The 57,671-nt window shown below is 53.8% G+C and carries 51 protein-coding genes (1 of these 51 running past the window's edge); 19 read left to right on the top strand and 32 right to left on the bottom strand.

What is annotated here, in order from left to right:
• From WA318_RS14895 to WA318_RS14860, 8 genes are all read right to left on the bottom strand, one after another.
• Positions 1-419: the 5' end (the start) of an aldo/keto reductase gene (locus tag WA318_RS14895; protein ID WP_114098923.1), read on the bottom strand. 646 nt of this gene lie to the left of the window's left edge; only the first 419 of its 1,065 coding nucleotides appear in the window; its start codon is at positions 417-419; the stop codon falls past the left edge of the window.
• 301 nt (positions 420-720) lie between these two features.
• Positions 721-1,206, bottom strand: a complete 486-nt coding sequence (locus WA318_RS14890) for a MarR family winged helix-turn-helix transcriptional regulator (protein WP_114098924.1) — start codon at positions 1,204-1,206, stop codon at positions 721-723.
• Between the two features lie 115 nt (positions 1,207-1,321).
• Positions 1,322-1,915 (bottom strand): hypothetical protein, encoded by a 594-nt coding sequence (locus tag WA318_RS14885; protein ID WP_336082325.1) that lies wholly within the window; start codon positions 1,913-1,915, stop codon positions 1,322-1,324.
• A 97-nt stretch (positions 1,916-2,012) separates the two neighbouring features.
• Complete coding sequence (locus WA318_RS14880; protein ID WP_336082323.1) at positions 2,013-2,912, bottom strand: lipid A biosynthesis lauroyl acyltransferase; 900 nt, start codon at positions 2,910-2,912, stop codon at positions 2,013-2,015.
• Positions 2,905-3,876, bottom strand: coding sequence for a tetraacyldisaccharide 4'-kinase (lpxK, locus tag WA318_RS14875; protein WP_336082320.1), 972 nt, complete (start codon positions 3,874-3,876; stop codon positions 2,905-2,907). The genes WA318_RS14880 and lpxK overlap by 8 nt, the downstream gene beginning before the upstream one ends.
• A complete protein-coding gene (locus tag WA318_RS14870) occupies positions 3,869-5,161 on the bottom strand; it encodes a 3-deoxy-D-manno-octulosonic acid transferase (RefSeq protein WP_336082318.1) in 1,293 nt (430 codons plus the stop codon). The genes lpxK and WA318_RS14870 overlap by 8 nt, the downstream gene beginning before the upstream one ends.
• Positions 5,158-5,925 (bottom strand): lysophospholipid acyltransferase family protein, encoded by a 768-nt coding sequence (locus WA318_RS14865; protein ID WP_336082316.1) that lies wholly within the window; start codon positions 5,923-5,925, stop codon positions 5,158-5,160. Before WA318_RS14865 ends, WA318_RS14870 begins: the two co-directional genes overlap by 4 nt.
• Positions 5,926-5,951: 26 nt before the next feature.
• Entirely contained in the window at positions 5,952-7,718 is a 1,767-nt protein-coding gene (locus tag WA318_RS14860) for an ABC transporter ATP-binding protein (RefSeq protein WP_336082314.1), read from the bottom strand.
• 219 nt (positions 7,719-7,937) lie between these two features.
• Here WA318_RS14860 and WA318_RS14855 point away from each other — a divergent pair, with 219 nt between their 5' ends.
• A complete protein-coding gene (locus tag WA318_RS14855; RefSeq protein WP_336082313.1) occupies positions 7,938-8,738 on the top strand; it encodes a hypothetical protein in 801 nt (266 codons plus the stop codon).
• A 19-nt stretch (positions 8,739-8,757) separates the two neighbouring features.
• Here WA318_RS14855 and WA318_RS14850 read toward each other — a convergent pair whose 3' ends face one another.
• Both WA318_RS14850 and WA318_RS14845 read right to left on the bottom strand, forming a co-directional pair.
• Positions 8,758-9,888, bottom strand: coding sequence for a glycosyltransferase family 4 protein (locus WA318_RS14850; protein ID WP_336082311.1), 1,131 nt, complete (start codon positions 9,886-9,888; stop codon positions 8,758-8,760).
• Complete coding sequence (locus WA318_RS14845) at positions 9,885-10,802, bottom strand: UDP-2,3-diacylglucosamine diphosphatase (protein WP_336082309.1); 918 nt, start codon at positions 10,800-10,802, stop codon at positions 9,885-9,887. Before WA318_RS14845 ends, WA318_RS14850 begins: the two co-directional genes overlap by 4 nt.
• A gap of 219 nt (positions 10,803-11,021) precedes the next feature.
• On the opposite strand from WA318_RS14845, the gene WA318_RS14840 reads away from it, so the two are divergent.
• The gene (locus WA318_RS14840; protein WP_336082307.1) at positions 11,022-11,969 is read left to right on the top strand and encodes a diacylglycerol/lipid kinase family protein; all 948 of its coding nucleotides are present in this window, start codon (positions 11,022-11,024) and stop codon (positions 11,967-11,969) included.
• 90 nt (positions 11,970-12,059) lie between these two features.
• Here WA318_RS14840 and WA318_RS14835 read toward each other — a convergent pair whose 3' ends face one another.
• The gene (locus WA318_RS14835; RefSeq protein WP_336082304.1) at positions 12,060-15,086 is read right to left on the bottom strand and encodes an aminotransferase class III-fold pyridoxal phosphate-dependent enzyme; all 3,027 of its coding nucleotides are present in this window, start codon (positions 15,084-15,086) and stop codon (positions 12,060-12,062) included.
• A 143-nt stretch (positions 15,087-15,229) separates the two neighbouring features.
• Between WA318_RS14835 and WA318_RS14830 the strand changes: the two genes are divergently transcribed.
• Both WA318_RS14830 and WA318_RS14825 read left to right on the top strand, forming a co-directional pair.
• The gene (locus WA318_RS14830; RefSeq protein WP_181850320.1) at positions 15,230-15,655 is read left to right on the top strand and encodes an Lrp/AsnC family transcriptional regulator; all 426 of its coding nucleotides are present in this window, start codon (positions 15,230-15,232) and stop codon (positions 15,653-15,655) included.
• Between the two features lie 229 nt (positions 15,656-15,884).
• Complete coding sequence (locus tag WA318_RS14825; protein ID WP_336082301.1) at positions 15,885-17,948, top strand: HAMP domain-containing methyl-accepting chemotaxis protein; 2,064 nt, start codon at positions 15,885-15,887, stop codon at positions 17,946-17,948.
• 104 nt (positions 17,949-18,052) lie between these two features.
• On the opposite strand, the gene WA318_RS14820 is transcribed toward WA318_RS14825, so the two are convergent.
• Positions 18,053-19,402 carry a TldD/PmbA family protein gene (locus tag WA318_RS14820; RefSeq protein WP_336082299.1) on the bottom strand — a complete coding sequence of 450 codons (1,350 nt, stop codon included), beginning with the start codon at positions 19,400-19,402 and terminating at the stop codon, positions 18,053-18,055.
• A gap of 224 nt (positions 19,403-19,626) precedes the next feature.
• Between WA318_RS14820 and WA318_RS14815 the strand changes: the two genes are divergently transcribed.
• From WA318_RS14815 to WA318_RS14805, 3 genes are read left to right on the top strand one after another with little or no spacing between them, the layout of a single operon-like run.
• A complete protein-coding gene (locus WA318_RS14815) occupies positions 19,627-20,220 on the top strand; it encodes a hypothetical protein (protein ID WP_336082297.1) in 594 nt (197 codons plus the stop codon).
• A gap of 58 nt (positions 20,221-20,278) precedes the next feature.
• Complete coding sequence (locus WA318_RS14810; protein ID WP_336082295.1) at positions 20,279-20,521, top strand: type II toxin-antitoxin system CcdA family antitoxin; 243 nt, start codon at positions 20,279-20,281, stop codon at positions 20,519-20,521.
• On the top strand, positions 20,521-20,811 hold the full coding sequence (locus tag WA318_RS14805) for a CcdB family protein (RefSeq protein WP_336082293.1): 291 nt from the start codon (positions 20,521-20,523) through the stop codon (positions 20,809-20,811). Before WA318_RS14810 ends, WA318_RS14805 begins: the two co-directional genes overlap by 1 nt.
• A gap of 3 nt (positions 20,812-20,814) precedes the next feature.
• On the opposite strand, the gene WA318_RS14800 is transcribed toward WA318_RS14805, so the two are convergent.
• A complete protein-coding gene (locus WA318_RS14800; RefSeq protein ID WP_114099043.1) occupies positions 20,815-22,341 on the bottom strand; it encodes a UbiD family decarboxylase in 1,527 nt (508 codons plus the stop codon).
• Between the two features lie 253 nt (positions 22,342-22,594).
• Here WA318_RS14800 and WA318_RS14795 point away from each other — a divergent pair, with 253 nt between their 5' ends.
• From WA318_RS14795 to WA318_RS14785, 3 genes are all read left to right on the top strand, one after another.
• A complete protein-coding gene (locus WA318_RS14795) occupies positions 22,595-22,951 on the top strand; it encodes a DUF4170 domain-containing protein (protein WP_114099044.1) in 357 nt (118 codons plus the stop codon).
• Between the two features lie 17 nt (positions 22,952-22,968).
• On the top strand, positions 22,969-23,742 hold the full coding sequence (locus WA318_RS14790; RefSeq protein ID WP_336082290.1) for a hypothetical protein: 774 nt from the start codon (positions 22,969-22,971) through the stop codon (positions 23,740-23,742).
• Between the two features lie 281 nt (positions 23,743-24,023).
• Positions 24,024-25,721, top strand: a complete 1,698-nt coding sequence (locus tag WA318_RS14785) for a methyl-accepting chemotaxis protein (protein WP_336082288.1) — start codon at positions 24,024-24,026, stop codon at positions 25,719-25,721.
• Between the two features lie 7 nt (positions 25,722-25,728).
• Here WA318_RS14785 and WA318_RS14780 read toward each other — a convergent pair whose 3' ends face one another.
• The 3 genes from WA318_RS14780 to ubiA all read right to left on the bottom strand — a co-directional run bounded on the left by WA318_RS14780 (position 25,729) and on the right by ubiA (position 29,344).
• Complete coding sequence (locus tag WA318_RS14780) at positions 25,729-26,445, bottom strand: class I SAM-dependent methyltransferase (RefSeq protein ID WP_336082286.1); 717 nt, start codon at positions 26,443-26,445, stop codon at positions 25,729-25,731.
• Positions 26,446-26,515: 70 nt separating this feature from the next.
• Positions 26,516-28,312: a cation:proton antiporter gene (locus WA318_RS14775; protein WP_336082284.1), complete on the bottom strand. Its 1,797-nt coding sequence runs from the start codon at positions 28,310-28,312 to the stop codon at positions 26,516-26,518.
• A 78-nt stretch (positions 28,313-28,390) separates the two neighbouring features.
• A complete protein-coding gene (gene ubiA / locus WA318_RS14770; protein WP_336082281.1) occupies positions 28,391-29,344 on the bottom strand; it encodes a 4-hydroxybenzoate octaprenyltransferase in 954 nt (317 codons plus the stop codon).
• Positions 29,345-29,404: 60 nt separating this feature from the next.
• Between ubiA and WA318_RS14765 the strand changes: the two genes are divergently transcribed.
• From WA318_RS14765 to WA318_RS14755, 3 genes are all read left to right on the top strand, one after another.
• Entirely contained in the window at positions 29,405-30,205 is an 801-nt protein-coding gene (locus WA318_RS14765) for a 16S rRNA (uracil(1498)-N(3))-methyltransferase (protein ID WP_336082279.1), read from the top strand.
• Positions 30,206-30,217: 12 nt separating this feature from the next.
• Complete coding sequence (locus WA318_RS14760; RefSeq protein WP_336082277.1) at positions 30,218-31,588, top strand: glutamate--cysteine ligase; 1,371 nt, start codon at positions 30,218-30,220, stop codon at positions 31,586-31,588.
• 83 nt (positions 31,589-31,671) lie between these two features.
• Positions 31,672-31,980, top strand: a complete 309-nt coding sequence (locus tag WA318_RS14755) for a chorismate mutase (RefSeq protein ID WP_114098946.1) — start codon at positions 31,672-31,674, stop codon at positions 31,978-31,980.
• Here WA318_RS14755 and glpD read toward each other — a convergent pair.
• From glpD to phnD, 5 genes are all read right to left on the bottom strand, one after another.
• The gene (glpD, locus tag WA318_RS14750; protein WP_336082274.1) at positions 31,968-33,506 is read right to left on the bottom strand and encodes a glycerol-3-phosphate dehydrogenase; all 1,539 of its coding nucleotides are present in this window, start codon (positions 33,504-33,506) and stop codon (positions 31,968-31,970) included. The two genes, WA318_RS14755 and glpD, sit on opposite strands and share 13 nt — an antisense overlap.
• Position 33,507: 1 nt before the next feature.
• Positions 33,508-34,332 (bottom strand): phosphonate ABC transporter, permease protein PhnE, encoded by an 825-nt coding sequence (phnE, locus tag WA318_RS14745; RefSeq protein WP_114098948.1) that lies wholly within the window; start codon positions 34,330-34,332, stop codon positions 33,508-33,510.
• Complete coding sequence (gene phnE / locus WA318_RS14740) at positions 34,326-35,132, bottom strand: phosphonate ABC transporter, permease protein PhnE (RefSeq protein ID WP_114098949.1); 807 nt, start codon at positions 35,130-35,132, stop codon at positions 34,326-34,328. The genes phnE (WA318_RS14745) and phnE (WA318_RS14740) overlap by 7 nt, the downstream gene beginning before the upstream one ends.
• Positions 35,129-35,926: a phosphonate ABC transporter ATP-binding protein gene (gene phnC / locus WA318_RS14735; RefSeq protein ID WP_114098950.1), complete on the bottom strand. Its 798-nt coding sequence runs from the start codon at positions 35,924-35,926 to the stop codon at positions 35,129-35,131. Before phnC ends, phnE (WA318_RS14740) begins: the two co-directional genes overlap by 4 nt.
• A gap of 85 nt (positions 35,927-36,011) precedes the next feature.
• Positions 36,012-37,010 (bottom strand): phosphate/phosphite/phosphonate ABC transporter substrate-binding protein, encoded by a 999-nt coding sequence (phnD, locus tag WA318_RS14730; protein WP_336082270.1) that lies wholly within the window; start codon positions 37,008-37,010, stop codon positions 36,012-36,014.
• 170 nt (positions 37,011-37,180) lie between these two features.
• On the opposite strand from phnD, the gene WA318_RS14725 reads away from it, so the two are divergent.
• The 6 genes from WA318_RS14725 (at position 37,181) to WA318_RS14700 (ending at position 42,104) form a co-directional block, all read left to right on the top strand.
• On the top strand, positions 37,181-38,011 hold the full coding sequence (locus WA318_RS14725; protein WP_258548745.1) for a DeoR/GlpR family DNA-binding transcription regulator: 831 nt from the start codon (positions 37,181-37,183) through the stop codon (positions 38,009-38,011).
• 160 nt (positions 38,012-38,171) lie between these two features.
• Positions 38,172-39,563 (top strand): class II fumarate hydratase, encoded by a 1,392-nt coding sequence (fumC, locus tag WA318_RS14720; protein ID WP_220150331.1) that lies wholly within the window; start codon positions 38,172-38,174, stop codon positions 39,561-39,563.
• Positions 39,564-39,650: 87 nt separating this feature from the next.
• Complete coding sequence (locus WA318_RS14715) at positions 39,651-40,178, top strand: DUF2946 family protein (protein WP_336082265.1); 528 nt, start codon at positions 39,651-39,653, stop codon at positions 40,176-40,178.
• 65 nt (positions 40,179-40,243) lie between these two features.
• Positions 40,244-40,750: a copper chaperone PCu(A)C gene (locus WA318_RS14710; RefSeq protein ID WP_336082263.1), complete on the top strand. Its 507-nt coding sequence runs from the start codon at positions 40,244-40,246 to the stop codon at positions 40,748-40,750.
• 112 nt (positions 40,751-40,862) lie between these two features.
• Positions 40,863-41,366: a cupin domain-containing protein gene (locus tag WA318_RS14705; protein ID WP_336082261.1), complete on the top strand. Its 504-nt coding sequence runs from the start codon at positions 40,863-40,865 to the stop codon at positions 41,364-41,366.
• A 78-nt stretch (positions 41,367-41,444) separates the two neighbouring features.
• Positions 41,445-42,104: a LysE family translocator gene (locus tag WA318_RS14700; protein WP_336082259.1), complete on the top strand. Its 660-nt coding sequence runs from the start codon at positions 41,445-41,447 to the stop codon at positions 42,102-42,104.
• A 104-nt stretch (positions 42,105-42,208) separates the two neighbouring features.
• Here WA318_RS14700 and WA318_RS14695 read toward each other — a convergent pair whose 3' ends face one another.
• The 11 genes from WA318_RS14695 to tldD all read right to left on the bottom strand — a co-directional run bounded on the left by WA318_RS14695 (position 42,209) and on the right by tldD (position 57,552).
• Positions 42,209-43,204, bottom strand: coding sequence for a dipeptide ABC transporter ATP-binding protein (locus tag WA318_RS14695; RefSeq protein WP_114098956.1), 996 nt, complete (start codon positions 43,202-43,204; stop codon positions 42,209-42,211).
• Complete coding sequence (dppD, locus tag WA318_RS14690) at positions 43,204-44,217, bottom strand: dipeptide ABC transporter ATP-binding protein (RefSeq protein ID WP_114098957.1); 1,014 nt, start codon at positions 44,215-44,217, stop codon at positions 43,204-43,206. The genes WA318_RS14695 and dppD overlap by 1 nt, the downstream gene beginning before the upstream one ends.
• A 3-nt stretch (positions 44,218-44,220) precedes the next feature.
• A complete protein-coding gene (locus tag WA318_RS14685) occupies positions 44,221-45,156 on the bottom strand; it encodes an ABC transporter permease subunit (protein WP_181850325.1) in 936 nt (311 codons plus the stop codon).
• 14 nt (positions 45,157-45,170) lie between these two features.
• Entirely contained in the window at positions 45,171-46,181 is a 1,011-nt protein-coding gene (locus tag WA318_RS14680; protein ID WP_114098958.1) for an ABC transporter permease subunit, read from the bottom strand.
• Between the two features lie 119 nt (positions 46,182-46,300).
• The gene (locus tag WA318_RS14675; RefSeq protein ID WP_114098959.1) at positions 46,301-47,908 is read right to left on the bottom strand and encodes an ABC transporter substrate-binding protein; all 1,608 of its coding nucleotides are present in this window, start codon (positions 47,906-47,908) and stop codon (positions 46,301-46,303) included.
• Between the two features lie 406 nt (positions 47,909-48,314).
• Positions 48,315-49,334: a threonine aldolase family protein gene (locus WA318_RS14670; protein ID WP_336082254.1), complete on the bottom strand. Its 1,020-nt coding sequence runs from the start codon at positions 49,332-49,334 to the stop codon at positions 48,315-48,317.
• Positions 49,335-49,436: 102 nt separating this feature from the next.
• On the bottom strand, positions 49,437-50,456 hold the full coding sequence (locus tag WA318_RS14665) for a threonine aldolase family protein (RefSeq protein ID WP_336082251.1): 1,020 nt from the start codon (positions 50,454-50,456) through the stop codon (positions 49,437-49,439).
• A gap of 115 nt (positions 50,457-50,571) precedes the next feature.
• Positions 50,572-52,854, bottom strand: a complete 2,283-nt coding sequence (locus WA318_RS14660; RefSeq protein ID WP_336082249.1) for a CHASE2 domain-containing protein — start codon at positions 52,852-52,854, stop codon at positions 50,572-50,574.
• A 36-nt stretch (positions 52,855-52,890) separates the two neighbouring features.
• Entirely contained in the window at positions 52,891-54,387 is a 1,497-nt protein-coding gene (locus WA318_RS14655; RefSeq protein WP_336082247.1) for a FecR family protein, read from the bottom strand.
• A 2-nt stretch (positions 54,388-54,389) separates the two neighbouring features.
• Positions 54,390-55,862 (bottom strand): tetratricopeptide repeat protein, encoded by a 1,473-nt coding sequence (locus WA318_RS14650; protein ID WP_336082245.1) that lies wholly within the window; start codon positions 55,860-55,862, stop codon positions 54,390-54,392.
• 256 nt (positions 55,863-56,118) lie between these two features.
• Positions 56,119-57,552 carry a metalloprotease TldD gene (gene tldD, locus WA318_RS14645; protein ID WP_336082243.1) on the bottom strand — a complete coding sequence of 478 codons (1,434 nt, stop codon included), beginning with the start codon at positions 57,550-57,552 and terminating at the stop codon, positions 56,119-56,121.
• Between the last annotated feature and the right edge of the window lie 119 nt (positions 57,553-57,671).

Here is a 57,671-nt window from a genome sequence, read left to right as displayed (position 1 = left end):
ATGATTTCTTCCATCGGGGTGGTTTCGTCGGTGAAGTGTGCCCAATAGAGGTCGATATGGTCTGTTTTTAGCCGTTTGAGGCTGGCTTCGACCGAGCGGACCATGTTTTTTCGGCTGTTGCCCGACTTGCTGATGCTGCCATCATTTTCGGCACCCATTGTATATTTGCTTGAAAGCACAAAATGGTCGCGGTCATTGGCAATCAGTTGACCAACGAATTCTTCGGACTGGCCAACCTGATAGGTATCAGCGGTATCAATGAAAAATCCGCCTGCCTCTGCATAGCGGTCAAAAATCTTTCTTGCCTCTGCAAAATCGCTTCCATATCCCCAGCCCGTGCCGAAATTGCCGGTACCAAGGGCCAGTTGGGATACACGCAGCCCGGATTTGCGACTTAAAACCTGATTTCCGATGGTCATTTCTGTGATCCTTCTCAAGCGATGCCGACTGGCATGTTGAATTAAATTATGGTCGTAATTTAATATAAAATTATGATCATAATATAAAAAGGCAAGCAGAAACTTTCCACGGATGTGATCGGGGATCAGTTATCGCAGGGGTAATGTTGAAAAAGGTGTTCGGGAATAAGGTATTGGCCTGACAAGGTTCGGCAAATCAAATGCACTTCAGTCAGGCAGGTTCACCGGGAATTTTCCGTGTTTCAGGTTTTTAACCAAAGGACTCGGTGGCCATGTCTTTGTAATATGGTTTCCGAACCTCTTAACGCGGGACGTCGTCGACGGCCCGAACATCAAGCAACGGTGCCGCGTCGATGTTTTCGGCATTCATCATGGAAGCTACACGCTGCATGGATGAGAGAAGCTGGGTCTTTTCCCAGTCGGGCAAGCCTTCGAACTGCTTGATGAATTCTTCATGAAGCATGGTGGGTGCGGTGGCCAGAACGGCACGTCCGGCCTCGGTCAGGAAGGTATTTACCACACGTTTATCCGTTGAACTGCGGCGGCGTTCGGCAAGGTCGCGCTGTTCAAGGCGGTTCAGAATTGTCGTGACAGTCGCCTGACTGAGCGACACATGGTTGGAAATCCGTTTGACCGTGACATTCTGCAATTCGTCAATGGCGCGCAGAACCATCACCTGCGGGATGGTCAGGCCGCACACTTTCATCACGCGCTTTGAATGCAAATCCGTCGCCCGGATAATCTGGCGCAAGGCGACAAGAATATCCTGCCAATAGGTTTCGGTCATGGCGTTCCCTTTTGCTTTTAGGGGCGTGTGAAAGTCAGTGTTATCGGGTAACGGGCTTTGTGTTTTTGTTCAAGACCATTTGTCTTGCGACAAAGTGCGCCTGCAAATTCCAAACCTATCTGAAACGCTGGATCACGGCGAAGATCAGCGAGAAAATCGCAATCAGGATGATGGCAACGGTTGCAATCAAAAGGGCCTGTTTTGTGCGCAATTCATTGGCTTGTTTAAGCTCGATATAGGCGATCACATTGTGTCGAAGCTGATCCATTTCCGGTGCAACATCAAGTCCGCTTAGATAAAGTCTGGCCCCGGCACGTGCCAAAAGATCATTGGTCTTGTTCATTTGCTGGGTGAAAAGAGCGTACCGTTCCTCGGTATCGGCAAGGTCACCTGTCAGATCGTCTTCGTTATCGCCAGCGCGCGCAATCGTGATTGTGGTTTTGATCAGGCTGTTTGCATCGGCCTCGACACATTCGGAAAGGGTGGCACGCGGCTGGTCATCCGAGCATTCCACTGCGCGATTGCCATATTCCTCAAGTGCCTTGCGCAAATGTTCCTTAAGCTGTTTGTCGAGTTCGGAGACCTGCAAGCGGATGTCGCGCGCTGTGCTGCGGATTTCAGAAACGTCCTGATCAAGCGCCATGCTTGGCCAAACGGCAAACATCGATCCGGCAATCAATAAACAAACAATGACCAGGAAACGGCTCAAAAAGGGGGACTCCAGCGTTCGATCAGAACATCAAGCCGCAAGTCTGAGGCAATGGTGTTCCTATTGGGTTAATGCACCGGCCGGAATTTCAAGCAGATCAGTTCGGCCAGCGGCGATGAACCCAAAGCCATTGTTCCGGGCGTTCGCGTATCCAGGATTCCAGAACCGCGTTTACATCGGTCATGATCTTGGCGACATCAGCGTGGCGGTCGCCGGTTCTGGTGACTGGAAGTGCCGGATAGAACGTCATGCGAAAATGCGCACCTTGTAGTCGTTCAACCCGCACCGGAATGATCGGTGCGTCATATTTCAGGGCAAATTGCGCAAGTGCGGGGGCAGTCATCGCATCACGGCCAAAAAACGGGACCGGGATGCCGTCACTCATTTTCTGATCGACCAGCATGCAGGCATGACCGCCCTGTTTCATAAAGCGTGTCAGTTTGCGTGCACCATCGGGGCCTTTTTGCACCAATTGCCCGCGGAAAGTCTTGCGCGCGCGCATGAACAGATCATCCACCCATGGATTGTCCGGTGCGCGATAGACACTCATCATGTCCATCTCAAGCACGACTGCGATGCACATGCTGACTTCCCAGTTGCCGATATGCCCGGTAAAGAACAGACCGGGTTTGCCGTCATCTTTAAGCGCACGTCCATTTTCCGCACCGACGATTTCAATGCGGGAACCACCGGGCCGCATTTTATGCAGATGCGGTATTTCGGCCGCAGACCGGCCAAGATTTTCCCACATATCGGCGATGATTTTTTCGATCTCGTCAGCGGACTTTTCAGGAAAGGCCTTGATCAGATTGTTTCGCGCCTTTTTGGATTGTCCGACTTTGGTGCCAATGGTGCGCAGTAACCAGCCGCCGAAATTTGACGCCATATCAACCGGCATGATCGCAAACAGCCAATAAAGAAGATACGCCCCGAACCCCTGAAGCGGGTGGGAGATGTATTTTTGGCGCATCCGGTAGAGATTGCTGTTCTTATCCATCGGCAAGTACTGTCTTCACAATCTGGGCAAGCTGATCGGGTGTCTCGAACACCAGTCGAATGTCGAGACTGTTTATGCCGACACGGCTTTCCAAAGGCAAGCGCATCAGATCTTTTTGCGTCGTAACCAGTGTTGCGTCCAGACGTGCTGCATTCATGCGCAGGGTCTTTAGCTCGTCGGTTGTAAACACATGATGATCATCAAAGTCGTTTGTTGCAACGATCCCGGCACCAATTGATTTCAGGGTGTCATAGAATTTTTGAGGGCGTCCTATGCCGGCAAAGGCCAGGACTTTCTTGCCTGCAAACTCTGATCCGTTGATCGGCTCGATCCGGGCACGCAACACAGGGACGGATGCCGGAAGGTTGGTAATAAAGGCGGGCGTTTCATCCCCGATCAGGATGATGGCGCGGACTTTCTCCAAACCACTGAGCAGCGTTTCACGCATTGGACCAGCAGGCATGACACGGCCATTGCCAATCCCGTACCGGCTGTCGATGACGGCAAAACTGCAATCCTTGATCACGGACGGGTTCTGTAAGCCATCATCGAGAATGATGGCATCCGCACCGGCGTTACGGGCCGTTTCGGCACCCAGAAAGCGCTCACGCGATACCCATGCAGGGCCATGCTGTGCGAGCAAAAGGGGCTCGTCCCCAACCCCGGATGCCGTGTCATGAACGGGATCAACGCGATGGGGCCCGGCGACCGATCCCCCGTATCCGCGACTGACAAAATGCGGGGTGCGACCCAGTGCTGTCAGAATGTCATACAGCGCAACAGCGGTCGGGGTTTTGCCCGCACCACCAACCGTGAAATTGCCCACGCAAAATACGGGGCACCCCGGATGACGTGGGGTGGTGGATTTGTTGCGGATACAGGCACCTGCCTGCCAAAGCAGGGACAACGGACTTAAGATTTTCGGGACAAGGCCATCTTGCCGCCAGAAAAGCGGATCACGCATGATCCACCTCGTCGATTGCTTTTTGCGCCATTAACGGGCGCAAGGCATCAACGGTGCGCTCAAGGACTTCGGCCTTGGAATTGGCGTATTGAAGGGCCGCGGCGGCAACCTTTCGTGCTGCGGCGTGATCACGCAACAAGGCACCAACCTGACGGCATAGATCATCGGCATCCGTTGCAAGGCGGCACGCTCCGACGGCGCGCATTTCTTCACTGATTGTGGTGAAGTTGCTCATATCCGGGCCGTGCAGAATGGCACAGTCAAGCCGGGCCGGTTCAAGCGGGTTCTGGCCGCCACTTGCACAGAGGGTTTTGCCCATAAAGCAGACCGGTGCGATACGGTAGAACAGGCCGAGCTCGCCAATGGTATCGGCAAGATAAATATCTGTTCCCGGTGTGATCGCATGGCCGCGGCTTCGCCGGGCAACTTGCAATCCCTGTGCGATCAGGTCTTCCTCGATATCCTCGGCGCGGTCGGGATGACGTGGCACAATGATGGTCAGAAGTCCGACCTGTTCATGGGCGAGCTTTTTGTGGATATCACCGGCAACGTGCTCTTCCCCGGCAAAGGTACTTGATGCCAGCCAGACCGGGCGTTGACCGATCTGTTCTTGCAGATTGGCAAGTTCGGTTGCGTCCGCCGGAAGCGGCGGGGCGGCAAATTTCAGGTTGCCGACCGTTTTTACATTGCTTGCACCCAGACTTTCAAAGCGTCGACTTTCTTCATCGCTTTGGGTCAGAACAAGGTCAAAGGCGGCAATGACCGGACGGATAAAGGACGGGAAGCGGGAATATCCCTTGAAGCTTTTTTCCGAGATACGGCCATTCAGCAGTGCAAGTTTTACCCCGGCCTTATGCGCCTTGGTCAGCATGTTCGGCCAAAGGTCACTTTCAAGCCAAAGGGCAATGTCGGGCTTCCAGTGATGGAGAAAACGCGCGACACAGACCTGGCGATCAATCGGAACAAACTGGTGAATGACCCCCTTGGGCAGGCGGGCATGCATCAATTCCGCCGATGTTACGGTTCCCGTGGTGACCAGAACGGACAAACCGGGGTAACGACGGCGAATTTCGTCAATGACGGGAAGAGCCGAAAGGGATTCTCCGACACTTGCGCCGTGGATCCAGACAAGATGCCCCTTGGGGCGCATGGCACTTGGATGACCGAACCGCTCACCGATGCGACCGGGATCTTCCTTGCCGCGTTTCTTGCGCCGGTTCAGATAGAAATGGAGTGCTGGTCCGAGCAGGCGGGTTGCTGCGCGATATGCATAAAACAGGCTCATTGCCCGGTTTCCCCTGCTGCCATGGCAGAACGTTTCTGTTTTGGCACTTCGTCTGGCCCGGCAGGCGGAATGGCGTTAAGGCCAAGGGCGACGTCCGTGCTTTGTGTCAGCGCGGTCAGGGCATTTTCAAGTTCCAGCCGCTTGGCTTCCAGTCCGGCATCGTCAAGTTTGCGATCGACAAAGATCGGCTCCCCCCAATGAAATACCCCGCGAGAGAACGGTAATGGCAGGATGAACCGGTCCCAGCTGCCAATCACCTTGCGGTTGGAGGCGGAATAGGTCAGTGGGAAAATAGGCACATTTGCCATGCGAGCGGCCTGAATGATCCCGTCGGATGCGCGCATACGCGGGCCTCGCGGGCCATCGGGCGTCATGCCAACGACTTCGCCCGCTTTCAATACTTTCAGGATCTGGCGAAGGGCAGCGGCACCGCCTTTGCCCTTGCCGGTCGATCCTGCAATTGTCTTGATGTCAAATTGCGCAATGGTTCGCGAGATGATTTCACCATCACGATGAGACGAAATCAGCATGTTGAACGGGCGATCACCTGCGACCGAACGCCAAGTATAGGGCATCATCAAAAGACGCTGATGCCAGAACGCCACAATGAAGGGTTTGCCCTCTGTCAGATAATGAGCGGGATGATCGCCGCCTTTGGTTTCCCAGCGTCCGGTTCGACGAATGAAACGGACATAGGTTGCCGCAAGCCAGCACAAAGTGCTGCGCATCGTGTCGCTTTTGATGATCCGCTTATGCCACTGCACGCCTGATTATCCTGAAATTACCCGGATCAGTTTCCGTTTTCCTCAGAGAATTGCAAGTTATAGAGGTTCGCATAAGCGCCTCCCAGTGCAAGCAATTCTTCATGTTTACCTTGCTCGATGACGCGACCATTATTGATCACACAGATTTTGTCGGCATCAACGATGGTCGACAAACGGTGCGCAATCACAAGGGTCGTACGGCCTTTCATCAATTCGGCAAGCGCACCCTGAATGTGACGCTCTGATTCTGTATCAAGGGCCGAGGTGGCCTCGTCCAGCAACAGGATCGGTGCGTTTTTCAGCATGGCGCGCGCAATGGCGATACGCTGACGCTGGCCACCCGAAAGCTTCACACCATGCTCACCGACAATGGTGTCATAGCCATTTTCAAGTTGCAGGATGAAATCATGGGCGGCGGCGTGACGGGCTGCTTCTTTAATCTCGGCATCGCTTGCACCCGCACGACCATAGGCGATGTTGGCGCGCACTGTATCATCAAACAGGGTGATTTCCTGACTGACCAATGCCGTTGCCTTGCGAAGACTTTCAAGCGTGATGCCGCGAATGTCCTGACCATCAATGCTGATCGCACCGTTATCGATGTCATAAAAGCGCGGGATCAGGTTCAGAATGGTAGATTTGCCGGCCCCGGACGGCCCGACGAGGGCGACGGTTTCACCAGCCTTGATATCAAGATCAATATCGCGAAGCGCGGTGATTTCCGGGTTATAGGAAAACGCGACATTTCTGAAATTGATATTGCCGCCCGAAACTTTCAGTTCCCTGGCATCCGGGGCGTCCTTGATCCCGGGTTCGATATCGAGAACCGTGAAAACGCGCTGCGATGCTGCAAGACCCTGTTGCAAGGTGATGTTGATATTTGCCAGACGCTTTACCGGCTCATATGCAAGCAAGAGTGCTGTGATAAAGGCAAAGAAGCTGCCCGGATCGCTCGATCCGTCAATTACGCGGCTGCCGCCATAAATGATGATCGCAGTGATCGCAGCACCACCGAGTGTTTCCATGATGGGGGACGAACGTGCACTGACAGTTTGCGCCTTGAAGCTGAGATTAAAGACAATTTCAACAAGTCTGCCCATACGCGAACATTCATAAGGCTCCATGCCATAGGCTTTGACGTGGCGAATGCCCTGGAAAGTCTGTTCAAGCAGTGTCGCGAATTCACCGATCTGCTGTTGGGTATTGGCCGACACTTTACGCATCCGGCGTCCCAGACGCGCAATTGGATAAATTGCTGCGGGAAAGACCGTGAACGCAATAATGGCAAGCAGCCAGTCTTTGTAGAACATCACGCTGATCAGAACGATTGCCGTCAGCAGGTCCTTGCCAAAGCCGGTCAGCGAGTTCGAGACAGCCGCGCGCATTGCCGTGATGTCATTGGTAAAGCGGGTTATCAGCTTGCCGGTATTGGTGCTGTGGAAAAAGCCGATATCAAGACGAATGACATGCTCGTAAAGACGGTTCTGGATATCTGCCAGAATACGCCCGCCGACATAGCTCATCAAAACGGTCTGGCCGTAATTTGCAAAGCCTTTAAGAGCAAACGACCCCAGCACTGCTGCGCCAACAGGGACCAGCATTGCCTCTTTTTTATTGATGAAGACATCATTGATGATCGGATCCATCAACAGGGCATAAAGTCCCGTTGCGCCTGCCATCAGAGCCATACACAGAAGGGCAAGGAAAATCTTGCCGAAATAGGGGGCAACGGCGTCCTTGACGATGCGCTTGACCAGAGGCCAGGTTCCCCAATGTTCTGTAGTGTGGTCCATGGAGTTTTCGGGCAATTGCTTCTTCCTGGTCGCTTCCGCCATTTCCACATTGTATCGGATTGATACTAACGATATGGATAGGGCTTCAAAATAATATCAAAGACACGCGCTGTTGCTAACATGCCGGGAGTTGGGCGGCAAGCCGCAGGACGCGCGCGACGGGCACAAAATTACTTTGCTGTTTAGCAGGGTACGAAGAGCGACATATAAGACAAAATAATGAACGAGCAACTACACGCACTTGTAGAGCACACAATTGCTCAAGGTGTTGGCGCACGGGTTTTTCCGCTGAGCTGGAATGGCAGGCGTATCTGGGTCAAGCAAGCGGTGCCGGCAAAGCAGAAAGTCTGGCATCGGTTGCAGCGATTTTTGGCCAATATCACCGGCATTCCCCTGTTGCGCCCAACGGTGTCGCCGGGCGGAAAAGCGGGTCTCGATAGCGAGGCCGCGACGCTTCGTAACCTTGCTGCCAAGGGTATTCTGGTGCCGGACCTGATTGACGAAGGTGCCGGCTGGATTGCGATTGGCGACAATGGCGGGATACTGAAATCCTTCATCGAAGATGAAGTGCGCGCCGGGAATGATGATAAGGTCAAATCATACATAACGGCCGCCGCCAAAGCCTTGGCCCGATTGCATATGGCAGGGGTCTCACATGGGGCACCGTTGCTTCGAAACATGACGAACCGCGAAGATGGCGAGATCGGCTTTATTGATTTTGAAGAAGATCCCAATGCCCGAATGCCGGTCGCAGATGCACAGGCGCGCGACGTTTTGCTGTTTGTTTTTTCCATTCAGCGCGAATTCAAAAAACGTCCGGAACTGTTGCGTGCAGGATGGAGTGCATATGTCACAGCGGCGGGCAAGGATGCAGCGCAGCTTTTGCCACTGCGCAAGGTAATCCGTCTTTTGCGTCCGGTTTACCTGATCCTGCGTCCGTTCCGCAGATGGCTTGGCACCGATGCGCTTAACGGGCTTCTGGCCTATCGCACATTGCGCAAAAGTCTTTATCGTAATTAATTGTCCCGACTGGCCCCGCTTATTGCGCGGGTTGCCCAATCGGGACGGTGCCGGTTTCATGGCTGTCCGGTTCGGACGGGGTGTCCATGTTGCCGGTTCGTGCCGCATCATCAAGGGAAATGCGGATGGCCTCGATCCCGTCAAACCCGCCGGAAAAGGGTGCAAGATTGTGCAGGAACTGATTGGCGGAATTTTGCCAGCTATATTGTTCGGCCAGCGCACGGGCATCTTCTGATTTAAGGTCAAGGGCGGCGAGTGCCGCCTCGCGAAGATCGGCATCAATCGCGCCTGCCTTGGTGCCGCGCACGATATCGGCGGGCCCCTGAACCGGGAAGACGGCAACAGGGGTTCCCGATGCAAGTGCTTCAAGGATCACAAGGCCAAACGTGTCGGTCTTGCTTGGAAACACAAACACATCCGCAGAGGCAAAAGCCTTGGCCAGATCTTCGCCAACCTTTTTGCCAAGGAACTGAGCATTGGGATACTTGCCCTTAAGCTCATTCAGTTGCGGGCCATCGCCGACCACGAACTTGGTGCCGGGCAAGTCAAGATCAAGAAAATGACCAATATTCTTTTCAACCGCGACCCGGCCAACGAACAGCCAATGCGGTTTGGGAAAATCGCCAAAGCTTGCATCCGGGCGTGGCCGAAACAGATCAAGATCAACCCCGCGCGACCAGATATGCAGATTATCAAAACCCCAGTCGGAAAGTTCCTGGCGCAGGCTTTCGGTTGCCACCATCACCGAACGGGACTTCGAATGGAACTTTCGCATGCCGCGATAGGTGATCGAAAGCGGTAACCGCCAGCGCGCATGAATATATTCGGGAAAACGCGTGTGATAGGCGGTTGAGAACGGCAGGCCGTGTTTGAGGCAATAGGACCGTGCCGCCTGTCCAAGCGGTCCTTCGGTAGAGATGTGAATTGCAACCGGGTGCAGGGCCTCGATCATTTTTGCCATCTTGCGTTTGGCAAACAGGGCAAGGCGGATTTCCGGATAGGTCGGGCATGGAATGGTTTTGAACTGATCGGGCGAGATGACGTGAACGTCATGCCCCATCTCGCCCAACTCGCCGCGTACGGTTTCAAGGGTACGGACAACACCGTTTACCTGTGGGTACCAGGCATCGGTTACGATCAGTATTTTCATGCAGTCTTTCCAATTGGTGCATCATTGCGTTTTTTTGATGCACCTGATGTGGAGCTGCCCGTGCTATGGGCGATGCGGAACATGGAAATCAGTTTGCCAAGACCCAGTGACGGGGCGCTTGATGCATCGCGGCCCGGATTGGAATGGCTCATCGCCATCTGGCGCATTTCTGCCCAGTGAAGCAGTTCAAGTTTGCCGTTCATGTCTTCGACAAGGGCCGTGCAGCTTTCGACCCAGTCACCGTCGTTGCAATACAGAACATCCCCGATCATGCGTTTTTCAGCATGATGGATATGCCCGCATACCACGCCGTCGACCTTGCGTTTGGCAGCTTCGTGGGCAACAGCATTTTCAAAATTACAGATGAACTGGACCGCGTTCTTGACCCGGTTCTTCAGATAGGCCGACAGTGACCAGTACCCATATCCGAGACGGCGGCGGATGCCGTTGTAATAGCGGTTCAGAACGATGGCGAGGTTGTAGGCCGTGTCCCCAAGATAGGCGAGCCATCTTGCATATTTGACAACACCGTCAAATTCGTCGCCATGAATGACCAACAAACGTTTGCCGTCGGCCGTTTCATGGATATCGTTCATTTTGACATCGACATGCCCGAAGGTCATATCAACAAATTCGCGGGCAAATTCATCATGGTTTCCGGGGACAAAGATGACTTTGGCGCCATTTTTTGCCTTATCCATGATTGTCGTGATAACAGCGTGATGACTTTCCGGCCAATACCAGCTTTTCTTGAGCCGCCAGCCATCAATAATGTCACCGACCAGATAGTAGGTGTCTGCTGTTACTTCATTGAGGAAATCCAAAAGAAGATCTGCCTGACATCCACGTGTCCCCAGATGGACGTCTGAAATCCAGACCGTGCGGTAATGCGGTTGCAGCGTCATCGCTGTCATTGCCGCTCCTCCGTATCCTGCCAAAAGGATGGCTGGAACCCGGCATTTAAAGGTGCCGAATACTGTCCTCAACCAGTATCGGTTTAGAATAAAAAACGTGACAACATAACCCGTTCACAGAAATTTCGTCGTTCTGTAAAGCAACTGTTACATATTTTCTTTCATATGGTGTTTCGTATGTATGATTTATTTCGGTTTTATTTCGGAAGTATGTTCTGAATGGCTCATGCCGATGTAACTGTGATCTTTAATCCGCGTGCGGGCGGCAATAAACAGCGATTCCTGTCGAGTATTTTGCAGCACGCGGGGATCAAGGTTGAATTGTTACAGACCACCCATCCGGGCCATGCACGCGAGCTGGCCCGCAAGGTGCGCGCCCATCAGCGGCTGTTTGTGGCGGGTGGTGACGGATCACTGAACGAAGCACTTAACGGCTTGCTTGACGCCCAGATCGAGGGACATGAAGTCCCGCCACTTGGGGTGATCCCGCTGGGGACCGCAAATGTTCTGGCCGTCGAGGTTGGTCTGGAACGCAAGGCAAAGGCGATTGCCGACTATATCAACAATCCCGGTCAGGTCTGGATACGTCCGGGGCTGGTCAATGGACGGGCGTTCTTCCTGATGGTTGGCATGGGGGCAGACGCCGATACGGTTGCCAATGTATCGCTTAAGCTCAAACGCCTGATCGGCAAGGGGGCCTATGTCCTTGAAGGTCTGCGCAACATCATCTTTCCACATCACCGGGATTTTGAAGTCAATATCGGGCGGGAAAACTATCGCGTGGCTGGCGTGGTTGTTACCCATGCCCAACATTATGGTGGCGAGTTCATTATTTCCCCATCCGCCAAGCTGACCGATAACGGTTTTGACGTGGTGCTGATGCCTGGCAACGGTATTGGTGCGCTGTCGCGATACGGGCTGGCACTTACACTTAACCGGTTACACGAACAAAGTGATGTTTCGGTTGTGCGTACAGAACGGGTCACCATCACCAGTCATTGTGGGCCAGCGCCAATGCAAATTGATGGTGAGAGTGCAGGAAAGCTTCCTTGTGAAATCAGTTTGTCGCCTTATCCGGTGCGTCTGATGGTGCCGCAAGCCTATGCACGCGCTGCTGGTGGTATGGTCGATTCAGGCAATCAGCCCCTTCAACTGACCAAGGCTTAAGCCAACAAAGCGGGGACACAGAATTGACGCATCCCGGCCGGTGATCGCCGGGATGCTTTTTTGTTTGTTGTTCAGATCACCTTGCCGTTGTCAGGGGGTGACCAAGGCCAGACATTCCTCGAAATTGCCGAGGAACGTGTTGGCGTCATCAAGGTCAAAGGTGATTGGTGGCTTTATCTTGATGACATTGTCCATCGGGCCGTCGGTCGAAATCAGGATGTTGCGATCCTTCATCATATTGGCAATCTGCCCGGCCTTTTCGGTTGCCGGTTCCTTTGTTTCAAGGCTGTGTACCAGTTCGATCCCGATGAACAGACCTGCACCGCGAACTTCGCCGATCAACGGATTTCCTGCCGCAATTTCACGCAATCTTGCCATCATATGATCGCCGACAATGCGTGCATTCGCCTGAAGACGTTCATCACGGATAACATGCAAAACTTCACGCCCGATGGCACATGACACCGGATTGCCGCCAAAGGTGTTGAAATATTCCATGCCGTTGTAAAACGCATTTGCGACCTCGCGGGTGGTAATCACCGCACCAAGCGGATGGCCATTGCCAATCGGTTTGCCCAGCGTGACGATATCGGGCACCACGTCTTGCAGTTCAAAGCCCCACATGTGGCTTCCGACGCGACCAAAACCGACCTGGACTTCATCGGCAATGCACAGACCACCGGATGCACGAACGGCCGCGTAGATGTGTTTGAGATAACCGTCAGGCAAGAAGATCTGCCCGCCACATCCAAGAACAGATTCCGCGATGAAAGCAGCAGGCGGGCGGCCTTCGGCCTCAAACGCGCGAAGCTGATCAATCGCCAGATCGGCGTATTTCCTGCCGCATTCGGGATCATCGGAACGGATCGGTCCGCGGAACCCGTCGGGCATCGGACAGATTTTGACATGATCCGGGCATCCTTTGCCGCCCTTGCGATTGAACTTATAGGGGCTGAGATCAATGAGCGACGTCAGGTTGCCGTGATAGGCATGATCAACAATCAGCATTTCGCGGCGACCGCTATAGGCCTGTGCAAGACGGAGGGCCAGATCATTGGCTTCACTGCCCGAATTGACAAAGAAACAGACCGAAAGCGGATCAGGGAAGGTTGCGACCAGCTCGTTTGCATAATTGACGATATTGTCATGCAGATAACGGGTGTTGGTATTGAGTTCGGCAGCCTGTTTGGCAGCAGCAGCGACCACACGCGGATGCGAATGGCCGATATGGCAGACGTTATTGACCATATCGAGGTATTTTTCCCCGGTATCGGTATAAAGATACTGGCCCGCACCACGGACCATCTTGAGTGGCTTTTTGTATGAAATACTAAGGTTCGGGCCAAGATGACGGCTGCGTTCGGCGGTGATTTTTGCCGGTGCCCGTTCCACGATATCCTGGCAATCAATCGCCATGCCGAGCATCAGGTTCGGGTTGGGGCAGATGCTGCTCCAGACATTGGCCTCACTCGCGGCGGCGACCCCGCAGATATCTGCCCCCATACCGACCAGATCGACCATGATCTGGAAATGCAAATGTGGTGCCCAGTTTCCATTTTCCGGATAGGGCCCGACATAACCGACCAGTTCGCCTTTGCGCACGGTTTTGCCAACCGGACTGACGGGCAGGGACGTCCGGCTGAGATGGCCGTATTTGGTATAGAAAGTCAGCCCGCACGGTGTCTTGTGTTCAAGAATGATGATCGGGCCATAGTCAAAATCGCGCGCATTGTCGTTTGAAACGACAACCACACCGTCAAGCGGCGCAAAAAGTGGTGTCTGATCGGGAACAAACAGGTCAATGCCAAGATGCAGGCTGCGCCACTCGCCCCTGGTTGCGGTCTCGAAGAATGGCCCCTGATAGACTTTGCGGTTTTCAAGATACTTGCCAACGCCCACCTCGGCATTGGCGGCATCCATCGCGGCAAAGATGGCATCGGTAACAATGTTGGCCGGGCGGAGTTTGCCGTCCGGATCAAGGGACAGTCCGTTCAGATCAACTATATGCAGGTTGGATGCATCCATGGATTGCGGGATAACCGGACCGATCTGATCGGCATTGACCGTCAACCAGTTCACCACCTTGCGTGATCCGGGGCAGGGTTCCCAGCCACAGGCATCGCGGAAGCGGTAATGGGCGATGGCCGGATTGAGTTTTGCCATCCTGGCCAGAAGGTCGTTCACACCGGCCTGACTGATCAGAAGATAGTCGTTGTCGGGTTCCTTGGCATATTGCTGGGCCGCCATGCAGGCACTTTGGGCCAAACGGCAAGCAATCAGATCATAAAGAATGGCGACTTCATCTTCGCCAAGCGGGTTTACCCGGTGATAGGCAGTGATAATGTCAACAGCACAGGCGAGCGGATCTGGCTGATCCATCATCGCGTAGGCAAGTGCGACCGCCAGATTGCAAATGCGATGGGTTTCGATGAAGTCCCCGAAATCAATCAGGCCATTGATGGTCAGGTTTCCATCGACCAGCAGATTATAGTCATTGGCATCATTGTGAATGACCTGACGCGGTGTTTTGGCAAGTTTTTCGGCGATGCCGTGGTCGAAGCGGTCGAGAATGTCTGTCACATATGCACGCACATTGTCATCGCCAATCAGATCAGAAAATTCGCGATGCTTTGATGTCTGGGCGATATCCCAAAGGAAATCGCGATGGGCTGCCGGATGATCGAACTCTTTCATGCAGTCATCCAGACGGCCAAGCAGGGTCCCGATCTGGGCAAAATCAAGGTCGTGGGATTCCCGTGCCTTGGCCCAGACAGTGCCGTCAATCCAGTTCAATGTCCTTAGGAGACGCCGGTTGCCATCGTCATCAGTGATTGCGGTGGTGCTGCTATCTGCTTTGGATAGAAGTAATTGCGGTACCGGAAACCCGCCGATCCGGGCGATGTGATCAAGAACCTGATCCTGAGCCGCAAGCCAGTCCTGATCCGTACCCGGTGCATAAATCTTGAAGATGAACTGTGTGCCGTCTTCGCAGGTCATATGAAAATTCAAATCCCGCTCGCCGGGCAGGCGAATGGCCGTGGCGGCAAGGTTGAAATGCTGAGCGAACAGGACACAGGCTTCTTGTACGGAATAGATGTGAAAATCAGGACGGGACATGATCTGGCATTCTCGCATTGTGGCGTTGGTTGTTGATGCCAGTCTAGTTTTGTCATTTGGCCAATACTTTCGCCATTATGGCCAAAATATTGTTTTAATGGCTAACTATGTTAAGTTTGGTTCCGTTCAACGCCGGGGGCCAAATGCGTCATCTTGATGATACCGACCAGAAGATATTGCAGGTTCTGCGGGCCAATGGCCGCGAAAGTCTTAAGGGGATTGCTGCCAAGACCGGTCTGGCGCGGTCCACAATCCGGTATCGGCTTGAAAAGCTTGAGTCGGAACGGGTGATTTCCGGCTATGAAGTCAAAATCAATCCCGGTTCGGAAGCCGGGTTGTCGGCATTTCTGTTTGTGCGTTTAAAACATACGCCGGCACATGAAGTTATACGCCATTTGTCCGGGTATTCCGAAGTTCGCGGGTGTTTCTCGCTGGCGGGGGATCCGGACCTGATTGTGGATGTCAGGGTCGATAATAGCGAACGGCTCAACGCGCTTCGTGATGCGCTGGCGTTGTTGCCAGCCTGCGCAGAGGTCAAGACATCAATTGTCCTTAAACAGGAAATCTGAACCGGCCAAGCCGACGGAGATCATTCCAGCTATCTGCAAGGACAGGGAGTCGCCGCACTTTAGCAGGTTTATTCTACCTTTCCTTGTAATTCCCTCACTGCCACCAAACCTTTACTGTAATTGGTAATATTATAATTCCAATATGTGCGTAATGAACTCCCCATATGGGGATGAACGCAACGTTCAAGTGCAGATACCCTGATGTGCAAAGCGATCATGGTGTCCTGCCATGAACTCGGAGGGTATGATGGTGTCGCGTGTTTCTTCCGCATCGAATGGATCATTTTTTGCGAATTTGGGTGTCAAAACCAAGATCCTTTCCGGCTTTTCAGCCGTCCTGATCATTCTGGTCTCGGCATTGGCCTTTGCCTATTACAGCTTTACCCGGGTCGCACATGATGTTGATGAATACGCCCTGCGCGTAGAAGAGGCAGGTCTTGTCGCCCAGATTGAAACCAGATTCCTGCGTTTTAAAAGTCATGCCCAGGAATTTGCCAGTACAGCCAGTGCACAGGATGCGGAACAGGTTTTCCTGATAGCAGACGAAATTCGTCCGATCCTTGATCAGGCGTTGCAACGCTTTGATTCCGAAGAACATCGTGCACGTATTTCCAACATTTCAACCGCGCTTGATCGTTATATGCACGACTTTGAAAAGGTCCGAGATCTCAGCAACGAATATCACGCGATGATCCTTGACCGTCTTGAACCCGACGGGATCAAGGTCGTATCGGATATTAATGCCCTGATTGCGCGGGCAGAAAGCAGTCAGAATATCGATACCTTGAAAAAGGCAGTGGCGGCGCGCGAGCATGCCCTGCTGGCGCGGCTTTATGCCAATATTCTGATTGGTCGACAGGATGACAGTTTTGGCGAAAAAGCAGCCAGTGAATTCGGATTACTCAAGACCGGCCTGCTGGAACTTGATCAGACCGTCCCGGATGCTGAAGGCAAAAAGACCCTGTCCGAAGTCATGACACTGTTTGATGATTACCGCGAAGCCTTTGACAAGATCCGTTCCAACGAACTGATCATTATGGACACCGTTAATGGTGACATGGAGCAGGCATCCAATATTCTTCTGTCCGAAGCGGCCGATCTGATGACCGAATTCACAACGAACGAGCATTCAATTTTTGAACGGGTCATTCATGAAATCAAACTGGCTGAAATAGAAATTCTGATCGCATCTCTGGTGGGGATGGGGTTGGGAATTGCGATTGCGATGTTGATCGGGGATCGCCTTTCAAAGCCGATTGTCGCGATCACCGCGCTTATGCGCAAACTGGCGGACCACGATCTGAGTGTGAATATCCCGTGGCAGGAACGTCGCGATGAAATCGGGAAAATGGCCGGTGCCGTGCAGGTGTTCAAGGAAAACGCCATCCGTAATGACGAACTTGAAGCCAAGGCCATCGAAGACGAAAAGCGCGCCAAGGAAGCCCAGCGTCTTTTCATGAACCAGACGGCCGATACCTTTAATGCCGATGTCGGGCAGATCATTGAAACGGTTGCCGCAGCTGCTGTCGAGTTGCAGGCGACCGCAGACAGCATGTCGCGTCTGGCAAGTTCGGCCTCGGAACAGACCGTGGCCGTTGCGTCGGCAACCGAACAGGCAAGCGGTAATGTGCATTCGGTGGCGTCGGCGACCGAGGAGCTCAACACTTCGATCGAAGAGATCAACCGTCAGGTTGTTCATTCATCCGAAGTCGCCCGTAATGCCGTTGGCGAGGTCACGAAAACCAAGGCTGATCTCAAAGAACTGGTCGATGCGTCCGAGAATATTTCAAATGTGTTGAAACTGATTTCCGACATTGCGGATCAGACCAACATGCTTGCGCTTAATGCGACCATCGAGGCCGCGCGTGCGGGGGATGCCGGTCGCGGATTTGCCGTTGTCGCCAACGAGGTCAAAAACCTTTCGGACCAGACCGCAAAGGCGACCGAGGAAATCACCCGTTATGTCGCAAACCTTCAGACGCGTACCGGAAGTGCGGTCAGTCAGGTCGATGCGGTTGGTAAAACAGTCACGGACATGGAAGCCATCATCGCAACCATCTCCTCTGCTATTGAGGAACAGACTGCCGCGACGCGCGAAATCGCCTTTAACGTTGAACAGGCGGCAACGGGCACGACGGTTGTGAGTTCAAACATCGCAACCGTAAGCTCGGCCGTGAATGAGGCCGGAACGGCATCCGGTGATGTGTTGCGTGCGGTTGGCATGCTTTCGGAAAACTTCACGACGCTTAAGGGCGCAACGGATCATTTCGTCAGCACCATCAGGACTGCGTGATATCGGTTGCCCGCCGGGTATGTAAAATCGGCCATATGAAATGAAAGACGCCCGGTTTGGTTTGAACCGGGCGTCTTTTAATTCGTCTGATGATGTGATTGCGGCTACTGACCGGCCAGCGTCAAGCCATCAATGCGCAATGTCGGCGCGTTGGTGCCATATTTGAAGGTCAGGTCATTTGCCGGAACGGCTGTCCTGAACATGTCCTTGAGGTTCCCGGCGACAGTGATTTCCGATACCGGATAGGCAAGTTCGCCATTCTCGATCCAGAAGCCCGATGCGCCACGCGAATAATCGCCGGTGACACCGTTGATGCTGCTTCCGATCATGTCGGTGATGTAAAGGCCCGACTTGATGTCCTTGATCATGTCTTCGGGCGAAATGGTGCCCGGTTCCATGTACAGGTTGGTGGTCGACGGCCCCGGCAGGCTTCCGGCCCCGCGCGATGCGTTGCCGGTGGATTTCAAGCCAAGCTGGCGGGCCGAACGCAGATCCATGATCCAGGTTTTCAGGACACCGTTTTCGATCAGATGGCGTTTCTGGTTTGCGACGCCTTCGGCATCAAACGGTTTGGACCGCAGACCACGTTTGCGGTGCGGATCATCAATGATGTTGATATGCGGCGAAAAGATTTCGCTGCCCATGGCATCCAGAAGGAAACTGGTGCCGCGTGCAATGCCGGAACCGTTGATCGCCGATGAAAGGTGCCCGACGATAGATGCCGAAACCCGCGGATCATAGATCACCGGGACCTGCGTGCTTTTGACCTTACGCGGGTTCAGACGACGCAGGGTTTTTTCGGCGGCCTTTTTGCCGATATCGACCGGATCGCGCAGATCAGTCGAAAAGACTGCGCTGTCGTAATCGTAATCGCGTTCCATGCCTGTACCGGTGCCCGCCAATACGGAAACCGAGATATGGCTGCCGGACCCGGCATAGGAATTGGCAAAGCCGTTGGTGGCGGCAAGTGTGATCTGATGGCGGCCCCAACCAGCTTCTGATCCTTCGGAATTGGTGATGCCATCGACGGAGCGCGCGGCCTCTTCGCAGGCACTGGCCCATTCGATCAGTTTTTCCTGATCAACTTCGCCCGGCTCGCACAGTTCAAGTGCTTCGACATTGAAGGTTTCGGCAAGCTCACTTGGGTCGGCAATACCGCAATAGGGATCTTCCGGGGCATTTTTGGCCATCGCAACCGCACGTTCGACCAACTCGGCAAGGGCGGCGTCGCTGGTATCAGATGACGATACAACAGCCTGTTTCTTGCCAATCAGAACCCGCAGGCCAAGATCGGCCCCCTCGGAACGTTCAAGCTTTTCCATCTTGCCCAGACGCTGGGCAACCGAAAGCGATGTGCCTTCGACATAAACGGCATCGGCATCGTCTGCACCGGCCTTTTTTGCCTGTGCGAGAAGGTCATTGATGCGATCAAGTGTCATGTCGGTTTTGGGCATGGAGGCTCCCTTGTATCGGAATGTGTTTCTTACGTTATAGGGGGCACGAACGTTTTCGCATAGACCCGAAACAAAAAGCTGGTTTTGGCCTAAAATTCCTGCCTTGTTTCAGAGGTGGCAGGACGAGGGCCGAATGGCAAGGCCCGGTCAATGACAGATTTCAAACGGCTTTCTGTTATAGTTAAACAAACAAGTGCTACTGGTGCCAGATAAACGGGAACGCGATGAACAAGCAGAAAATTCTTTCCGGGCTTAGTGTGGCTTGCCTGATTGGATTGCTCAGCCCTGCATTCGCAGATGACAGTAAGACTGTCATGAAAGGCTGGGATGAAAATGGTGTATGGGAGCTGAATGCGAATGGTGAAACCGATCCGGTTTCAAGCGCACAGTTTTATTCCGAGATGCGCTGGCAGGGCGGGAAATATGCCCGAAATTATCGCCATCAGATGCTGACCGGTGATTTTACCTGTGACGGCGTGCTTGATCGCATCGCCGGTTGGGTTGACCTTGATAACCCTGATGGCCCGTTTTTCGCACTGTTGTTTGTGACCAACCATGGTGCCAAAGACCACAGTGAGATCCGTTACATTCCGTTCAAGCAGTCCGAGCAGTTTGCCCTTTGTGTCTTTGATGAAACGGCACCACCGGTGCTGAGCTGGCAGGAAAACAGCACTGAATACATGGCCGGAGTTATGGGGGATGCGGATATGTGCAATTTCGCCATCCGCGTTGATGATTTCATGTGTGATGCGCCGCAGTTTTTCTATTCCGAAAAGCCCGATGAAGATGGCAATCACTGGATGTTCTTCAGAAATTGAGCTTGGCGTCGTTTTCTGATAAAGTATGCGCATAAATATGCACATGGAGCTTGCGTAAATGACTGCAGATGTCAAAGCCAAGCAGCGCAAGCCGACAAATGTCAGTCTTGATGCTGAATTGTTGCAAGAGGCCAAAAAACTCGGGATCAACATTTCGCGCTCGGCTGAGTCGGGTTTGCGCGATGCGATTTCGATGAAGCGGGCTGAACTCTGGAAAGAGCAAAATAAGGCAGCCCTTGAAGCCAGCAACAGCTATGTCGTGAAAAACGGCATACCATTGGCCAAACATCGGAAATTCTGATGGCCAAGGGGGATATTTGCCGTTTCGAGGATGGCTATGTCGTCGATGTGCAGTCGGATCTGCTTTCTGATTTGCAGACACGGATTGTCGTGCCCCTGAAGCCAATCGCCGAATATGCCTTGCCAGCCGAGCGGCTAAATCCTGTAGTTCGGATAAGCGGCGATAACTGGGTTTTGCTGCCGCAGTTTATCGCGACGGTTGGTCGATCAGAAATCGGTGATAAGGTTGGTGAGTTCGAAGATAGTTTCGTCCTCACCAACGCACTCGATATGGTCTTTCACGGCTTTTAGCGATCAGTCCCGCCAAATCTTCTTGCCTGATCCGGGAAGGCCATAGCGTTCCCATTTCTGATCCACCCGGTCGATAATCTCGTCATCCATATAGATTTTTTCACCCCATTCCCGGTTGGTTTCGCCCGGGAACTTGTTGGTGGCATCAAGGCCAAGCTTGCCGCCAAGGCCGCTGACCGGGGATGCGAAATCAAGATAATCAATCGGGGTGTCGGTCACCGTGGTGATGTCACGTACCGGGTCCATGCGGGTTGATATCGCCCACATCACGTCTTTCCAGTCGCGCACATCAATGTCGTCATCCACAACAATGACGAATTTGGTGTACATGAACTGACGCAGGAATGACCAAACACCCATCATCACGCGCTTGGCGTGACCGGCATAGGCCTTTTTCATCGACACCACGGCAATGCGATAGCTGCATCCTTCGGGTGGCAGCCAGAAATCAACGATTTCCGGGAATTGCTGTTGCAGAAGCGGCACGAACACGTCGTTGAGTGCCTCGCCCAGAACTGACGGTTCATCTGGCGGACGACCGGTAAAGGTCGACAGATAGATCGGGTCCTTGCGCATGGTTATGGCGGTGATGGTAAAGACCGGGAAATCCTCGACCGAGTTATAATAACCGGTGTGATCGCCGTATGGCCCTTCGGGTGCATATTCGTCGAGCGAGACATAGCCTTCAAGCACGATCTCGGCCGTTGCCGGAACCTTGAGCGGGACGGTCTTGCAATCAACCAGCTCGACCTTTTCGCCGCGCAGAAGACCGGCGAACTGATATTCCGAAAGGGTATCGGGAACCGGGGTCACAGCGGCAAGGATGGTGCCCGGATCAGCACCGAGAACAATCGCGGCTGGAAGCGGATCACGCTTTTCCTTTTTCCAGCGCGCATGATGCTGCGCCCCGCCGCGATGTTTCAGCCAGCGCATGATCGCCTTGTTCTTGCCAAGCACCTGCATGCGATAGATGCCAAGGTTAAAGACATCACGCTTGTCACCACCTTTTTCACCTGCGGTCGGGCCCTGGGTCACCACCAGTGGCCAGGTAATCAGCGGGGCGGGTTCGCCCGGCCAGCAGGACTGCACCGGAATTTTCGACAGATCAATGTCATCACCCTGAAGAACGACTTCCTGACACGGTGCCTTGGAAACCGTTTTGGGTTTCATCGCCATGACGGTCTTGGCCAGTGGCAGCATCGAAAATGCTTCGCGGATGCTTGCGGGTGGTTCGGGCTGTTTGAGGAAGGCTAGCGTTTCACCGACTTCGCGCAGTTCTTCGGGTTTGCGGTTCATGCCTGCCGCCACCCGGTCAACCGTGCCAAACAGATTGACCAGAACCGGCATGTCATATTTTTTGCCGTCATCTCCGACGACATTTTCAAACAGAACCGCCGGGCCACCTTCGGCCAGAAGACGGGTCTGGATTTCCGTCATTTCAAGATTGGGGGATACCGGTTCGGTGACACGGACAAGACGGCCGGTCTTTTCCAGCGCATCCATGAAGTCACGAAGGGATTGATAGGGCATGGCACCTGTCATCTGCAAAGCTTTGAAACCTGATTGTCTTCATACGCGTGGACGCGGGCTTGGACAACCTTGCTGTTGTCAAATACGCTATTTGTAAGTGGGCCGATCGCTTCCTACATGAAACCGGGATGCTGCGTTGCATAATTTTGCGGTTTTGGTTGACGCATCATTTGGTTATACATGGGCTAGAATTGAGTCGCGTGGCCCACAACGCGCGGCATGGCAACTCACCAAAAGCATGAAGGACGCACAGATGGCCAAATATTGGGTTATCGGGGGCACCTATCAGGATACCGGTTTCGACAAGCCGATTGGCGAAGAAACCAAAGTTGGTCCGTTTGGCAGCTTCGAAGACGCAGAACAGGAATGGTCCAAGATGGCATGGCAGTCGGTGGATGACGCGAATTCGCGTTACCGCATCGAACGCCTTGAGGAATACTGGGTCGTTGGCGGTGAATATGAAAGCACCGACTTCGAAAAGCCGGTTGGCGGTTCCGAAGAACGCCATGGTCCGTTTGCCACCTTTGGCGATGCGGAAAAAGCATGGTCGAAACTGGCCTGGCAGCATGTTGATGACTGCAACTTCCGTTACCGTGTCGTTGAAGGCTAAGCCGGATCGACCGAACCATGTTTTCGATTTCTGACGCGCGGGTTGTTACCGACCCCGTATTACGCGAACAGATCGAACGGCATCCACGCGCGCAGGAACTCCTGCGCGCGTTTTTGTATCCCTATGCCGCACCCGATCATGACTTTCTGTTTGAGGGCGGGATAACCCGGCCTCTGACAGGAAACGAGGTCAGTGCGCAGATAGCCGGTCGCATACCCGTTCTGGCCGTCGGGTCAAACCGGGCACCGGTGCAACTGGCACGGAAATTCACCCACCAAAATCTTTCAGATGTCATTCCGGTAACGCTTGGCTGGATGAAACATCACGATATTGTCTATTCGACTCATATCACCGGTTACGGTGCCATTCCCGCAACTTTGGCCCCGTCACCGGGGACGCGTGTCCGTATTGCGGTTACCTGGCTTACCCCGGCGCAACTGAGCCACATGCATCTGACCGAGTCAGTTCCAGCCCATTATCAGTATCTGCAACTTCATGGTCGGGATATTGATCTTGATTGCGGATCAGGCCCTGAACATGTCGGTATATATCAGTCATCATCAGGGTATCTTTTCGCCGATGGTCGTGTTTTTGCCCTGTCGTCAATTCGTGCGACAGGTCGACGGTATCGGGCATCTAGCCAATGGGAAATGATGGAACATGCTGCGCAGTGTGCAGGCCAGGTTTTGCGCGCTGAATTCGTGCTCAGACTGATAGATGATCCCCGGTTCAGAACAGACATTCGCGACCGCTTTATCCCAAAACAGTCTTCACTCTGTAATCCTCACTAGTCTACCCCTATATATACTTCAGAAGCATGTTTTGACATTTGGAATTGTGTCAAAGTTGGGGGTAATATCATAAAAATCAGATACTTAAGTGAAATGTACAAAGCCGTCATCAGAACGGTAAATTCAACCGATAGATTTGAGAACGATCAGTTGGATTGAATCTTCGCACGGTATTGGAATTGCGAAGCGGTACCAGATTTTGGGTGAGATTGTTGGGAGAATTTCGGTGTTGTGTTGCGCGAGCGTGTTTTCACGTTTCGTGACCTAGGGAGACTGCATACATGTTCGGTTCGGGTTCGGGTGACAGCCATATTGTAAAGGCGATCAAACAATCGCAGGGTACGATCGAGTTTTCGCTTGATGGTCAAATAATCGATGCAAATCAGAACTTTCTGACATTGATGGGATATGAGCTTTCGGAAGTGCGTGGCAAACATCACAGCATGTTTGTCGATCAGGAATTCTCCCGAAGTGCCGAATATGCGCAATTTTGGGAACGGCTTAAAGGCGGTGAATCCTTTACAGCCGAGTTTCAGCGATTTGGCAAAGGCGGCAAGGAAGTCTGGATTCAGGCGACCTACAATTCCGTGCTGGGGGCCAACGGCAAGCCCTACAAGGTTTTCAAAATCGCGAGTGACATTACTGAACGCAAGCTTAAGGCAGCCGACTATGCCGGACAAATTGCCGCGATCAGCAAATCACAGGCGGTTATCGAATTTGATCTGAATGGCAACATTCTTGATGCGAACGAGAACTTTCTGTCCACGATGGGCTATCAGCTTTCGGAAATTCAGGGCAAGCATCACCGGATATTTGTCGATAAGGACTACGCCGACAGTCAGGAATACCGAGATTTCTGGAAGCAGCTTGCGACAGGAAAGCACCTTGCAGCCGAATATCAGCGCTATGGCAAAGGTGGCAAGGAAGTCTGGATTCAGGCCAGCTACAATCCGATCCTTGATATGGCGGGGCGGCCTTTCAAGGTCGTCAAATACGCGACCGACATCACTGCCCAAAAGCTTCAGGCGGCGAATTTTGCCGGTCAGATAGAGGCAATCCATAAATCACAGGCCGTGATTTCATTTGAAATGGACGGAACCATTCGCAACGCGAACGCCAATTTCCTAGCTGCGATGGGATATAGCTTTGATGAAGTTATTGGCAAACATCACAGCATGTTCATTGATCCCGCAGAGGCGCAAAGTTCCGAATATAAGGAATTCTGGGATTCTCTTCGCCGGGGCGAACACAAGGTCGCCGAATTCCGCCGACTGGGCAAGGGCGGTCGCGAAGTCTGGATTCAGGCAAGCTACAACCCGGTTGTCGACATGAATGGCCGTCCGATCAAGGTGGTGAAATATGCCACGGATATTACCAAGCAAATTCTTGCCCGTCGCAAAGCCAAGCAACTGGCCGAAGGATCAAGCACCAGTGCCGAGGCCGTCGCCAGCGCATCCGAGGAAATGTTGGCGGCCATTCAGGAAATCAGTGAAAGCATGCATCGCTCGCAAATTGCGATGAACGATATTGTTGCAAAAACCGAAGAAGCGAACGAGGTTCGCGCCGATCTTGAAACAACGTCTGAATCAATGGCCGGTGTTGTGCAAATCATTCGTGACCTTGCCGAGCAGGTGAACCTTCTTGCACTTAATGCAACAATCGAGGCCGCGCGTGCCGGTGAAGCAGGCAAGGGCTTTGCGGTGGTTGCTGGCGAGGTGAAAAACCTTGCCAACCAGACAGCCAAGGCAACCGACGAAATCGAAACGCAGATCGAAGCGATGATGGACATTACCAAGCGGGTGGTGGCATCCACTGCGGGTATTTCAACATCTGCGGAATCAGTGAGTGGCTATGTCGATTCAATTGCATCCGCAGTTGAGGAACAGACAAGCGTCACACAGGATATTTCGAAAAACATTCAGTTTGTCTTTAACGGCATTTCCGAACTGAATGACTGTGTAAAAAGCATCGCAAGCTGATCACGGTTTAAGCCATATTTTCCCGGTCTGGCAGGAGCTGCCAGATCCGGGTGAATTTTGTATCGGTATCCTCGACCGCAACATCGACGGGAACGTCATAGGTTTCGAGTTCGTCGATATTATGGGTCGGGGCATAGGTCCGGCCCGGATCAGCAAGGATAACACGGGTGCCAAGGCGCGCCTCGGCCATCAGCCATTGCAGAACGGCATTGGCCATGTCCTGCTGATAACAGACGTCACCGGCAAAAATCACGTCCCAGCGCTTTTCTGGTGCACTGGTGCCCACGAAGTTCTCGGTCGTGGTCGGGAAGTCGACCCCGTTGCGCTTTGCATTGAGCCGGGTCGCGGTAATCGCGACCGGATCAATATCATTTGCCAGTATCTCGGCAGCCTCGGCCATCACACAGGCAATGGCCTGCATCCCGCCACCGCAGGCAAAATCCAGCACCCGTTTGCCGCGCACCAGTTCCGGGTGATCAAGGATATAGCGCGTGATTGCCTGACCGCCGGGCCATGCAAAAGCCCAGTAGGGGGGCGGAATATCAAGCACACCAAGAATATCCTCGGTGGCTTGCCAAAGCGGGGTGATATGGGTCGCCAGATACATCTCGATTTCCGGCGCCAGCGGCACGCGTGCCGGTACGGTAAAAGTCTCGATCAGATCGGCAAATTGCGGATCGTCGACTTCCGGAACCAGGGCATCAGCAAAGATGTTTTCGGTCATGAATTGGCTACTTTGACGGTGATCATGTGCGGGAAGTACCGGCTTTGCTGCAATTGAGCAAGGTCGATTATCAAGCGGCCTCTGTTTCGGTCTTGCCAAGATACAAGATCACATCGCGCGATTTGGCTTTGGGGACATCCGGACCGATAAACAGCTGATTGCCGCGCACCATCGCCAAAATGATCGGGGATTCGTCATGCAGGTCGGTGAATGCATCCCAGCCAAATTCATCGGTCAGTCTGGTTTGACGAACGGAAACCCCGTTACGATAGTCACGGCGGATATCGTCCGTGGTCAGGGGATTGGAAAACAACTGTAATCCGCCAAGCGTCTGGCTGGCTTTGTGGCGACTGCGATCATCCGGGCCGCGATGCAGTCCGGTCTGAAAGACCGAGCGTCGCCCGAATTCGGGGGCGAAATCGGTGCAGACCAGTGTGTTATAGGCATCATTGTCGGTTGCCGCGATCAGTTTACCCAATCCGGTCGTGTCAAGGTGATGCTCGAATACTTCAGACAGGACTTCTCCGTAAAATGTCGTCAATCCGGCCTCGCGGGCCGGGCGCAGTGCATGCCAGCGGGAATCGGTAATGACAACCGGGATTTCAAGTTCATGCAGCCGGGTTGCCAGATCAATCGTCCATTGATGGGCACCAACAATCAGGACACCGGGCGGACCTTTAAGGGCAAGGTCGAGGTGACGGGCAAGCGGCCGGATCGAAAAACCATGCAGAAGAACCGTGGAAAAGACCATTGCAAAGGCAAGCGGGATCAGGAGTTTGCCATCTTCATGTCCCAGATGGACAAGTTCGCGTCCAAACAGGCCTGAAACCGCGACGGCAACAATCCCGCGCGGCGCAATCCAGCTCACCAGCAAACGTTCGCGCCATGCAATCTTTGAAAAGCTGAGCGCGCCCAGAATTGAAACCGGGCGCACAATGAACAGCATGGCAAGGACAAACAACCCGTGGCCCCAGGTCAGTTCCTCGATCATTGACCATTTCAGGATGGCGGTCAGAATGATGAAGACACTTGAAACCAGTATGACGGTCAGGGTTTCCTTGAAACGGCGAATTTCGTCAATCGCCATCAGATGGGCATTGCCGATAACAAGACCCAGAACAGTCACGGCAAGAAGCCCGGTTTCATCCTGAACGAAATTTGCCCCGGCAAATGACGTCAGCAACACGCCAAGAACCAGCGGGGCCTTGAGAAATTCGGGTATCCAGCCACGACGAAATACCTGCACGGTCATAAAACCGGCAGCAAGACCGATAACAATTGCAATCAGGATGGTAAAGGCCAGATGGCCAATGACGCCGCCCAGTCCGTTGCCCCGTTCAACCGCGACAATGACCTCATAGGCCAAGACGGCAAACAGGGCGCCAATCGGGTCATTGACGATGCCTTCCCATTTCAAAAGCGTACCGGGATGTTTTGATAACCGGGCGTGACGTAACAGGGGCGCTATGACAGTCGGGCCCGTTACAATCATGATCCCGCCAAACAAGACCGCCACCGGCCAGCTCAGCCCGGCAAGATAGTGGGCCGCTGTCGCACCAAGCAGCCATGCCAGAAGGGGAGCAAATGTTGTCAGACGCAAAATGCCGCTGACGCTTTGGCGCAATTCCCGGAAATCAAGCGCAAGCCCGCCTTCAAATAAAATGACGGCTACTGCAATCGAAATCAAAGGCGGCAAAAGCGGGCCAAAATCCGTTACCGGGTCAAGCAACCCGGTTCCCGGGCCCAGAACAAGGCCCAATACGGATAACACGACAATGGCGGGTATCCCGGCCCGCCAGGCGAACCATTGGGCACCAACCCCGGCAAGGATCAGACCGGCGATCATCAAGGCAAGCATTGCGGCCATAAATGTGCCCTTGTAATTGTCGTGACATCAGACAGATGGTGTGCGTATTCAAAAAACACAGCCCCGATCTGAAACTTGTCAGGCAAGCGCGATCAGATGCGACATGACAATGGCGCCAAGCACCAGCAATCCATAATCCCGGTTCGATTTAAAACGTCGCAGGCAATTGGCCGCGTCGTCAAGCTTGACGGTTGCGACTTGCCAGCCCAGATGAATGCCTGCAAGACCGAGTAACACGAAATAGGACCAGTGCAAATCGGCCAGCATGCCCGAAATGCCAAGCAGCAATGTGGTCAGGGTATAAAAGCCCATTGTCCATTTCGGGGTCGCGTCCCCCAGACGCAGGGCAAGGGATTTCAACCCGATCTTGGCATCATCATCCTTGTCCTGATGGGCATAGATGGTGTCATAGCCAAGCGTCCAGAAGAAGCCCGCCGCATACATGGCAATTGCCGCTGGTGTGACTGTTCCGGTGACGGCCGCCCATCCGACAAGCGCGCCCCAGTTAAAGGCAAGTCCAAGGACCGATTGCGGCCAATAGGTGAACCGCTTCATGAACGGATAAACAACAATGATTGGGATCGAACAGATACCGACAACGATCGCCTCAATCCGGAACTGCACCAGAATGGCCAGACCCAGAAGCATCATGCAGCCAAGGAACAGCAATGCCTGCCATACCTTGACCTGACCGCTGGGCAAGGGACGGGTGATGGTGCGTTCGACCTTGCCATCGAAATTACGATCGGCAAGGTCATTGATCACACATCCAGCCCCGCGCATGATCAGTGCCCCAACGCCAAACAGGGCCATCATGATGACGATTTGCTTGGCGGTAATGCCGTCTGTAATGCCACCGGCCATCGCAGTTGACCACCAGCAAGGCAAAAGCAGCAACCATGTGCCAATAGGTCGATCAAGACGCAGCAGCTTCAAATACGGGCGAACGGGTTCAGGCACGTAACGGTCAATCCAGCCATCTGCCGGCATGTCGTTTTTGGTACTCTGTATTGGTTGGTTGACCTGTGTCATAATTGGCCTATCTAACAAAAAACTTTTTCAAGTCGCCGTAGAACGGCTTTGGGGACCTACATGACCGCAGATGCCACCCGCGCCCGTCAGCGCCTTTTCGTCCATGATCCTATCACGGCCGGTTGCGAGATCGAACTTGCTCCTGAACAGTCTCATTACCTTGAACATGTGATGCGTCTCAAGCCCGGAACGCCTGTTAAAGTTTTTAATGGGCGCGATGGCGAGTGGCTAGGCACGATCAGCGAGCTTCGCAAAAAGAAGGGGCGCATCACCGCCGGGACGCAGTTACGCGAACAGGGCACCGAGGCCGGACCGACTCTTGTTTTCGCGCCGATCAAAAAACAGCGCCTTGATTTCCTGATTGAAAAGGCAGTCGAGCTTGGTGTTGGAAAACTTCAACCGGTCATTACCCAGCACGGTATCACCGACAAGGTGCGGCTGGATCGTTTGCAGGCACAGGTCATCGAGGCCGCCGAACAGTGCGAGCGCCTGACTGTGCCTGAAATTGCCGAGCCGGTACGTCTTCTCGACTGGGTCGCAAATGGTGCCGAAGATCACCATTTGCTGTTCTGTGACGAGACGGGATCGGGGTCACCAATTGGTGAAGTGTTAAGTCAGCTATTGGCAAAGGGCGCTGGCTCGGTTATCGACAATATCAATGTTGTTAACCATGCACTCGTGATTGGACCCGAAGGCGGCTTTAGCGCCGACGAACTTGAACGTATCCGCAAACAGCCTTTTGCAACGCCTGTCAGTCTCGGCCCACGTATCCTTCGGGCGGAGACAGCGGCAATTGCTGCATTGACGGTATTTCAGGATCGCATCGGCGATTGGTCACACCGACCAGTTGCGAGAGATTAGGGGAAGCCCTTTATGACTGTCAGCGCCTCCACTGGTGACAGCCCGGTTATTGAAAGCCGGCGTCAGCTTATCGAATGGTTTGAGTCCGGTTCCAAACCGAAAAGTGACTGGGCCATCGGCACCGAACACGAAAAATTCGCCTTCACCCGCGATGACCTTCGCCCGATCCCCTATGAAGGGGAACGGGGTGTTAAAACCCTTTTGAATGCCCTTGCCGAACGCTATGACTGGGAGCCGATCATCGAGAACGGCAATGTCATCGCACTGACCAAGGACAAATGTTCTGTATCGCTTGAACCGGGCGGTCAGATCGAACTGTCGGGTGCCCCGCTTAAAAACATTCACCAGACCTGTGGTGAAGTGCATACCCATCTTCATGAACTGCGCGAAATTTGCGGTGATCTTGGCATCGATATGCTTGGTGTCGGTCATCAGCCGAAATGGGCGCGTGAAGACATTCCGTGGATGCCCAAGGGGCGTTACGGGATCATGCGCGAATATATGCCCAAGGTTGGCAATCTTGGCCTTGATATGATGCTTCGGACCTCGACCATCCAGGTCAATCTGGATTTCAGTTCCGAGGTCGACATGGTCAAGAAATTCAGGACCTCGCTTGCGCTTCAGCCGGTTGCGACTGCATTGTTTGCGGCATCACCGTTTGTTGACGGCAAGCCAAGCGGTTTCCTGTCATCACGGTCAAACGTCTGGACCGATACCGATCCGGATCGGTGCGGTATGTTGCCGTTCGTGTTCGAGGACAGTTTCGGCTTTGAACGCTATGTCGACTATATGCTTGATGTGCCGATGTATTTTGTTTATCGCGATGGCAAATACATCAATGCTGCGGGCAAGTCGTTCCGTGACTTCATGGATGGCAAGCTTGATGTGCTTCCGGGGGAACGCCCGACCATGAATGACTGGTCGGACCATATGACAACCGCCTTCCCCGAAGTACGCCTTAAGAAGTTCCTTGAAATGCGCGGGGCTGACGGTGGTCCGTGGAAACGCATCTGTGCGTTGCCGGCCCTTTGGGTCGGGTTGCTATATGATGATGCGGCCCTTGATGCAGCATGGGATCTGGTCAAGGATCTGTCGGTTGAGGAACGCGAAGCCCTTCGCAATGATGTTCCGCGTACGGCACTGGCCACCAAATTCAAGAATGGCACCGTTCAGGATCTGGCGAAGGACGTCCTTGCTGTTTCCAAACAGGGCCTTCATGCACGTGGTCGTATGGATGGCTATGGCGATGACGAAACCCATTTCCTCGAAAGCCTTGAAGATGTGGCGGAAAGTGGTCGTACGCTTGCCGAAGAGTTTCTTGATAAATATGAAACCGAATGGAACGGTTCGGTCGATCCGGTCTTTAAGGAATATGCCTATTAAGGCGTTCCCGATATCGGCAATAAGGGCAGTGGTAACACTGCCCTTATTTGTTTGTGCATTCGAATGAAAGAAGGTTCCTGAATATGAGCGTTAAGGCCAATCATTGCGAAACCATGTCCGAGGTTCGTGCCAATGTGGACCGGATTGACCGGCTGCTTGTGGCGCTGATGGCTGAAAGGCTTAATTACATAGAACAGGCAGCACGCATCAAACCGTCACGCGATGCGGTCCGTGACGAGGACCGCATCGAGGACGTGATCACCAAGGTCAAAGCCCAATGCGAAATTGACGGCTTTGACAAGGATATGGCTGAACGGATGTGGCGGGCGATGATGGAAGATTTCATCGCCCACGAGTTCGTCAAATGGGACGGATTGCGTCAACCGGCCTGACGGGATGATTGTGCAGCCTGACCAAGCCGGGCTTGGGCGGCAAACCAGTGATGGACAGCATCGACCTGATCAGGCTGCATCCCGAGACCAAGCTTGGTTCTACGCCACAGAACATCTTCTGCGTCACAGGCCCATTCATTGGCAATCAGGTAGTGCAGTTCAGCTTCATACAGGTTTGGGGCAACCTCTTGGCCCAATTGAGCCATTGACGTGGCGTGACCCAAAATTGTTCGGGTTGCCGTGCCATAGCAACGCGCCAGACGATCAAGCAATGCCGGTGTTACCCAGTCAAACCGGGTCTTGAGATCGGCAACAAAGCGATTGTAATCGCCGTTCGGCATATCGCCGCCCGGAAGTGTGGCATTTGCCGTCCAGTCCGGTGACTTGTTGCCCAGAACGGGGCAAAGTTTCTGCATGGCATGTTCGGCAAGCCTGCGATAGGTCGTGATCTTGCCGCCATAGATCGACAGGATCGCCGGGGCATTACCGGCAGAGCCGGTATCAAGATCAAACACGTAATCACGGGTCACTGCCGATGCATTGGCATTCTTGTCGTCATAAAGTGGACGAACACCGGAATAATCCCAAACCACGTCATCCCGACACAGCGGCTTTGCCAGATAGCCATTGACCAGTTCGAGCAGGTAATCAATTTCCTGATCACTGATTTTGACTTCGGACGGATCGCCTTTATAGGGAACATCCGTGGTGCCGATCAGGCTGTAATCACGCTGATAGGGAATGGCAAAGGCAATGCGCCCGTCGTCATTCTGGAAAATATAGCAGTGATCATGGTCATGGATACGCGGCACGATGATGTGACTGCCCTTGACCAGTCGAAGACCGGCGGCCTTGTCGCCAAGTCCGGCATTCTCGACCATCCGGGTGACCCATGGTCCGGCCGCATTGACAACCGAACGCGCCTTGACGGTGCGCGTTGATCCGGCTGCGTCAATCAGTTCAGCGTCCCAGTAATCAATCTCGCGGACCAGATTGGCACACCGGGTTCGTGTGCAGATTTCAGCACCCCGTGTCTTGGCATCCTGCGCGTTCAAAACCACCAGACGGGCATCATCGACCCAGCAATCCGAATAGGAAAAGGCGCGTGTGAATTGTGCCTTTAACGGATTGCCTTCCGGTGTGCCCGCAAGGCTGAGCGCCTTTGACCCCGGCAGGCGTTTGCGTTTGGCCAGATGGTCATACAAAAACAGACCGGCACGCAGCATCCATTGCGGACGCAGGCCCTTGTGATGGGGCAGGACAAATGTCAGGGGCCAGATGATGTGCGGGGCTGCGGCAAGAAGAACTTCACGTTCCTGAAGGGCTTCACGCACCAGCCGGAATTCGTAATGTTCAAGATAGCGAAGGCCGCCATGGATCAGCTTGGTCGAAGAGGAAGAGGTGGCCGAGGCAAGGTCGCGCTGTTCGACCAGAAGAACAGAAAGTCCGCGACCGGCGGCATCACGGGCAATACCTGCGCCATTGATGCCGCCGCCTACGACCAGAAGGTCGTATGTCTTGTCCACGTCAGATCACCTTTTTACGCAGGTAAGCTGAGATGGCTTCGCCGATAATGACCAGACCGATGATTGCCAGAAGAATGGTGGCAACCGTCTGCCAGGCAAAGGTATCAATCGCACCCTGAAGGATGATGCCGATACCGCCCGCACCGACCAGACCCAGAACCGTACTTTCGCGCAGATTGATATCCCAACGCAAAATGGAAACGGCAAAGAAGGTCGGCATGACTTGCGGGATAACCCCGTAGACCAGAATCTTGAAACGCGATGCGCCAACAGATTCCAGTGCCTCGATCGGGGCACGGTCGATTTCCTCGATTGCCTCGCCCAGCAATTTGCCAAGGAAGCCAATCGAGCGGAAAATGATCGCCAGAATACCGGCAAGCACACCGGGTCCGAACACGGCCACAAAAAGCAATGCCCAGATGATGGTGTTGACCGAGCGCGATGACACCAGAATGAACCGGCCAAGCCACAGGGTAAAGCGGTTGGGCGTGGTGTTCTGGGCAGCGATCAGGGCAATCGGCAAGGACAGGAACACAGCAAAGAATGTCGCAATCGTTGCGATATTGACGGTTTCAAGCAGCGTCCAGGCAATGTCTTTCCAGCCTTCAAGTGACGGCGGGAACATACGGCCAAACAGATCGCCCATCTGTTGCGGCGCATCCCAAAGCCACGGCCAGATGACGTTGATGGTCGAAAGCGACCAGACAACGGCAAGTGCGACCAGTGCCATCAGGCCGTAACGACGCCAGCGTTCCTTGGAGGTATAGCGAGACCATTCGCGATGGGCGATTGCGTCCGGTCCGGTCGGTTGAGTGGTGGCTACCATAGGTTCCTCCTGATCCGGCCGCTGATGGCCTCACTGACAAGGATCACACCGATGATGCAAAGGGTGATGGCCAGTGCAAAGTCATAGTCATAGCGCCCGAAGGCGTTCAGAAGCGTCGAGCCGATGCCGCCTGCACCCACAATGCCGACAATCGCCGAAGCACGCAGGTTGCTATCAAGCTGATAGATCGAAAGACCGATCTGACGGGGCATGATTTGCGGAATGACGGCATAAAGCAGGGTGACAAAGGTCGGTGCGCCAGCCGCACGGACGGCTTCGACCTGACCCCAGTCGATTTCCTCGATCCGTTCGGCCAGCATTTTGGCAACGAAACCGATGGAATAGATCGTCAGGGTCAGAATGCCTGCCAGCGGACCAAAACCGACTGCTTTGACAAACAGGATGGCAACAATGACCGGGTGGAAGGAACGCGCCACAATGATGAAACCGCGCCCGATGGTGTAAAGCCATTTGGGGGCGATGTTTGATGCGGATGCAAAGGCAATCGGAATGCTCAGTGCCAGCCCGAGAAGGGTTGATACAATCGCGATCTTGATGCTTTCCATAAAGCCGTCAAACAGCAGCTCGCCGCGAATGAAACTTGGCGGGAAGGCGCCTTTGAAAATACGGATGGCGCGCGGAACGCCGTCCTGAATGCGTTCCCAGTCAAATGGAAGGCTGGTGACAGCCCACCATACATAGCCGACCACAGCAATCAGAAGACCCCAGCGCAACACGGGGTTGGCAATAAAGGGTGGCTTCTTCCATGTGCGGCCCGTTGTTTGAACGGTGCTGCTCATCTTGCTGCTACCTCGCGCAAATGCGTACTGCTTTCGGCGCCACCACGTTCTTCGGCGGGGACACCTGCATAAATTTCGTCCATGGCGTCATTGTTCAGATCTGTGGGTTCGCCATCGAAAATGATGCGACCAAACCGCATGCCGACGATGCGCTGGGTATATTCCTTGGCTTCATTCACGTTGTGAATATTGATCAGAACCGGCAGGTGCAACTCGGATGCGAGCGCGCGCAGCAGTTCCATGATCTGGCGCGATGTTTTCGGATCAAGTGACGCGGTCGGTTCATCGGCCAGCAGAATTTCCGGCTCCTGCATCAGGGCGCGCACAACGCCAACACGCTGGCGCTCGCCGCCGGACAATTCATCAGCACGCTTGTTTGCGTAATGGGCAATACCAACGCGCTCCATCAGGTGGAAGGCGCGGTCGATATCTTCTTGGGGGTAATTGCGGGTCACAGCACGCCATGCCGGAAGATAACCGAGGCGGCCGGACTGAACGTTTTCCATGACCGTCAGGCGGTCAATCAGGTTGAAGCCCTGAAACACCATGCCGATACGGCGGCGCGCCAGACGCAGCGCCTTGCCTTCAAGCTTGGTCAGTTCAGTGCCATTAAGCTCGATAGAGCCCGATGACGGTTCAACAAGACGGTTGATACAGCGCAGAAGGGTACTTTTACCTGCTCCCGATGCGCCGATGATCGAAACAACACTTTCGCCAGGCACTTCAAGGTTCAGGTTCTTCAACACTGCCTTTTCTTCGCCATAGCGTTTTACAAGTTCTTTGATACGCAGCATTGCGTTACCCCGGTTTGAATGGTAGACGACACAGGGCCACGGCAAGCCGGGCCCTGTGATATCGACGTCGTTTGAGAAATGCGGATTACTTCAGGTTATCCGGGGTGTATTTGACACCGTTGGCAGCCTGGATTTCGCGAATGACTGCCCAGTCATTCTGGTAGGTGATCGGGATGAATTTCGAAACACCTTTGAATTCTTCACCAAGGGCGGTGCCCTTCATGTCGAAGGTAAAGAAGGCTTCCTTGATCTTTTCGACCAGTTCCGGCTTCAGGTTATAGGCATAGTTGAACGAAGTGGTCGGGAAGCGCTTGCTTTCGTAGATGATCTTCACTTCTTTCGGGTCGTAAAGATCGCGCTGGGCCATACGTTCGACAACTTCGGAGGCAACCGGAGCTGCATCATAGTCGCCGGCAACAACGCCAAGGATCGACTGGTCATGCGATCCGGAATAGACAACTTCGTAATCCTGTTCCGGAACGACGCCCTGACCCGGCAGAAGAGCACGCGGTGCAAGGTTGCCCGAATTCGAAGTCGGCGAGGTGTGCGCGACACGCTTGCCTTTCAGATCGGCCAGTTCGTTGATGCCACTGTCAACGCGGGTATAAAGCTGAAGAGTGTAACCGAAACGGCCGTCATCCCCACCCATCAGGGCAAACGGAACCGCACCGGCAAGGTTAACTGCAAACGGCGTCGGACCGGTCGAGAAACCTGCAACATGCAGACGACCCGAACGCATGGCTTCGACTTCGGCCGAGTTCGACTGAACGGCAAAGAAGTGAACGTCCTTGCCGGTTACTTTTTCAAGATGCTCAAGGAACGGCTCCCAGATGTCGGCATAAACAGCCGGGTCTTCGACCGGGGTATATGCAAAGACAAGAGTGTCCGGATCGACAAGCTGATCAGCAGCCGGTGCATCGGCCACCAGATCGCCATCCATGTCGCAATAAAGCTGGTCAAGATCGCCACGCGCGATGCAATCGTCAGCAGCAGCTGCCGGGGCAGCGGTGAAACCAAGCATACCAACCGCAGCAAGCAGTGTGGTGAGCTTCAGGCTGTCAATTTTTTTCGGATATGAAAACACGGCTACTGAACCTTTCTTCCCTGTGAACGCTGGCTTTCAGCCATTTATGATGTGGTTTTGTTGGTTTTATTGTTGCTTTTATCAACATTATGAATTCGAAAAAGTTGAGAAATCAACATAAAACTGTAACAAAAGATTTCAGGAGAGGTTGATAGAATAGATAAATCATCATGGAAATAGCCAATCTTCAGGGGGATATGGCTTTGCGTTTGGGAAAAAAAGCAAGACAACAACGCATTCTGCATGAACTACAGGTTCATCCGCATGTGAGAGTTGCCACATTGGCAGAGCGATTCGATGTGGCAACGGAAACAATCCGCCGTGATCTTGACGCCATGAGCGAGGAAGGCTTGATCAAGCGTGAGTTTGGCGGGGCATCAGCGCGACCGATGGGCCATCAGCCCGATCTGGCGGAACGGCAATTATCTGCGGTGGCCGGGTTCGAACGCATCGGTATGCTGGCGGCTGATATGGTGCGGTCCGGGGATGTTGCGATGATTGATGCCGGATCAACAGTGGCACAGATCGCGCCGTTTCTTGCCGCACGGCGCAGTGCGCTGCCACGTACCTTCCTGACCAACTGTTATGCGGTTGTGCATGGCATGGCTGATCTGGCGGATTATGATGACGTTCTGATGTGTCCGGGCCAGTTTGATCGTCGCGAAAATGCGGTTTATGGCAGTGACACGGTCGACTATCTCCGACGCTTCCACGCCAATATTGCCTTTATCGGTGCATCCGGTGTTTCGCGTCAGGGGTTTAGCGACGTGAACCGCCGGGCGGTTGCCGTCAAACGCGCGATGATGGAACGATCCGATGAAACATGGCTGATGGTTGATCACACCAAATTTGATCAGCGTTATCTTGAAAATGTCGCCCCGCTTGAGGACCTGACAGGGATCATCACTGATCGCCCGCCAACCCCGGAAATCACATCACAGCTCGAACGTGCCGGGATCAGGTTGCTGGCCTGGCAAGAGCGGTCTGAAAAAGTCGGCTAGGGCACCAAGGGTTTGAATGCAAACAAATATTATTTGCATTTGCCTTCGTTCTTGATCCGACCCATATTTCCGGTCAACAGTTTGTAACCTGAACCAAGTGGCTGTTGCACCGGGTTTCCCGCCCCGGTCAGTTTGACGTCTGACACGGAGGATATCTATCGTGACCAATCAAGTGACCACCCGTACCGAACAAGACACCATGGGCACCGTCGAGGTTCCCGCCGACCGGTACTGGGGCGCACAAACCCAGCGTTCAAAGCAGAATTTCAAAATCGGTGGTGAACGGATGCCCGATGCGCTGATCAGGGCGTTCGGGATTCAGAAACTGGCCGCGGCGCGCGCAAATGCCGCTCTTGGCAATCTTGACGCCGACCTTGCCGATGCCATTGAGGCCGCGGCATGCGAAGTTGCCGATGGCAAGCTGCTGGATCATTTTCCACTGGTTGTCTGGCAGACCGGATCGGGCACCCAGACCAATATGAATGTCAACGAAGTCATCGCCAACCGGGCGTGCGAAATCCTGGGTAAACCGATGGGGATGCGTGATCCGGTTCATCCCAATGATCATGTCAATCGTGGACAGTCGTCCAATGACAGCTTCCCGGCAGCCATGCATATCGCCGCAGTGGTTGAGGTTGAAAAGTCCCTGAAACCGGCACTTGTCCATTTGCGCCGCGCGCTTGAGGCCAAGGTCAATGCCTTTGCCGATATCGTCAAAATTGGCCGTACCCATATGCAGGATGCGGTGCCTTTGACACTTGGTCAGGAATTTTCGGGCTATGCCGCGCAGATTGCCATTGGTCTTGAACGTATTGATGATGCGCTTAAACGTCTGCGCAAGCTGGCCCAGGGCGGTACCGCACTTGGCACCGGGCTGAACGCGCCCAAGGGATTTGACGTCGAATTCGCCAGACAGGTTTCCGAAATCACCGGAATTGCCTTTGCCACGGCAGAAAACAAGTTCGAGGCCCTTGCTGCCCATGATGCCTGCGTTGAAATGTCGGGCGTGATGAATGTGCTTGCAGCATCGCTGATGAAGATTGGCAATGATATTCGCCTGCTTGGTTCAGGGCCGCGTTGCGGTTTGGGCGAACTGGTTCTTCCGGCCAACGAACCCGGATCATCAATCATGCCGGGCAAGGTCAATCCGACACAGGCCGAAGCATTGACGATGGTGTGCGCGCAGGTCATGGGCAATCATGTTGCCGTGACGGTTGGCGGATCAAACGGACATCTGGACCTGAACGTGTTCAAGCCGGTGATTATCTATAACCTGCTGCAATCTATTCGCCTGATTGCCGATGCGTCAGTCAGCTTTGCCGATAACTGTGTTGCCGGGCTCGAAGCCGATCAGGAAAAGATCGACCATTATGTCGAACAAAGTCTGATGCTGGTGACGGCTTTGGCACCGCATATTGGCTATGACAATGCCGCCGCTGTTGCGAAAAAAGCCCACAAGGATCGCAGCAGCCTGAAAGAAGCCTGCATTGCGCTGGGCTTCCTTGATGGTGCGAAATTCGACGAACTGGTTCAGGCACGCGACATGATCTGATGCGGTCTGACTGATGACCTGACGCCACCAATGGCCGGACAGACATTTCCCCGGTCACAGGTGAGCGTTTGTCGGAGAAGGCTGTCAGTGGCATCTTTGATCAATGTCATTGCGGGTAAGGATGAATTGGGGCATATCAGCCAGATGTTCTCAACCAAACGCCATAACCGCGAGTGTCGCGGTATATCCGCCAGCCGTGTCCTTCAGACTTGGCTGATGGCGTTTGTGATCCTGCTTGCAGGTGTCACCCAGTCCGGCCTGATCCCGGCCCTGATCACTGGCCATGCCACCGGAATTTCGCAGGCCAATGCCGCGGATGCTGTTCCGGGCGGCAACGTTGTTCTGATCTGTACGCCAAATGGCATCGAGCCCGTCAATCTGGCGGATAAGGACGGGGATCAACACACCCGGCCAGACAATCCGCCCCCAATGGCCGGTCATGCGTTTTGTTCGCTTTGTGCGACCCATCACGGGGCGGTTGTTGCCATTGAACTACCCGATATGGTGCCGGTTCCGGTTGTCCATCATCTGCGCTTTGCTGTGGCAAATGGCAAGGCGGATGGTCGCGAAGTTCTGCGTGTACATCATTCACGTGCACCGCCAGTCGCTATCTGATTTCCAAAACGAACTATTGATGAAATCAGACCTGCCACGCGCAGGCAAAAGACGGATGAAACTCCATGAAAAAATTCTTTGCTGTCATTGCGACTTTGGCGTCGCTGTTTGTTGTTAGTAATGCCTATGCGGCCGATATTGAAGTCAAGGACGCCTGGGCAAAGGCTTCTCTTGGTCAGGTGCGCAATGGTGCTGCGTTCTTTGTCGTTGTGAATAACGGTGATGCGGACCGGATTGTTGGCGTGCGCAGCGATCTTGCAGCCAAGACCGAACTCCACACCCACATCATGGACAACAATGTCATGAAGATGCGTCAGGTCGAAGGCGGTGTCGATGTTCCGATGCATGGCGAAGTCATGTTCAAGCCGGGTAGCTATCACGTCATGATGATGGGGCTGAAAAAGCCGCTCGAAGAAGGCGAGATGGTTCAGGTGATACTTGAATTTGAAAAGGCTGGCGATGTTCCGGTTATGATCAATGTCATGGATGCAATGGCCAAGGGCCCGGCGGGCATGGGGGCGATGAACCACGGTAATATGGATCATGGCGGAATGAACCGTAACGCAAACTGATTGCAGTTATGGCGTCGGTTTGATGGCCGATTTTCAGGGGGAAGGTTTGCGCCTTTCCCCTTTTTTCGTCATGATGGGGGAAATAGTCGCCGTTGGTCAGAGGGGGCCCGCAATGTCAGAAAACATCACCATCGACGATCTGATTGCCAAGCTGGGGCTGCAACCCCATCCCGAAGGCGGATATTACGCCGAGACGTTCCGCGCCTTTGAAACATGCAATCCCGGTAACCGCTATCTTGGTGTGCGCAGTACCGGAACGGCGATCTATTACCTGCTGACACCCGATACCTTTTCGGGGATGCATATTCTGACCAGTGACGAAATTTTCCATCATTATCTGGGCGATGCTGTCGAACAGCTTCAGCTGTTCGAGGACGGAACGCACAAGTGTGTCGAAATCGGCAAGGACCTTCTGGCCGGGCAGAAACCGCAAATGGTCGTGCCCAAAAATGTCTGGCAGGGCGCGCGTCTCAAGTCCGGCGGAAAGTTTGCATTGCTGGGATGTACGGTCGCACCGGGATTTGATTTTGCCGACTTCTCGATGGGCAAACGTGCAACCCTGAGCGCGAAATGGCCCGCAGCGTCCGAGATGATTGCAGCATTGACGCGCGACTGATTTTAAGGCGAAATCGCTCTGTCACCAATCCGGGACGGGGCCAGTTCGGGCGCTGTTCCGAAATACAGGATATGCCCCATGCAGTTCGATACCTGGCTTTTATTTGCCGGGGCGGCAATCGCGTTGTCGATGGTTCCCGGCCCCAATAACCTTCTTGCGATGTTTAATGGTGCCCGCTACGGCGTCGTGTCGGCGGCGGTCGGTGGTGTCGGGCGTATCATGGCCTTTGCGCTGATGATCGTGATTACCGCAACAGGGCTTGGCGTTATTCTGGCGGCCAGTGAAACGGCCTTTCTGATCATTAAATGGGTCGGGGCGGTCTATCTGGTTTGGCTTGGTATCAAAAGCTGGCTTGCCAAGGTGCATGATGTTGACGCCGATACTGTTACCGGTTCGGGGCAGGTCGTGCTTATGGCCTATCCCGGTGCCTTTACTCTGGCACGCACAGAATTTCTGACGGCGATTGGCAATCCCAAGGCGATTTTGATTTTTACCGCCTTCTTCCCGCAATTTCTTGACCCTGCACAGGCCTATGGTGCGCAATTCACGGTCATGGGCTTGACGTTCCTTGCGATGGAAAGTTCGGTCTTGCTTGTTTATGGACTTCTGGGGGGACAGGTCAAAGGCCTGATCCGGTCGGCCCGTCATATGCGGATGCTTAATCGTGTATCGGGTGCGCTTCTGGTCGGGGCGGGGGTGCTATTGGCCTTTACCGAGCGGACCCGTTCATCGGCCTGACTTCCATTTGATGGAAAGACATTCCGAAATGCGCAGGGGCGCGCTGGTTAAAGCGCGCCCCCTTGCTCCCTTGTCTACCCGGACATCCGGGTGATCGCCTGTTCTCAGGCGATTTCCTCGACCCGGTGGCACGCCACTTCGCGGCCCTCGAAATTGCGCAGTTCCGGGCGAACCTTTGCGCATTCCTCGGTCGCAAACGGGCAGCGTTTATGGAACGCACAGCCCGATGGCGGGTTGATCGGTGAAGGCAATTCGCCGGTAAGCGGTTCTGCCTTTACACGATGTGCCGGATCGATCTTTGGTGCCGATGCCAGAAGCGCCCTTGTATAGGGATGCAACGGCTTGGCAAAAATCTCTTCGGTCGGTCCTTTTTCAGCGACGCGACCGAGATACATCACCATGACGTCATCTGCAATATGTCTGACGACAGAAAGATCGTGCGAGATGAAGACATAGGCGACATTCATCTCTTCCTGAAGATCCATCATCAGATTGAGAACCTGCGCCTGGACCGACACATCAAGGGCAGAAACCGGTTCATCGGCAACGATGACTTTCGGTTCCAGAATAAGAGCACGCGCAATGGCGATACGCTGACGCTGCCCGCCCGAGAACATATGCGGATAGCGCTGGAAGAATTCCGGGCGCAGACCAACCTTGGCCATGGTTTCGCGAACACGTTCCTCGCGTTCCTTGCGACCAAGGTGATCCATGTTCAGCAACACCGGTTCGGCCAGAATCTGACCGACCTTCTTGCGCGGGTTAAGCGACCCGTAAGGGTTCTGGAAAATCATCTGAACTGTGCGGCGGAAAATTTTGGCATCCTTGTCAGAAAGGTTGCCGACCGCATGGCCATTAATCTTCAGCGCGCCCGCACTGGGTTTTTCAATCAGGGTCAGCTGACGACCAAGGGTCGATTTGCCGCAACCTGACTCGCCAACGACTGCCAGCGTCTTTTTGGCTTCAAGCGTGAAGGACACACCATCAAGCGCCTTGACCGTCGCGCCGGGTTTGCCAAAACCGCGATTAACATCATAGTGACGGACAAGGTCATCGGATTCCAGAAGCGGAACACCGGGTTTGGTATCCAGAAAACTCATTATACAGTCTCCCCGGTGGCCAGATCGGCAGTTAGGCCGGTCGGCTGGCCCTGATCATTAAGCGGATAGAAGCAGCGTACATCGCGTCCGTTGAAGTCAGTGACTTCCGGACGTGCGCTTATGCAGCTTTCATTGGCGTAGCGGCATCGCGGTGCCAGAAGACATCCCGTCGGGCGGTCATACTGGCCCGGAACCACGCCGGGGATAGTGCGCAGGCGATCATGGCCCTCGGAACGTTCCGGCAATGCTTCAAGCAGCGCCTGCGTATACGGATGACGCGGGGCGGCAAAGATGCTGTCGGCAGGACCGCTTTCAAACAGCTGGCCCGCATACATGACTTGAATGCGGTTGGCGGCCTCGGACACCAGTGCAAGGTCATGGGTAATCAACAAAAGCCCCATATCGCTGTCTTCCTGCAGTTTCAGCAGAAGATCAATGATCTGGGCCTGAATGGTGACATCAAGGGCCGTGGTCGGTTCATCGGCGATCAGAAGACGCGGCTTGCAGGCAATCGCCATCGCAATGACGATACGCTGGCTCATGCCGCCCGAAAGCTGATGTGGATAGGCGGTCATACGTGACTTCGGATCGGGGATGCCTACCTGATTAAGAAGTTCGAGCGTACGTTCACGACGCTGCTTCTTGGTCCCGCCTTCATGGACCTTAAGGGCTTCCATGATCTGGGCTTCGACCGTGAAGCAGGGGTTAAGCGCAGACATCGGATCCTGGAAGATCATGGCGATGTCTTTGCCGGTGATTTCGCGACGACGTTTCGCAGGCATCCCCAACAGGTCCTGACCATCAAAGGTCAGGGCGTCTGCTGTGACACGACCGGGAAAATCGATCAGGCCCATAACGGCAAGCGATGATACCGATTTACCGGAACCCGATTCACCGACGATGCCAAGAACTTCGCCGCGATCAACTGAATAGCTTACTGAATCAACAGCACGAAACGGCTTGTCTTCGGAGCCGAACTCGACTGTCAGGTTTTTTACTTCGAGAAGAGCCATGACTTACCGTTTCATCTTGGGATCAAGGGCATCGCGCAGACCATCACCCATCAGGTTGAAGGCAAGCACGGTGACAAGGATGCAAAGGCCGGGGAAAGTGATCACCCACCATGCCGAACCCACGAATTCACGGGCTTCGGACAGCATGGTACCCCATTCCGGCAGCGGCGGCTGTGCGCCAAGGCCAAGGAAGCCAAGGGCAGCAGCGTCAAGGATCGCACTCGAAATACCCAGTGTGCCCTGAACAATCAGCGGTGCCATGCAGTTCGGAAGAATGTTCACGAACATCTGGCGGACATGTCCGGCACCGGCAATCTGCGATGCAATGACATATTCCTTGTTCAGTTCGGACACCACCGATGCACGGGTCAGACGCACATAATGCGGTAACTGGACAATCGCGATGGCGAGCATCGCATTTTCAAGTCCCGGGCCGAGGATCGCAACAATGGCAAGCGCCATGATCAGGCTGGGCAGGGCCAGCATGATATCCATCAGGCGCATGATAGCGACTTCGACCCAACCGCGGAAATATCCCGCAACCATGCCAAGAACGATACCGGAAATCATCGACAGGATGACAACAAACACGCCGATAGAAACCGACAGCTGCGCACCGTGGATCAGACGCGACAGGATATCGCGGCCCACCGCATCGGTGCCAAGGATGTAACGCGGATCGGCACCTTCCATCCAGACCGGTGGTTTAAGAAATGCGGTACGGTCCTGTGCAATCGGATCAAACGGCGCGATCCATTGTGCGGTCAGCGCAAGGAACAGAATGATCGCAATGACGATCAGGCCAGCCAATGCACCACGGTTCTTTTTGAAATAGTCCCAGGTCTCGCGTAGCGGGCTGGGCGGTGCGCCCATCGGTTCAACAGCGGCTTCCGCCAGAGTGTTCACCGGGGCTGCGGACGGGGTATTATTCTCGCTCATCTTTCGCAGTCCCCTTAGCGTTTATGACGGATACGAGGGTTTACTACCCCGTACAGAAGGTCGACGATCAGGTTCACGGCCATGACAAGGAAGGCAATCATCAGAATGCCACCCTGAATGGTCGGATAGTCGCGACGGTTCATGGCTTCGATGATCCACTTGCCAATCCCCGGCCAGGAGAAGATCGTCTCGGTCAGGATCGCACCGGCCAGCAAAACACCGACCTGAAGGCCGATGACCGTGATCACCGGGATCAGGGCGTTGCGAAGTGCGTGGACCATGATCACTCGGATCGGGGCAAGCCCCTTGGCACGGGCAACACGGATATATTCCTCGCCGAGAACTTCAAGCATTGAGGATCTGGTCATGCGCGCGATCACGGCCATTGGAATGGTGCCAAGCGCAATGGTTGGCAGGATCATGTGGCGCAGGGCGCTGATGAATGCGCCTTTCTCGTCGCTGAGAAGCGTGTCGATCAACATGAAGCCGGTGGTCGGCTCGATGTAATACATGACTGAAAGACGTCCGGAAACCGGCGTCCAGCCCAGCGTTGTCGAGAAGAACATGATCAGAAGCAGGGCCCACCAGAAAATCGGCATCGAATATCCGGTCAGGGAAATAGACATGGTCAGATGGTCGATCCACTTTCCACGATTGATGGCAGCAAGGACACCGAACGGTACGCCAAGGCAAACGGCAAACAATATACCCGTCAGGCCAAGCTCGACTGTTGCCGGGAAGAGGACAAGAAATTCATCCAGAACAGGTTTTTTGGTGACAAAAGATTTGCCAAGATCGCCCTGGAACACACCCATCAGGTAATCGAAATACTGGACGATAATAGGCTGGTCAAAGCCGTATTGTGCCTGAAGTTCTGCGTATCGTGCTGCGTCAACACCACGTTCTCCGGCCAACATCAATATTGGGTCGCCGGGAATGAGGCGGATCAGGAAGAATACCAGAAGGGTGACACCGAAGAAGGTCGGGATGATGTCTCCCAAACGGCGAAACAGGAATCCTAGCATGCCATCGGGCCTTTTTGTGCATCCACGCGCGGTCAGGATACGGGTGGACGTCTCTCTCTATTGCGGAATTGCAAAGAGGCCCGGAAGACCGGGCCTCTTCGACAAGGTTTTAGGTGGTCTTATTCTTTGATGTCGACGCCATAGAAGATGTGACCGCCAAACGGATCAATCTTGTAGTCGACAACTTCGTTACGAACCGGTTCGAAAACGATCGAGTGTGCGATGGTTGCCCACGGTGCTTCACGCTTGAAGACCAGCTGAGCTTCTTCGTACAGACGGGTACGCTCAAGAACGTCCGAGGTGGTTTTAGCCTGCTGAATCAGCTGTTCGAATTCGTCGTTGCAGAAACGAGCGCGGTTCGAACCGCCAACGCCGTCACAGCCAAGCAGAACTGCAAGGAAGTTATCGGGGTCGCCGTTATCACCGGTCCAACCGAGCATGAAGGTACCCTGTTCACCTTTTTTGGTGCGATCAAGGTATTCACCCCACTCGTAGGACACGATTTCAGCCTGAACACCGATTTTTGCCCAGTCAGCCTGAATCAGCTCGGCCATACGGCGTGCGTTCGGGTTGTAAGGGCGCTGAACCGGCATGGCCCAGATATCGGTCTTGAAGCCTTCCGGGAAACCGGCTTCTGCCAGCATGGCTTTCGCCGCTTCCGGATCATAAGGATCATCAACGGTGTCGTTGTTGTAAGACCAGATGGTCGGCGGAATCGGGTTTTTGGCAGCAGCGCCAGCACCCTGATATACACCTTCGATGATGGCGTCTTTGTTGATCGCCATGTTCAGTGCTTTACGCACTTTCACATTGGTGAACGGCTCTTTCTCGGTGTTGTAACCAAGGTAACCGACGTTCAGACCTTCCTGGCTCAGCAGGTTGATGGAAGCATCTGCATCCATTTCAGTCAGGTCAGCCGGGTTCGGGTACGGCATGACATGGCATTCACCGGCTTTCAGCTTCTGATAACGAACAGTGCTGTCCGGGGTGATGGCAAAGATCAGGTTGTCGATTGCGGCTTTGCCTTCCCAATATTCCGGGAATGCTTTGTAACGGATAACCGCATCTTTCTGATACTGAACCAGCTGGAACGGACCGGTGCCGACCGGGTTAAGGTCAACCAGTTCCGGGGTGCCGGCTTCCATCATCTTGTCAGCATATTCAGCCGACAGAACAGATGCGAAATCCATTGCCATGTTGGCGATGAACGGAGCTTCCGGACGGTTCAGAACGAATTTTACGGTGTAGTCGTCAACCTTGACGATGTCCTTGATCAGGTCCGGCATGGACATGCCGTTGAAGTACTCGTACGAGCCGCCTGAAACACCGTGATACGGATGGTTTTTATCAAACTGACGCATGAAGGTGAAGATCACGTCATCAGCATTGAAATCGCGGGTCGGGGCGAAGTCTTTGGTGGTGTGGAACTTCACGCCTTTGCGCAGGTTGAAGGTATATTCCTGACCATCAGCCGAAACGTCCCAGCTGGTCGCAAGACCCGGAACGATGGTGGTGGTGCCGCGCTTGAACTGTACCAGACGGTTGAAAACCTGACGCGAGGACGCATCGAACGTGGTACCTGCGGTGTAAAGCGACGGGTTGAAGCCTTCGGGGCTACCTTCCGAGCAATATACCAGAGTTTTTGCCGAAGCGGCGGTCGGAGCAGCAAGTGCAGTGGCAGCAAGCAGGCCTGCACCAATCGCCACTTTGACGAAATTCGCTTTCATTAAATGCCTCCCTCAAGGCTGGTCCGAACAAGTGACTGCTGCCTACATGATCTTGAACAGGTCATGTTTGACAACGCCATATTGGAACGGACGGGGTTTACCCGATCCAACAGATATTATGTTGGCAATCGACGAGGGAAAATAATCAGGGTTTCTAGGTATCGTCAACGTTTGCTGCGTGGTTATACGTAGAAAGCCCTTGGTCGTTGAATGATGAATTTATGTCAAGTGTTTGTTATTTTTATGAAATTCACTCCCCCATTTGCGTATAGGAGCTGTGCATTTTTTTCGGGGCTCGGACGTAATTAAGGAATATCACTTCATTCGGATGTGCATTTGAACGATTCATAATCCGTTGAAATTTAATGATTCGTTCGATTTGATACCTTGTCCGAGCCCCGGTTTCCTATCTCAGGGTAGTATGAAGTTCAGAGATTTGCGCGATATCGGTGTTCCATGCCGCAACGAACCGATAAACATCTGCGCCAAGTGACGGCCATGCATGGAACATCAGTCCCGCATCGCGCAGCTTCGCAGCAAGCTCTGCGGGCAGTTTTACAAACAGCTCGTTGCCGTCTGCCGGATGGGCAAGGGTCGCGCCGCGTCCGATCAGAAGATCGGCAAGGGCGGATGCTGCCTGATTGGCATGTGCTGCATTCTTGAGCCAGACGTCATTTTTGACATAGGCCAGAAGCTGTGTAGCCAGATAACGATGTTTGGAATGCAGATGGCCGCTGCGTTTGCGCGCCTGTTCGATCCGGCCTTTCAGGCTGGTATCAAACAGAACAATGGCATCGACCGCCATCGCGCCGTTCTTGGTCGCGCCAAAGCTGATGGCATCAACGCCTGCTTTCCAGGTGATGTCAGCCGGATGGCAATCAAGATGAGCAACTGCATTGGCAAAGCGTGCACCATCCATAAAAAGACGCAGATCATGTTTCTTGCAGACGTCACCAATGGCGGTCACTTCCGCCGGGCTATATACGGTGCCCAGTTCAGTTGCCTGCGTGATCGCGACACATTCCGGGGCAACCGAATGGACCCCGCGATTGACCTGACCGGAAATAAAGGCATCAAGTGCCGTTGCTTCAAGTTTGGCCGTTGGCCCATCCATCGGAAGAAGCTTTGCCCCGCCGGTGAAAAAGGCAACACCGGTGCTTTCGTCTTCATTGATGTGGGCTTCGTGGTGACAGACAACGCCGCCATATGGTGTGACAAGGGCTGACAGGCTGATGCAGTTTGCCGCAGTCCCGGTTGCAACGGGAATAACCGCAACCTCCTTGTCAAACAGATCGGAAAATGTGCGATCAAGCTGCTGGCTGATTTCGTCGCTACCATAAGCCGGTGCATTGCTGCTGGCTTCAAGCGTCAATGCTTCGAGAACTTCCGGGCAAAACGGGGACACATTGTCGGAGGCAAAGTTCATATTCTATCTCGCAATATCTTGGTGGCATTCAGCGTTTGCAAAGCTGAGAATGATTTAACGTGGTTATCCCATGCAAATGCCGATGATGGCAAATCTGCGATGTCATCCAATCGACTGTGGCAGCGATTTGATCAGTTCAATCGGGCTGTTCCAGGCACACACAAAACGGTATGCGTCCGGGCCGATGGAAGCCCATGGGCGAAACACGATCCCCGCATCCCGCAGGCGTTGCGCCAGATCGTCATTCATATGAATGAAAAGTTCGTTGCCTTGCGGCGGGAACGCGGCTGTGGCGCCCATATTCTCAAGACTTTTCTGCAAGGCTTTGGCGGCCTCATTGGCGTGGCGCGCATTACGTAACCAAAGATCATCTTGGACATAGGCCAGAAGCTGGGCAGCAAGATAGCGGTGCTTTGAAAACAGATGACCGCCGCGCTTGCGGCTTTTTTCCGTGTGACGCCGCAACTTCGGATCAAACAGGATGATGGCATCAACGGCCAGGGCTCCGTTTTTGGTCGCCCCGAAGCTTAAAACATCGACACCCGCTTTCCAGGTGATATCAGCCGGATGACAGTCAAGGGCCGCAACCGCATTGGCAAAACGTGCGCCATCCATAAAAAGGCGCATGCCGTGTTTCTGGCAGACATTACCAATCGCCTGAACTTCGGCAACGTCATAGACGGTCCCGAACTCGGTGCTTTGGGTTATGGCAACGCATTCGGGGTCTACTGAGTGCATGCCATTTGAAATATGTGACCCCAGATAGAGATCAAGCGTATCTGCCTCGATCTTGGCAGATGGCCCGTCAATGCCAAGCAGCTTGGCTCCATTGCCATAGAAAGCCACACCGGTTGATTCCGTCATATTGATGTGGGCCTGATGATGACAAACAACGCCGCCAAACGGTGACACCAGCCCCGAAAGCCCGACCAGATTTGCAGCCGTTCCTGTCGCCACCGGTATAACGCAAACGTCGGTCCCGAACAGGGCTGAGAAGGCCGCATCAAGTTGTCGGCTTTTGTCATCCGCGCCATAGGGAAGGGCGGCACTTTCGCTTTCCGCAGCGATAGCATTGAGAATTTCGGGGCAGATGGGCGAAACATTGTCAGATGAAAAGTTCATCGGGAACCTCGGTGACGCAATGGGGCAATTGGCAGTTCGACAAAAAGGCAGACTTCAGACGTCTAAAATCATCAGATAGCAGAGTGTTGGGATAAAGCTGATTTGGCAAGTATCGCTATTTGCTTGTCGCGATAAACACACCATCCCACTCGACCGGTGGCGGGGTTTCCCGGAATGTCACGATACGATCGGAATACATGTCATAAAGGGCTGCCAGTGCACCTACACCACGCGATGCCTGACGACACTGGTCAAGCAGTTCATCTGCCTTGTCCCATTGTTGCGTACGATAGGCGTCCAGCATTGACTTGTGCAATATCTGACAGTTCCTGAATTCTTCTGTCTGACAAAGTTTGGCACCGCCAAGCAGGGCAAAGATATGCACAGCTTCGCTTTTGCCTTTCACCGCAATCAGATCGAGTTCCAGTGTGGCAAAATCATTCTCGACACGTTTGGCAACATCTTCACCCAGAACGATGTCAACGCCGTAATTTTTCGACTGCCCTTCAAGACGGGAGGCCAGATTGACCGCATCGCCCAGAACAGAATAATCGAACCGCTGATCCGATCCCATATTGCCAACAAGGCAGTCACCGCAATTGATCCCGATGCCAATGTTAAGCGGCAGGAACTTTTCATTGTCACGCTTGGCTTCGCCCAGACGTTCGGCATTGAGGTGATCAAGCGCCTCACGCATGGCAAGTGCGCTATCACACGCATGATGGGCATGGTTTTCAACATCAAGTGGTGCATTCCAGAAGGCCATGATGCAATCGCCCATATATTTGTCGATTGTGCCTTCCCGATCGAGAATGCATTTGGTCAGTGGCGTCAGAAGCCGGTTGATCAGGCGCGTCAAACCCTGCGGGTTGGATTTGAACCCCTCTGAAATCGAGGTGAAACCGCGGACATCACAAAACATCAAGGTCATGTCTCGGGTTTCACCACCAAGCTTCAATTGTTCCGGATGACGTGACAATTGATTGACCAATGCCGGGGACAGGTAGTTCCCGAAGGCAGAGCGGACCTGCCGCCGTTCGCCTTCGGTGCGTACAAAGCCGATGGAGCTGGTTGCCAGATAAACAGCCAGCAAGCTGACCAGCGGATAGACCGGATCGATCAACAGCAATTTGGCATCATATGCCCACCATGAAAATCCGGCGGCACCAAATGCCAGTGTTCCGCCGATCACCGCAGGCCAGACGGCGCCAAGTCGTGGAACGGCAAGAACAAAAAACAGGCCGATCAGCAAAAGAACAAAGCTTTCGGTTTCTGCAGCCCAATATGGGCGGGTCAGGAAATGGCCCAGCAACATCTGTTCAAGCATCTCTGCATGCACTTCTACCCCCGGCAAAACCCGATCAAGCGGTGTGGACCGCAAGTCAAGCAATCCTGCCGCACTGGTGCCGACCAGAACAATCGTGTCGCGAAGGCTTTCCGATGGCAGAGTGTCATTCAAGACATCAAGCGCCGAGATATAACGCTGTTTCTTATGGCCGGTGAAATGAACCCACATATATCCGGCATGATCGGTGGGAATGGTAATGGCACCGACCCTGATGGCCTCGATACCCTCTGACCGGGTCCAGCGTGAACTGCCACTTGCCCCGGACATCCGCACATTCATGGTTTTCGGGGCATCCTGAAGAACGCGAAGCATTTCCATCGATAACGTCGGATAAACAGGCATGCCAATCACGGGCAGGTCGTAATCCAGTGCCGCCAGTAGCGGAACCCTGCGCACCACACCATCCTGTTCCGGTGACACATTCACCAGCGCATTGCCACTTGCCGCATTTTCTATGATATCGAGGTTTTTGGCCGCACCGGGCAGCACAGCAATAAAGTCGGAAAGTTTTCTTCCTGCTTCACCCGATGTACTGAAATTGCCGATTTGCCTTGGCGGGGTTTCCAGTTTCTTGTTGCTCAGCTGGATTGCCGTAACGACCTGTCCTGTACCCTGAATGAACTGGGCAAACAGTTTGTCATGATCTGGCAGTTTATCGGCAAGGGCGGTTATTTCGTCGCTTTCCGTGCCCTTGGGCCAATCTTTCACCACGCGGGCCGGGGATGTTCGGTCGGGCTCGGCAAATACCACGTCAAACCCGACAACCCGCGCGCCGGCCGAACGCAAACGATAAACCAGCCCGGCCAGACGGGTACGTGGCCATGGCCACTGCCCCAGTTCTTCCAGACTTTTTTCATCAATGTCGATGATACGAACACCAACATCTTCATATTGGCGCGGCGCGATGCGCTGATAGGTGTCAAACACACTCAGGCGCATCTGGTCCACAAATGGAACATCCTGCCACCGCAAGAAGATGCAGATCAGCAGGATGCCCAAAGGAAGCAAATAATGCAGCCCCGCCAAAAGTCGGGATTTGGTTAGACGCATTTGGTCATTCGTTTCCGTTTGGCGAAAGTACCAAGATTAATTGAGTGTTGCGCTGCCGTCTGTCCCAGATGGATGGGAAGTCGTCGACACGTTAAAGTCAACATTGTAGGCGTCTTTGAATGTTGCTGTGGCGCTACACCCTAAGTTGTTAGTGCAGCTTCCGTCATAGCTGAAATCGCCACTGGCAAACTCGACATTTCCTGTCGAACTTGTGTAATCGGTTGTCGTGGGAAGGAGACTCCCATCAAGAATACCCGCTGAGCCAATTGGTCCTACATCGTTCACTTGGATCTGCGAGAAATATATTGCGATGGTTCGGTTAGCAAAATCAATTGTTGAGCTAAAGCTGTAATCAACATTTGCCCCGTCAATATTGATCGTGCCGGTTGTGACAGATCCACTGCTAATCTGGCGCAACGCGTCATAGGTGAACTGATCACTTCCACCGCCTCCACCGCTACTTCCACTACCGCTATCGTTGCTATTGCTGCTTGAGTTGTTGCTGTTGGTACTGTCGACATTTCCCAGGATTGAAGCGATTTCCCCTTGTGAGCCCGAAGCACCCGTAGCGCTGACCTGTGCCAATGCAACTTCAATCGTGCCTGCCATGGTTGCGCCGGTTTGCGAATTGGCCTGCTCGGACTGCCCGGGGGTCAATCCGGTTTGTTGCGGAGCCGCTGCTACTGTTTGGCTTGAAGATGAGCCCGTGCCGGAGCCACCATCCTGATCGTCGTTGCGCGACGCTGTACGAACAAGATTGCTTGAAAAATCAAAGGTCGCGGCTTCCTGCGGGAAGCGGGCCGGTACGGTCACAACATTACTGCCGACAAAAACGCCGAAATTTTCACCGGTGATGTTTTGACTGTTGCCATTCTGGTCCGTTACCGCGAACGCACCGGGGCGGGATGTCGTATCGTTACGTGCAAGGCCCGGGCCCTGATTGACGGCCATGAAAACCTGCTGATTCACAGCGTCGGGGGACGAGGTGTCAAATGAACCGGGCATGATCTGGTTTGCCTGCTCTGCCGAAACAGACCGGATCAAGCCGATGGTGCCTCTGATGCCGATTGATCCAACCGGAAGATTGATATCCATGCTTGCCGGGTTGTTGAGCGGTATCTTGCCCGTTACGAAACGCATGACACCGCGTGCCATATCGGCAACGATGCGACCATCACCGGTTGCCGGATCGTAGACAAACTCGTCAATGGCGACGTCACTGTTCGGTCCGATGGTAAAGACTGTTTCGTCCAGTAAGAGGACTTGCATGCCTGAATTCGGCGACGTGATGATCCGGTCCCCAAGATAAACGGGCATCCCGCTTTCAACCAGAACACCGATTTCGCCCGTCACTTTGTTAAGCGTGACATCACCGGTTACGGCGGCGGATACGCCTGCCATCTCGACTGTGATTTCAGCTTTTGCCGGTGCGCCAAGCAGAATGGTCAGCGCCATTGGCATGCCGATGGTTACATTTCGTGCAAGGTGCGTAAATTTTCTCTGCAAACGGGCGGTCATTACGTTGTTCTGCATCACTAGAACTCCCATCGCCGGGTCAGGTAAAACTGTGCCCTGGCATTGTGATATTCATAGTTGGGAATGTTCGATTTGGTATTCAGATATTCGCCTGTGATCGACCAGTTAACCGGTGCGAGCAGGTCATAGATCTGATTTGCCGTTTTGCTATCCCCAAACAAGTCCGATGGCAGTATTTGTGAAAGTGGCGCGCCATAGGTCAATCTTGTCCGTGCACTGCGATCCATTCGGTGTTGTGGCGAATTGCCGGTCACCAGATAGTCCGGATCACGATAACGGTCGATCCCATAACGGAAACTTCCACTTATGTAACTTCCCCCGCCAAACAGATAAGCATGGATCAACTCGCCGCTCAAGCTGTCATAGCTGTAATAATTGCGTGCCGCCTCTTTTTTGCCCGCAAAAAGATTAAAGGTGGTGCGGTTATTGGGCGTCCATGTGTAATTCGATCCCAGTCTGGTGCCATAGCGCTGACCGGAATGTAAACGCAGTGCGCTTGATTCACTGGTATTCTGATAGCGTTCATCGGCATAGCTGACATCACCGTTCAGGTTAAAGAACGGACGCGGGTTCCAGTCCAGACGCAGCCGCCCGGAACGTGACGTGAGGTATTTTTCCTTGCTAAGGGACTGCACGGTCTGGTTCAGCGTCGGTGTAAGCATCCAGTAGCCACCGCGAATGCGGCTTCCGACATCGACCGAGAACGACCCAAGGTCAAGAGAGTCAAGCTGTACCTGATCACTGGCATAGCCCGTCACGGCGGCAAAGATTTCGTGACCTTCCTGATAACCAAGATCATAGCTGACGTCATAGCGAAGGGCGCCGACATAGGCGATGTCGTTCCTCGGTTTGTCAGCTGATGCCGTGATGTTGGTCAATGTGCCGGTGACCAGTTGCTGCTTGTCATTGGGGGCGGCGTTCCGGTTGCTGTCGACCTGGGACCCCAGAGTCAGTGTCACGGATTGATGCAACCGTGCGCGCCGCCGTTCGATGGCATTGATATATTTATCAATGTCAGCCGCGACCTCGGGCGAGACATCCATCTGGCGCAACCGGTCAAACTGCGTGCGCGCTTCATCAAGGCTATCAAGGCGATAAAGCACAATGGCGTAATAAAGCCGCACCGGTGCCAGTTCGGGATCAAGAACCAGAATGCGCTCAAGTGTGGCTGATGCGCCGCGTACCTCGCCGCGGGCGAGCTGCGCCTTGGCCCAGCGGAAATTCAGAACAATGTTGTCGGGATTGGCAAGGATATCGGCATAGGTAATATCCCCGCCATCATCGGTGCGAAGCAAAAGGTTTGCACGTTCGGTGACGTCACGCAGTCTGTCAAAATCGTCGGAAAGTTGACGTGCTTCATCGGTTCGCACATCGACGCTCTGTTGTGCGTTGGCACCACCAGTCGCCCCCATCACCAGTGCAACGAGTACAGCTGAAACTGCCGTACCCTGCCGCCATCGGCTTGTATTCAAGTTTTCCCCCAAACTTTCTCGGATTTTCGCGGCATCAGTTTCGGTTATGCGCCGTCAGACCAGATGACTTGGCCGAGCTGCGGACCGCCAAAATCGGCATAATCTTCTTTTGACAGATTATGAACTATGGTGATCCGATGTAAGCCATTCGGGTGAAGGGTAGGGATAGTGTAGGTCGTATAGTTTTTATATACTTAAAGATCTCCGGGGTGCTGTGATCAGCACCCCGGAGATCTTCTAAGATGTGAGAACAAAACTATACTGCAGTGCCGCCGACGGTCAGACCATCAATGCGCAAGGTCGGTTGTCCGACACCGACCGGGACCCCCTGGCCATCCTTGCCACAGGTACCAATCCCGTTATCAAGTTCCATGTCATTGCCGATCATGGAAACCTTGGTCAGGCTGTCCGGGCCATTGCCAATCAGGGTCGCGCCCTTGACCGGGGCACCGACTTTACCGTTTTCAATCAGATAGGCCTCGGATGCCGAGAAGACGAATTTACCCGACGTGATATCGACCTGCCCGCCGCCGAAATTAACCGCATAAATACCGTTCTTGACCGAGGCCAGAACCTCTTCTGGTTCCTTGTCGCCCCCCAGCATATAGGTATTGGTCATGCGCGGCATCGGGGCATGGGCATAGGATTGGCGACGACCATTGCCGGTCGATTTGACACCGGTCAGGCGGGCATTGAGGCGATCCTGCATAAAGCCCTTAAGGATACCGTCTTCGATCAGAACGGTTTGCTGGGTCGGCGTTCCTTCATCATCAATCGAAAGCGAGCCACGGCGATCATGAATGGTGCCGTCATCAACAACCGTGACGCCCGGTGATGCGATGCGCTGTCCCAGAAGGCCGGCAAAGGCCGAAGTGCCCTTGCGGTTAAAGTCACCTTCAAGGCCATGGCCAATCGCTTCATGCAGCAAAATACCCGGCCAGCCCGGTCCAAGCACCACGGTCATTTCACCGGCCGGTGCGGCAACGGAATCAAGATTGACGATGGCCTGACGCAGGGACTCATCAACGGCCTTTTTCCAGGTTTTTTCGTCAAAGAAACCATCATATCCGATACGACCGCCTTCTCCGTGTGATCCGGTTTCCATACGGTCACCCTGTTTGACGACAACCGATACGTTAAACCGTACCAGCGGTCGGATATCGCCAATGCGCTGACCACCGGCACTCCAGATCTGGACAGCCTGCCAGTTGCCGGAAATCGATGCCGATACCTGCACAACGCGCGGATCACGCGACCGGGCATAGGCATCAATCTGTGCCAGAAGATCAACCTTGGCTTCAAAGGTGGCTTCGCCCAGCGGGTTCACATCGGAATAAAGCGAGATATTGGTGCCGATCGATCCAAGATCGACCTTGCCTGAACGTCCGGACCCAACCGCCTTGACGGTTTCGGCGGCACGTCCAACCGCATCATTGGACAGTTCGTTGGAATGCGAAAAGGCGGTGGCTTCATCGGCAACAGCGCGAAGACCAAAACCCTGTGCTGTGTCAAAATTCGCACTGCGCAGACGCCCATCATCCCAGACCAGACTTTCGGACTGGCGATATTCAAGGAACAGTTCCCCGTCTTCTGCCGCGCCAAGCGCGTCATTGACCTGCGTTTCAAGCCGTTCGCGATCAAGATCACCTTTGGCGAAAAACAGATTATCAGTGGTGCGCAGATCGGTCATGGAACCTCCTTGAGGGCCGGAATTGTTCGGCCAGAGAAAATGATTTTCCCCAAAAGATAAAAGCACTTGTGACAGTATTTTCCCTGACGTTTTTGGGACTTTCTGTCACATTGAACTTT

This window comes from Thalassospira sp. CH_XMU1448-2 (assembly GCF_037027285.1).
GTDB classification, from domain to species: domain Bacteria; phylum Pseudomonadota; class Alphaproteobacteria; order Rhodospirillales; family Thalassospiraceae; genus Thalassospira; species Thalassospira profundimaris_C.
Note: the sequence above shows the minus strand (reverse complement) of the source record. Positions and strands in the feature narration are given on the sequence as shown.

What these genes read in the sequence shown, in the direction of transcription:
- WA318_RS14675 (WP_114098959.1), bottom strand. Translation starts at nt 47,908, where the DNA reads ATGAAAGCGAATTTCGTCAAAGTGGCGATTGGTGCAGGCCTGCTTGCT.
- phnE (WP_114098949.1), bottom strand. Translation starts at nt 35,132, where the DNA reads ATGAGCAGCACCGTTCAAACAACGGGCCGCACATGGAAGAAGCCACCC.
- WA318_RS14880 (WP_336082323.1), bottom strand. Translation starts at nt 2,912, where the DNA reads ATGGATAAGAACAGCAATCTCTACCGGATGCGCCAAAAATACATCTCC.
- WA318_RS14790 (WP_336082290.1), top strand. Translation starts at nt 22,969, where the DNA reads ATGTTTTCGATTTCTGACGCGCGGGTTGTTACCGACCCCGTATTACGC.
- WA318_RS14830 (WP_181850320.1), top strand. Translation starts at nt 15,230, where the DNA reads ATGCGTCATCTTGATGATACCGACCAGAAGATATTGCAGGTTCTGCGG.
- WA318_RS14870 (WP_336082318.1), bottom strand. Translation starts at nt 5,161, where the DNA reads ATGAGCCTGTTTTATGCATATCGCGCAGCAACCCGCCTGCTCGGACCA.
- ubiA (WP_336082281.1), bottom strand. Translation starts at nt 29,344, where the DNA reads ATGACACAGGTCAACCAACCAATACAGAGTACCAAAAACGACATGCCG.
- WA318_RS14795 (WP_114099044.1), top strand. Translation starts at nt 22,595, where the DNA reads ATGGCCAAATATTGGGTTATCGGGGGCACCTATCAGGATACCGGTTTC.
- WA318_RS14815 (WP_336082297.1), top strand. Translation starts at nt 19,627, where the DNA reads ATGAACAAGCAGAAAATTCTTTCCGGGCTTAGTGTGGCTTGCCTGATT.
- WA318_RS14800 (WP_114099043.1), bottom strand. Translation starts at nt 22,341, where the DNA reads ATGCCCTATCAATCCCTTCGTGACTTCATGGATGCGCTGGAAAAGACC.
- WA318_RS14785 (WP_336082288.1), top strand. Translation starts at nt 24,024, where the DNA reads ATGTTCGGTTCGGGTTCGGGTGACAGCCATATTGTAAAGGCGATCAAA.
- WA318_RS14820 (WP_336082299.1), bottom strand. Translation starts at nt 19,402, where the DNA reads ATGCCCAAAACCGACATGACACTTGATCGCATCAATGACCTTCTCGCA.
- WA318_RS14680 (WP_114098958.1), bottom strand. Translation starts at nt 46,181, where the DNA reads ATGCTAGGATTCCTGTTTCGCCGTTTGGGAGACATCATCCCGACCTTC.
- WA318_RS14725 (WP_258548745.1), top strand. Translation starts at nt 37,181, where the DNA reads ATGGAAATAGCCAATCTTCAGGGGGATATGGCTTTGCGTTTGGGAAAA.
- WA318_RS14845 (WP_336082309.1), bottom strand. Translation starts at nt 10,802, where the DNA reads ATGACAGCGATGACGCTGCAACCGCATTACCGCACGGTCTGGATTTCA.
- phnE (WP_114098948.1), bottom strand. Translation starts at nt 34,332, where the DNA reads ATGGTAGCCACCACTCAACCGACCGGACCGGACGCAATCGCCCATCGC.
- WA318_RS14850 (WP_336082311.1), bottom strand. Translation starts at nt 9,888, where the DNA reads ATGAAAATACTGATCGTAACCGATGCCTGGTACCCACAGGTAAACGGT.
- WA318_RS14685 (WP_181850325.1), bottom strand. Translation starts at nt 45,156, where the DNA reads ATGAGCGAGAATAATACCCCGTCCGCAGCCCCGGTGAACACTCTGGCG.
- tldD (WP_336082243.1), bottom strand. Translation starts at nt 57,552, where the DNA reads ATGACCGATCTGCGCACCACTGATAATCTGTTTTTCGCCAAAGGTGAT.
- WA318_RS14655 (WP_336082247.1), bottom strand. Translation starts at nt 54,387, where the DNA reads ATGCAGAACAACGTAATGACCGCCCGTTTGCAGAGAAAATTTACGCAC.
- WA318_RS14700 (WP_336082259.1), top strand. Translation starts at nt 41,445, where the DNA reads ATGCAGTTCGATACCTGGCTTTTATTTGCCGGGGCGGCAATCGCGTTG.
- lpxK (WP_336082320.1), bottom strand. Translation starts at nt 3,876, where the DNA reads ATGCGTGATCCGCTTTTCTGGCGGCAAGATGGCCTTGTCCCGAAAATC.
- phnC (WP_114098950.1), bottom strand. Translation starts at nt 35,926, where the DNA reads ATGCTGCGTATCAAAGAACTTGTAAAACGCTATGGCGAAGAAAAGGCA.
- WA318_RS14765 (WP_336082279.1), top strand. Translation starts at nt 29,405, where the DNA reads ATGACCGCAGATGCCACCCGCGCCCGTCAGCGCCTTTTCGTCCATGAT.
- WA318_RS14695 (WP_114098956.1), bottom strand. Translation starts at nt 43,204, where the DNA reads ATGAGTTTTCTGGATACCAAACCCGGTGTTCCGCTTCTGGAATCCGAT.
- WA318_RS14660 (WP_336082249.1), bottom strand. Translation starts at nt 52,854, where the DNA reads ATGCGTCTAACCAAATCCCGACTTTTGGCGGGGCTGCATTATTTGCTT.
- WA318_RS14710 (WP_336082263.1), top strand. Translation starts at nt 40,244, where the DNA reads ATGAAAAAATTCTTTGCTGTCATTGCGACTTTGGCGTCGCTGTTTGTT.
- WA318_RS14760 (WP_336082277.1), top strand. Translation starts at nt 30,218, where the DNA reads ATGACTGTCAGCGCCTCCACTGGTGACAGCCCGGTTATTGAAAGCCGG.
- WA318_RS14835 (WP_336082304.1), bottom strand. Translation starts at nt 15,086, where the DNA reads ATGTCCCGTCCTGATTTTCACATCTATTCCGTACAAGAAGCCTGTGTC.
- WA318_RS14855 (WP_336082313.1), top strand. Translation starts at nt 7,938, where the DNA reads ATGAACGAGCAACTACACGCACTTGTAGAGCACACAATTGCTCAAGGT.
- WA318_RS14775 (WP_336082284.1), bottom strand. Translation starts at nt 28,312, where the DNA reads ATGGCCGCAATGCTTGCCTTGATGATCGCCGGTCTGATCCTTGCCGGG.
- WA318_RS14810 (WP_336082295.1), top strand. Translation starts at nt 20,279, where the DNA reads ATGACTGCAGATGTCAAAGCCAAGCAGCGCAAGCCGACAAATGTCAGT.
- WA318_RS14665 (WP_336082251.1), bottom strand. Translation starts at nt 50,456, where the DNA reads ATGAACTTTTCATCTGACAATGTTTCGCCCATCTGCCCCGAAATTCTC.
- WA318_RS14840 (WP_336082307.1), top strand. Translation starts at nt 11,022, where the DNA reads ATGGCTCATGCCGATGTAACTGTGATCTTTAATCCGCGTGCGGGCGGC.
- WA318_RS14860 (WP_336082314.1), bottom strand. Translation starts at nt 7,718, where the DNA reads ATGGACCACACTACAGAACATTGGGGAACCTGGCCTCTGGTCAAGCGC.
- WA318_RS14825 (WP_336082301.1), top strand. Translation starts at nt 15,885, where the DNA reads ATGAACTCGGAGGGTATGATGGTGTCGCGTGTTTCTTCCGCATCGAAT.
- WA318_RS14780 (WP_336082286.1), bottom strand. Translation starts at nt 26,445, where the DNA reads ATGACCGAAAACATCTTTGCTGATGCCCTGGTTCCGGAAGTCGACGAT.
- WA318_RS14670 (WP_336082254.1), bottom strand. Translation starts at nt 49,334, where the DNA reads ATGAACTTTGCCTCCGACAATGTGTCCCCGTTTTGCCCGGAAGTTCTC.
- dppD (WP_114098957.1), bottom strand. Translation starts at nt 44,217, where the DNA reads ATGGCTCTTCTCGAAGTAAAAAACCTGACAGTCGAGTTCGGCTCCGAA.
- WA318_RS14755 (WP_114098946.1), top strand. Translation starts at nt 31,672, where the DNA reads ATGAGCGTTAAGGCCAATCATTGCGAAACCATGTCCGAGGTTCGTGCC.
- WA318_RS14805 (WP_336082293.1), top strand. Translation starts at nt 20,521, where the DNA reads ATGGCCAAGGGGGATATTTGCCGTTTCGAGGATGGCTATGTCGTCGAT.
- WA318_RS14890 (WP_114098924.1), bottom strand. Translation starts at nt 1,206, where the DNA reads ATGACCGAAACCTATTGGCAGGATATTCTTGTCGCCTTGCGCCAGATT.
- WA318_RS14705 (WP_336082261.1), top strand. Translation starts at nt 40,863, where the DNA reads ATGTCAGAAAACATCACCATCGACGATCTGATTGCCAAGCTGGGGCTG.